This is a genomic window from Micromonospora sp. NPDC004336, assembly GCF_053602615.1.
The window spans coordinates 1-45,718 of record NZ_JBSGDY010000032.1 but is presented as its reverse complement, the minus strand read 5'-3'; the positions used below and the strand labels follow the sequence as shown (position 1 = coordinate 45,718).

Genomic DNA, 45,718 nt, shown 5'->3' with positions numbered 1-45,718 from the left:
AGAGGACGATCGATGACTCACCTGCGCGCACCGGGGACGGGGCCCGACACGTCGGCGGCGTCGGCCGAGGGGGGCGCGGCGGGCGCCGCCGACGACGGCCACCGGCGGTGGCGCCCGGGCGGCCGGGGCGAACTCGTCGAGCGGCTCTTCGCCGTGCAGAGCCTCTTCGCGCTGCTGCTGGTCTTCGTGCTGGCCGTCGCCGTCTCGCCCCGCCGCGACGGCGAGATCCTCTTCCTGTCCACGGAGAACCTGGGCAACATCGTCCGCGCGGTCTCCGAGATCGGCATCATCGCGGTCGGCATGACGTTCGTCGTCCTGCTCGGCGGCATCGACCTCTCCGTCGGCGCGATCCTCGGCCTGTCCGCCGTCGGCACCGCGACCCTGATGGTGGACTCCGGGCTCGGCATCCTGCCGGCGGTCGCCGTCGTCCTGCTGATCGGCGCGCTCTTCGGCGCGCTGCAGGGCTACGCGACGGCGCGGCTCGGCATCCAGTCGTTCATCGTCACCCTCGCCGGCCTCCAGGTCGCGCGCGGCCTCGCCCGGATCTGGTCCGGCGGGCTCGGCATCCCGATCGCCTACGGCGACGGCCCGCAGGAGGCGCCACCGGCGTTCGAGATCCTCAACGGCACCGTCAACGGCGTGCTGCCGGTCCCGGCGGTGCTGTTCGTCGGCATCGGCGTGGCCGCGATCGTCGTGCTGCGCAAGACGGCGTTCGCCCGCCACGTCTACGCCATCGGCGGCAACGAGAAGGCCGCCCGGCTCTCGGGCGTGCCAGTGCTGCGGGTCAAGGTCGCCGTGTTCGCCGTCGCCGGCCTGCTCGCCGCGGTGGCCGGCATCATCCACGCGGGACAGCTCAACCAGGGCAGCCCCAACGACGGCGCCGGCTACGAACTCGACGCCATCGCGGCGGTGGTCATCGGCGGCACCAGCCTGGCCGGGGGCACCGGCTCGATGGGCGGCACGCTCGCCGGGGCGCTGCTGCTCGGCATCCTCAACAACATCCTCGCGCTCAACAACATCGACGCCAACGTGCAGCTACTGATCAAGGGACTGGTGATCGTGGCCGCCGCCGGGCTGCAGAAGCTGCGCCGCAGCATCGTCTGAACCGCCACCCGACAAGGAGCGTCCTCATGCGCACCCGAACCGTCCTGCTCGCGCTGCTGTGCACCGGCGCGCTCGCCGCCTCCGGCGCGTGCAGCGTGGAGAAACCGTCCGACGTCGGCGACGCCGCGGCCGCCGACTGCGGCGCCGGCAAGGACTTCCTCATCGGCATGTCGCAGGCCAACAACGCCGAGCCCTACCGGCAGGTCATGAACAACGACGTGCAGACGGCGGCGAGGTCCGTCCCCGGGTTCAGCGTGGTGGTCTCCGACGCGGCGCAGGACAACAGCAAGCAGGTCGCCGACGTGGAGAACTTCCTCACCCAGAAGATCGACCTGCTGATCATCTCGCCGAACGAGGCCAAGCCGCTGACCGCGGTGGTGCGCAAGGCGTACGACCGGGGCGTCCCGGTAATCGTGCTCGACCGCAAGGTCGAGGGGGAGGCGTACACCGCCTTCATCGGCGGGGACAACGTCGCGATCGGCAGGGCCGCCGGCGAGTTCTACGCGACGACCCTGCTACCCACCGGCGGCAAGGTCATCGAGATCGCCGGTCTGCCCGGCTCCACCCCGGCGGCCGAGCGCGCCCGGGGCTTCCGGGAGGGCGTCGCCGCCAACCCGAAGATCGAGATCGTCGCCTCGCAGCCCGGGGACTGGCTGCGCGAGAAGGGGCAGTCGGTCGCCGACGCGCTGCTCAAGGCGCACCCGGACGTGGCGGCGGTGTACGCCCACAACGATCCGATGGCCGAGGGCGCGTACCTGGCCGCGAAGGCGGCCGGGCTGCACACGAAGGTCAGGTTCACCGGCATCGACGCCCTTCCGGTGCCGTCGGGCGGCATCAGGGCCGTCGAGCAGGGCCGGCTCGCGGCGACCTTCCAGTACGCCACCGGCGGTCGGGAGGCCGTCGACCTGGCCCGCAGGATCCTGGTCGACTGCGACAAGGACGTCCCGCGCACCACCACGCTCGACACGATGCGGATCACCAGGGAGAACGCCGCCGAGGCGTACGCCAAGCTCGGCGGCGTCTCCTGAGCGCCGCCCGGCACGGCCGGACGGGCCCGACCCGGACCCGGAGGACGGGGGAGACCCGGCATGACGGTGGCGGCGGTGGTCGGCGTCGACGTCGGCACGTCCAGCAGCAAGGGCGTCCTCGTCGACCTGTCCGGGCGGGTGCTGCGCCGCCGCGTCCGGGAGCACCGGGTGGACCGGCCGCGACCCGCCCGAGCCAGGTACCGACGAGCCAGTGGAGGAAGTCAACCCGTGAGCAGCTACGCCATGCCGGCGCCGGTCGAGCCGCCGGTCGCCGACCCCCGTACCGTCTACACCGTCGCCAGCGGTGACCTGCGGCTGAGCGCCAACGTCACCGGCTGGCCGACGCAGCAACGCCTGGAGGCCGACCTCGCCGCCGCGGTCACCGCCCTGGGCTGGCACACCCGGCGGGCCCACCCGGTGGACCCGGTCACCGGTCACGGCTTCATCGACAGCCAGCGCGCCGGCATCGAGGTCTTCCAGCAGATCCCGCTCGACGCCCCGCTGATGGTGGTGGAGGCGGTGTGGCAGTACAGCCACCACGTGCTGGCCGGGCTGCGCGCCCACCGCGGGCCGATCCTGCTGGTGGCGAACTGGAGCGGGCGGTTTCCCGGCCTGGTCGGCCTGCTCAACCTCGCCGGCAGCCTGACCAAGGCGGGCGTGCCCTACTCGGCGCTGTGGAGCGAGGACTTCACCGACGAGTGGGCCCGCGACGGGCTGAAGTCCTGGCTGGAGACCGGCGAGGTGGTCCACGACGAGAGCCACGTGCGCGACCTGCCGCCGCTGCCGGCCGACCCCGAGGTCGAACTCGGCGTGGCGCTGGCCCGCCAGCTCCAGCGGCGGCCGGCCGTCGTCGGCGTCTTCGACGAGGGCTGCATGGGCATGTACAACGCGATCATCGACGACGAGCTGCTCAACCCGCTCGGCATCTTCAAGGAACGGCTGTCGCAGAGCGCGTTGGTGGCCGAGATGGGGCGGGTGCCCGACGAGGAGGCGCTCGCGGTGCGGGCGTGGCTCGACGCCGCCGGCATGACCTTCCACACCGGCACGGACGAGGCCACCGAGCTGACCGACGGCCAACTGCTCAGCCAGTTCAAGATGTACGTCGCCGCGCTGCGCATCGCCGACGACTTCGGCCTCGACGCGGTCGGCATCCAGTACCAGCAGGGGCTCAAGGACACGGTCCCGGCGAGCGACCTGGCCGAGGGGCTGCTGAACGACGTGACGCGGCCGCCGGTCACCAGCCGGGACGGCTCGCGCGAGCTCTACCCGGGACGGGCCCTGCCGCACTTCAACGAGGTCGACGAGGGCGTCGCGGTGGACTCGCTGATCACCAACCGGATCTGGACGGCGATGGGGATGGATCCGGCGACGACCCTGCACGACATCCGCTGGGGAGAGCGGTACGGGCCGGACTTCGTCTGGGTGTTCGAGATCTCCGGATCGGTGCCCGCGTCCCACAACGGCGGCTACGACCGGTCGTACAGCATGCGGCAGCCGCCGATGTACTTCCCGCTGGGCGGCGGCACCCTCAGCGGCGTCTCCCGGCCGGGCGAGATCGTCTGGTCCCGGATCTTCGTCATGGACCGGGTGCTCCACGCCGACCTGGGCCGGGGCACCGTGGTGGAGCTGCCGGCCGCCGAGACGCGGCGTCGGCTGGCGGCCACCACCCCGCAGTGGCCGATCATGCACGCGGTGCTGCACGGCGTCGGCCGGGACCAGTTGATGGCCCGGCACAAGGCCAACCACGTCAACGTGGTCTACGCCGACGACGCCGACGCCGCCGACCGTGCCCTGCGCGTCAAGGCCGCGATGCTCGACGCCCTCGGGGTGCGGGTGCACCTGTGCGGTGACGTCCGCGTGTGACGCCGGGACGGCGCCCCACCGCCGGCCCGCCGGTCGGCGCGGCCCCCGGCCGCCCGGCTGTCAGGCCGGCCGGGGCGGGGACGGCACCGAGCTCTCGCGGATCCGCAGCGCCGTCCTCAGGGTGACGGTCGAGGACGCCTTGCCGGGGTTGGCGATCCGCTCGGTGAGCAGCGACGCGGCGGCCCGACCCAGGTCGTACGTGGGCTGCGCGACGGTGCTCAGCGAGGGGCGGACCAGCGGCGCCCAGGGGATGTCGTCGAACCCGACCACGCCGCACCCGGTGGGTACGCCGACGCCCCGGTCGACCAGGCACCGCATCGCGCCGACCGTCATCAGGTTGTTGGCGACGAAGACCGCGTCCGGCGGCTCGACCGCGCCCAGCAGGGACGCCATGGCCTGGTAACCGCCGTCCTCCCGGTAGTCGGCGTACCGGATCAGGTCCTCCGTCACGGCCCGGCCGGACGCCTGCAGGGCCTGCCGGTACCCACGCAACCGCTGGACCGCCGTGGAGATCCGCCGCGGCCCGGTGACGCAGGCGATCCGCCGGTAGCCGCTGTCGACCAGGTGGGCCGTCGCCAGCTCGGCCCCGTGGACGTTGTCCACCAGCACGGTGTCCACGGCCACCCCGTGGGGCTGCCGGTCGATGGCCACGACCGGCATCCTGGCCTCGGTGAGCCGGTTGATCAGGGCGGGCCGGCCCGAGGAGGAGATGATCACGCCGGCCATCCGCTGGGCCAGGGCCGCCGTCACGTAGCGGGTCTCCTTGTCGGGATCCTCGTCGCCGTTGCAGAGGACCACCGAGAACCCCGCCTCCTGCGCCACGTCCTCGATGCCGCGCACCAGCGAGGTGAAGAACGGGTTGTTGATGTCGGAGATGATCACGGCCCAGAGGCTGGTGCGCTGCCGGCGCAGGCTCCGCGCCACCGCGTTGGGGCGGTAGTTCAGGTCGAGCATCGCCTGGCGTACCCGCGCCGCGAGACCCGCGTCCACCGACGAGTGCCCGTTGAGCACCCTGGACACCGTGGACGCCGAGACCTCGGCCGCTCGCGCCACGTCGTAGATGGTCGTCATGCGGCCGTCCCCCGTCGGTGTCCCTGGGCCCAGTCCCGCGCCGAACCTGCGTGCCCGGGCGTCCGGTGCGGTCGACCGTTCGAGGACGGTCAGCCTGGGATCCTAGCGGGCGGGCAATCGATTTCTGTCATCCAGGCGACCGCATCGACCTCGATGCCGCGGGCAGGGGCGGGGGAGGTCGCGCCTTCGGGGGCCGGGTGCCGACGGGCGGGCGGCGCGGCGCCGACCGCCCCGGGGGCGGGCACGGAGCGTCGGAGGCGATGGCCGCTCAGCCGGCCGGGCGCCGGGTGCGCGCGTAGTGCCGGGCGGCCTTGGCCCGGTTGCCGCAGCCGGCCATGGAGCACCAGCGGCGGCTGCCCTTCGGGCTGGTGTCGTAGAAGTGCAGGACGCAGTCCGGATGGGCGCAGCGTCGCACCCGGTCGGGGCGCTCCGCCAGCAGCGCGAGGTAGGAGTCCGCCGCCTGCCAGGCCGTCAGGTGAGCGGGGTCGTCGACCCGTGCGGTGGTCGCCGGCCCGTCCGGCCCGACGCTGCGCGTGAGGTGCCCCCAGGCGAGCACGGCGTTCAGGTCGGCGATCGCCGCCGGTGCGGCCGGGTCGGTGACGTGCGCCCGGATCGCCTCGCGCGCCACCAGCAGCGCCCGGCGGACCGGCTCGGTGGCCGGGTGGCGGGGACGGTCGTTGCTGGCCAGCCAGAGCCGGGTGCCCGCCAGGTCGCTGAGCAGGTCGTGCGGGCCCTCGGCGTCCACCCAGATCGTGTTGAGCAGGTCCAGGCCGAGCGGTTCGCCGACGAGTGGCCGCGGATCGTGCGCACGTCCCTCGCCACTCATGTCGCCACCCTAACCCATGAGGTCGGCTTGACCGGTTACACTCTAACCCCTAACGTAGCGGCCACCGGTTAGAAGTGCCGATGACCCGGCGCGACCGCATCGAAGGAGTCCCATGACCACGCTCGCCGCCCCGACCGCCCTGAAGACCGGGCATGTCGGGCTCAACGTCACCGACCTCGACCGCTCGATCGACTTCTACCGGGCGGTGCTCGGGCTCGACGTGCAGGCCGAGGGCAAGGAGGAGGGACGGCGCTTCGTGTTCCTCGGCCGCGACGGGCACATGCTCGTGGCGCTGTGGGAGCAGTCGGAGGGCGGCTTCCCCACCGACCGTCCCGGGCTGCACCACCTGTCGTTCCAGGTCGAGTCGATCGCGGAGGTGGAGGCCGTCCAGGCGACCCTGAAGGCGCTCGGCGCGGAGTTCGCGTACGACGGCATCGTCCCGCACGGCGAGGGGGCCTCCTCCGGCGGCGTGTTCTTCGTCGACCCCGACGGCATCCGGCTCGAGGTGTACGCCCCGACCGGGGCCGACCCGGCCGCCGCCCCGGTCAGCGGCGTCCCCACCTGCGGCTTCTTCTAGGCCGGCCGACGCGGTGCCGGCCCGTGCCGCCGGGTCGGCACCGCCGCCGCTCCTGCCGATCGACAGCCGGAGGAGGCTGTGATGATCCAGTACCACCCCGGGGAACTCGCCGCGCAGCGGCGGGCCGGAGTCGCCGAGCAGGCGGAGTACTCCCGCCTGGCGATCGGCACGACGCTCCCGCCGCCGGCCGTGCGGTTCCTGACCGAACAGCCCATGATCGTCGTCGGCGCGGCGGACGACGACGGGCGCATGTGGGCGACCCTGCTCACCGGGCCGGCCGGCTTCATCAGCGCCCCCGACGAGCGGACCGTCGACGTCGGGACACGTCCGGTGCCCGGCGACCCGCTCGCCCCGGTCCTCGCCCGACCGGCCCAGGTGGGCTCGATCGCCATCGAGGCCGGCACCCGACGCCGGATGCGGCTCAACGGCGTCAGCCACCCCAGGCCCGCCGGACTCCGGATCACCGCCGAGCAGGTGTACGCCAACTGCCCAAAGTACATCCAGCAGCGGACCCCGCAGCGCGCCGCCGACACCCGACCGACCGCGCCACCGGTCGTCGGCGAGACGCTCACCCCGAGCCAGCAGGAGTTCGTCCGGCGGGCCGACACCTTCTTCGTGGCCACCCGCTCGACGGCCGGTGCGTGCGACGCCTCGCACCGGGGCGGCAACCCCGGCTTCGTGCGGGTGCTCTCGCCCGACCGGCTGCGCTGGCCGGACTACGTCGGCAACGCCATGATGATGACCCTCGGCAACCTTCAGCAGGACCCGGCCGCCGGCCTGCTGCTGGTCGACTGGCTCTCCGGCACGACCCTGCACCTCACCGGCGCCGCCCGGGTCGACTGGGACCCGGCCGTGCCGATGCCCGGCGCCCAGCGGGTGGTCGACTTCCGCGTCGAGCGCGTCGTCCAGATCGACCACGCCAGCCCGCTCACCTGGAGCGTGCCCAGCTACTCACGCTTCAACCCCACCCTCGATCCGGAGACGACCAAGCCATGACCGTGACCGTCGACCTCGACCTGTGCCAGAACCACGGCCAGTGCGTGTACGCCGCGCCCGAGGTGTTCGCGTTCGACGAGGACGAAGTCCTGACCTACGAACCGGAACCGCCGCAGTCGCGACACGACCAGGTGCGCGCCGCCGTCGCCGCCTGTCCCGTCCGCGCCATCCGCCTGGTGGGCGAACCATGAGCGACCCGCGGCGGATCGTGGTGGTCGGCGCGTCGCTGGCCGGGCTGCGTGCCGCCGAGGCGCTGCGACGGTCCGGCTACGCGGGCGAACTCGTGCTGGTCGGCGACGAGCCCCACCTGCCGTACGACCGACCGCCGCTCACCAAGCAGGTCCTCGACGGCGGGTGGCGGCCGGAACGGACGACCCTGCCCGTCCCGGCGGGGCTCGATGTCACGTGGCGGTTGGGCGTGGCCGCCGGCGGGCTCGACGTCTCCGCCCACGTGGTGCGTCTCGCCGACGGCACCCGGCTGCCCTACGACGGGGCGGTGCTAGCCACCGGCGCCCGCGCCCGGCGCTGGCCCGGTCCCACGGCGCCGGCCGGCGTGCACACCGTCCGGGGGCTCGACGACGCGACCGCGGTGGCCGAGGCGCTGCCCCGGGCCGCCCGGCTGCTCGTCGTCGGCGCCGGCTTCCTCGGCGGGGAGGTGGCCGCGGCGGCCCGCGCCCTCGGCGTCGCGGTGACCCTCGTCGAGCCCCGGGAGCTGCCGCTGCTCGCGCCCGCCGGCCCGCACGTCGGACGGTTCGTGGCCGCCCTGCACCGCGCCAACGGCGTCGACCTGCGGCTCGGCGTCGGGGTCCGGGCCCTCACCGCCAACGGCCGGGGCGAGCTGACCGGGGCCGAGCTGACCGACGGCGCCCGCGTCGCGGCGGACCTGGCGGTCCTCGCGCTCGGGGCGGAGCCGAACGTCGAGTGGCTCGCCGGGTCCGGACTGCGCGTCGACGCGGGGCTGGTCTGCGACGGATACTGCCGACCCCTGCGACACGACGGACGGCCCGCGCCGGACGTGGTCGCCGCCGGGGACCTGACCCGGTGGCCGCACCCGCTGGCCGGCGACGAACTGGTCTCGCTCGGGCACTGGAGCAACGCCGTCGAGCAGGCCTCCGTCGCGGCGCAGACCCTGCTGCGGCCCGACACGTCGCCCGGCTACCGACCGGTGCCGTCCTTCTGGTCGGACCTGTACGGCGTGCGGTTGCGCTCGGTCGGGCTGCCACACCTCGCTGACACCACGGAGGTGGTCGAGCGCGACGACGCCGGACACCGCCTGGTCGTCACGTACCACCGCGGCGGTCGGCTCGTCGGCGCCCTCACCGCCAACCGGACCAGCCGGCTCGCCCACTACCAGGCGCTGATCCAGCGCCGCCTCACCAACCCGCAGCCCGTTTCCCTACCCGCCTGAGGAGCGCCATGAGCACCCCGATCGTCCCCCCGTTCACCGCCGAGACCGCCGCCGAGAAGGTACGGATCGCGCAGGACCTGTGGAACACCCGTGACCCCGAGCGGGTGGCCCTCGCGTACACGGCCGACAGCCGCTGGCGGAACCGCGACGAGTTCCTCAGCGGACGCGACGAGATCGTTCGCTTCCTCACCCGCAAGTGGCAGCGCGAGCGCGACTACCGCCTGGTCAAGCAGCTCTGGGCCTGGACCGACGACCGGATCGCGGTGCGCTTCGAGTACGAGAGCCGCGACGCGGACGGGCAGTGGTGGCGCAGCCACGGCAACGAGCTGTGGCAGTTCGCCCCGGACGGGCTGATGGCCGTCCGCGACGCCAGCATCAACGACTACCGCATCGAGCCGTCGGAGCGGCGCCTCTGACGCCCCCGGTGGGCCCACCGGGGGCGGGACGCCGGAGCCGGTCGCACCCGCGGACGGTGCACCGGGGCCGCGCGTCGCGGACCGTGCCCCGGGGCCGCGCGTCGCGGACGGTGCACCGGGGCCGCGTGTCGCAGTGAACCCGGGTTCCCTCGTGCGCGGCGCCGGTGGCGGCCGGATGACGGCTCTCCGCCGGCCCGGGCCGATACCGGCTCCGGCACGGCGACCCGTCGCAGGGCCTGAGATCAGCGGACGGCGGCCATATAGTGGCGGGAACGCACAAGGATCCACCTGTCCAGCGACTTGCCGGAGGTCCGTCGGTGATGCAGGTCTACTACCTCGAGATCGTGACCAGGGAAGTCGACGTGGTGTGTGCCGCCTACGCGGCAGCGAACGGGGTGGAGTTCGGCGAGCCGGACGCCGGGCTCGGCAACGCCCGGACGGCCGCGATGCCGGGCGGCGGGCTGGTGGGGGTACGGGCCCCGTTGCGCGACACCGAGGAGCCGGTGGTGCGGCCCTACTGGCTGGTCGACGACATCAAGGCGGCCGTCGCGGCGGTGGCGGAGGCCGGCGGCGAGATAGCCGTGGAGCCGTTGGAGATTCCCGGGCGCGGCACCTTCGCCATCTACGTCCTGGGCGGCAACGACCACGGCCTCTGGCAGCGGTAGACCCACAGGTGCGCCGGGCCGCCACGACGCGGCCGGCGGCGGGCGCAACCGGTGACGCACGTCCGGGCGGGGTCTGCGATCGACCGCCCGGAGGGCTGCGACCAGGTGTCGACTGCCGGCACCTCTCCTGCTGTGTCAGGTGCGGCAGAGGATCTCGCCGTGCAGGACGACGAACCAGCCGTCGTCCGCCGCGGCCCACTCCCGCCAGCCCAGCGAGATGCGGCGCAGATCCGCCTCGGTGGCCATGTCGGACGTCACCAGCTGCCGGGCCAGGTCCGAGCGCAGGATCCGCTCCGCCCACATCCCGCCCCACCACAGGCGGTCCTCGGGGGTGGCGAAGCACCAGGTGCTCGCGGTGGCGGTGACGTCGTCGAAACCGGCGGCGCGGGCCCAGGAGAGCAGGCGCCGGCCGGCGTCCGGCTCGCCGCGGTTGGCGCGGGCGGCCCGCTGGTAAAGGGCCAGCCACTCGTCCAGCACCGGGAGGTTCGGGAACCAGGTGAACGCCGCGTAGTCGCTGTCCCGGGCGGCGACGAGGCCGCCGGGGCGGCAGACCCGCCGCATCTCGCGCAGCGCCCGCACCGGATCGGCCACGTGCTGGAGCACCTGGTGGGCGTGGACCACGTCGAAGGTGTCGTCGGCGAAGTCGAGGGAGTGCACGTCGGAGACCGCGAAGCCGACGTTGTCCCGGCCGCGCGCGGCGGCCTCGGTCTGGGCGAGCCGCAGCGCCTCGGGGCTGATCTCGACGGCGGTGACGCGGCCGGGCGCCAGCCGGGCGGCGAGGTCGGCGGTGATGGTGCCCGGCCCGCAGCCGACGTCGAGCAGGGACGCGCCCGGGGCGAGGTGGGGCAGCAGGTAGGCGGCCGAGTTCTCCGCGGTCCGCCAGCGGTGCGACCGCAACACCGACTCATGGTGCCCGTGCGTGTAGACGTTCTCGGCACTCACCATCGCAGCCCCACCTCCCGGACGACGCCCTGACGGGCCCGCCGAGCATAGCCCCGATATCTCGGAATACAGGACAGTCGTCCTGGCAAATGAGATGGCGCCGCCGGAAGTCACACCAGCCGGAGACCGTGCCTTTCGACAAGACCCACCAGGCCGGCGTGCACGAGGGGAAGGTCGCCCAGCTCGCTGATCCCGACCCAGGCGACGTCGTCATGCTCGTCAGGCGCCCGGTTGGCCGGGGAGCCGACCCACTTACCGACGTGCCAGACGCCCACCCGAACGGCGTTGTCACCCTCGCCGAGATGCAAGTCGCCCAACCGTGACGAGGACTCCGCCACGATGCGAACACCGAGCTCCTCGTGCAGCTCGCGCGCGAGGGCCTGTAGTTCCGACTCACCCGCTTCGACATGCCCCCCGGGCAGATCCCAGAGATCCGGGTACGCCTGGCGGGTCGCCCTGCGGTGTACCAGCAGGACCGCGCCGTTCTCGACGAGTGCGCCTGTGACGACGACATGCATGACGGGATCACAGCACAGGGGTGGGACAGCCTCGCTTCGGCCGCGGGGCCGCGTAGCCGCCTCCGGCCCTCGCTCGGCGCGACGGGCGCCGGTCAGGTGCCGGGGCAGCGGTCGATGATGACAAATGGGTTGCACCGGCGCCGGGGGAGGGTTTGACTGCTCCCCATGCCTTCCTCCGCACCGATCTTCGTCGCGGGTACGGGTCGTTCGGGGACGTCGCGGATCGCCGACATCATCGGCGAACACCCGCTGATCCACCGGATCCCCATGGAGACCAGGTTTCTCGTCGACCCGGGTGGCCTGCGGGACCTGGCCGACGCGCTCACCGTCCGATACGACCCCACCGTCGGTGAGGACGCCCTGCACCGGCTGAGCGACTTCCTCACCGTACGAGTGCCCGGCCGGCGCGACGACCGCGGCAAGACCGTTCCCGAGCTGGTCGGCGAGCAGCGCTACCGGGACGCGGTGCAACAGCTCTGGCCGCAGTTGGTCGCGTGCGCCTACGACGAACCCGCGCCGGCGGAGGGCTTCGGGAACGCCGACCGGCCCGCCGGGCCGTTCGAGCCGCTGAGTCGCCGGCGGATCCTTCCCAGGTACTTCGACGACCGGGGCGAACTGCTCGGAATCCTGCGGGGCCTGGTCGACACCCTGTTCGGCGGGGCGGCCGCCGACGCGGGCAAGCCGGCCTGGTGCGAGAAGACACCGTTCAACCTGCTGTGCATGGAGTTCCTCTGGGAACTGGTCCCCGAAGCGACCATCGTGCACATCAAGCGTCACCCGGTCTCGGTGCTCGCATCCCACCTGGCCCAGCCATGGGCGCCGCCCACCGTCGACGGCGCGCTCGCCTACCTCAAGCCGGTCTACCAGCGGTGGCTCACCTGGAAGAGCACGTTCGACCTGACGGGCAGGCGATACGTCGAGGTGAAGGCGGAAGACCTCGCAGCCGACTGGCCCGGGCAGCGCCGCGCGCTGTTCGAACGGCTCGGCGTCGACGACTTCGCCACCCCGTCGGCGTTCGAGCCGCACCGGCTGACGGGCCGCACCGGCCAGTTCGACCGCGAGACCCGCGAGTTCGTCGAGGAGGCGCTCGGCGACGTCATCCCGGCCATGGGATACGAGTGACGGTGCCGACCGGCCCGGCGCAGGCGAAGGAGCTGTAGCGGGCGGGGCCGCACGCCGGCCGTGATGGTGCCGGCTGGGTGTCACCACCCACCCGGGCCGCGGTGAGGGATCGGGTCGGGTTTCGCGGGCCCGGCTCAGACCCTGGCAGCACCGACCGAGCTCGGCTCCTCGGGCAGCGCCGCGTCGCCGGCCCGGTCGGCCACCCGACGGTAGGCGGCCCAGGGCAGGAAGAACTGGGTGACCGGGCCCACCGCGAGCGCGTACAGCACGGTGCCGACGCCCACGCTGCCGCCCAACAGCCAGCCCACGGCGAGCACGGTGATCTCGATCAGAGTGCGGATGAGCCGGATGGAACGCCCCGTCACGGCGGACGCGCCGGTCATCAGCCCGTCCCGGGGGCCGGGCCCGAGCCGGGCGCCGACGTAGACGGCGACGGAGAGCCCGTTGAGCACGACACCTCCGACGAGCAACCAGACCCGGGCGGGCGGACCGAGGTGCTGGGGGATGAGCGCGAGACCGAGGTCGGCTGAGCCCGCCAGGACGACGATGTTGGCGACCGTGCCGACCGTCGGCCGCTGCCGCAGCGGGATCCACAACAGCAGCACCACCGTCCCGATCACCGCGCTGGTCATGCCGAAGCTCAGCGACGTGTGCTCCTGCACCCCCTCGTACAGCACGCTCCAGGGGTTGACGCCCAGCGAGGCGCGGACCAGGACCGAGAGGCTGAACCCGTACAGCGCGAGCCCGACGAACAGCTGCGCGACGCGTCGTAGCGGACGCTCACCGAGGGGGACGTAGGCAAGCGGGGGAGGGGACGGGTTCCCGCGCGGCGTGCGTGCGAGCGCGCAGCCGCCAGCTCGCCGCGATGCTGCCCGGCCCGCCCACAACCAGGCCCGCCTACCGCCACCTGGCACAGGCGATCAGCGCCCTGATCCTGGACGGGCGGATCGCGCTGCACGTCCGGCTCCCCGCCGAACGGGATCTGGCGGCCGCGCTGGACACCAGCCGGGCCACCGTCACGGCGGTGTACGACCTGCTGCGCGAGAGCGGTTACGCGCACAGCCGCCAGGGTTCCGGCACCTGGACGGCCCTGCCCGAGGGCCGCACGCCCCGCGGCGTCACCCGGCTCCTCGGCCCCCAGGACGCCGCCATCGACCTGGCCCGGGCCGCCCCCGGCCTGCCCGGCGAGGCGCTCACCGACGCGCTGGCCCGGGTCACCCCTCGTCTGGCCGAGCACGCGCACACTCCCGGCTACCACCCCTTCGGCCTTCCCGAGCTGCGCGCCGCCATCGCCGAACGGTTCACGCGGCGGGGCCTGGCCACCGTGCCCGAACAGATCCTGCTGACCTCGGGCGCACAGCACGCGCTCACGCTCGTCCTGGGGCTGCTCTGCCGCCCCGGCGACCGGGTCATGGTCGAGAACCCGTCCTACCCGAACGCGCTGGAGGCCATGCGCCGCGCCCGGCTGCGCACCGTGTCGGTCCCCGTGACCGAGACCGGCTGGGATGCCGAGATAGCCGAATCGACACTGCGTCAGGTCGTGCCTCAGCTGGCCTATCTGATCCCCGACTTCCACAATCCGACCGGCTGCCTCATGCCCGAGCGTGAGCGCGTCCGCGTCCTGCGCGCCGCGCAACGTTCCGGCGCCTGGTTGGTCATCGACGAGACCCTGGCCGACCTCGCCCTCGACGTTCCCACCCCGCCGCCCCTCGCCTGCCACGGGACGCCCGACATGACCGGCCAGGTCATCACCATCGGCTCGATGAGCAAGACCCACTGGGCCGGCCTGCGCATCGGCTGGCTGCGTGCCTCCGCACGGCTGGTCACCGAACTCGCCGGCCAGCGGGTCGCCACCGACATGGGCGGCTCGGTCCTGGACCAGCTGCTCGCCCTCGCCCTGTTGGATCGAGCCCGGGAACTGCTGCCGCCCCGCCTGGAACAGCTGCGTCAGCAGCGCGCCGCCCTGGTCGCGGCCCTGACCGAACACATTCCGCAGTGGACCTGGCAGCCGTCACCCGGCGGCCTGTCGCTCTGGGTCGACCTGGGTGAACCCGTCGCCACAGCGCTGGCCGAGCGGGCCCTGGACTACGGGGTGCGGATCGAGAGCGGCACCTACTTCGCCACGGAGCCCGGGATCTTCGAACAGCGGCTCCGCATCCCCTACACAGCGCCATCGGATCTCCTGAACGAGGCCGTACGCCGCTTGGCCACCGCCCTCGCCGACGGGCCCGTACCGTCGTCCGCCGCTCGCCGACCACGCTGGATCGCCTGACGGCACCTCGCCGTGGGCTCAGGTGAGGACTGCGGTGCGCGGTGCGGCCGGACGCCGGTGTCCGGCCGGCGACCCCGCGCTGGTTTCCGGGCGCGGATGGTCGGGATTCGACAGTGCCGGCCTCCGCCTCGCGCTACGGTGTGGCACCGGCGGCCCGGCGATCAGGACCTACCGGGCAGAGACATGATCGACACGACGGGAGCTCTGGCCATGTCCCATGTGCGACGCTTCGACCACGTCGGCATCACCGTCGAAGATCTCGACGCCGTGACCGCCTTCTTCGTGGCGCTCGGCCTGGAGGTCGAGGGCAGGGCGTTCGTCGAGGGCGAGTTCCTGGAGACGGTCTGCGGCATTCCGGACGCCCGCACCGAGATCGTCATGCTGAGGACGCCCGGCGACGGCGCCCGCCTGGAGCTTTCGAGATTCGTGCGGCCGGAGTCAGTGCCGGGCTCGCCGGCCGCCATGGCGAACGAGCGCGGACTGCGCAACGTGTCCTTCGAGGTCGACGACCTGCGGGCCGCTGTCGACTGGGCGGCCGGCGAGGGCTACGGACTCGTCGGTGGCATCGGCGAGTACGAGGGCGCCTGGCGGATGGCCTACGTCCGGGGACCCGAAGGAATCATCGTCTCGCTGGCCGAGCGCATCGGCTGAACCAGGCGCGAGGGCCGCAGCGTCCGACCCCTGTGGTCGGCCGGCGAGCGCCGAGCCGGGCCGCCCCACGGGCAGCGGCTGCGACATCGGCGCAGCGATAGCCTGTCACCATGGCGAGCGCCGAGCTGGAAGAGTTGATCGTCCCGAACGCCGAAGCGCTGCGCGAGTGGCTGTCGGCCCACCACGCCACGTCGCCCGGCGTCTGGCTCGCCCTGACCAGGAAGGGCGGTACGGTCACCACCCTGACCTGGCAGCAGGCGGTCGACGAGGCCCTGTGTTTCGGCTGGATCGACGGGCAGGCCCGCAAGCGGGATCAGGAGACCTCCTGGATCCGGTTCACCCCTCGCCGGCCCCGCAGCTCGTGGTCACAACGCAACGTCGCCCACGTGGCCCGGCTGGAGGCGCAGGGTCGGATGCAGCCCTCCGGTCGCGCCGCGGTGGAGGCCGCGAAGGCGGACGGTCGTTGGGCCGCCGCCTACGCCCCACCGTCGGAGGCCGAGGTGCCGGCCGACCTGCGCGACGCCATCGCCGCCGACCCCGCCGCCCAGGCCATGTTCGACGTACTCACGAAGACCAACCGGTACGCTCTCATCCACCGTCTCGGCGCCGTCAAGCGGGCACAGACCCGGGAGCAGAAGATCGGCGAGTTCGTCGCCATGCTGGCCCGTCACGAGACGATCCATCCGCAGAAGGCCAGGCCTCCGCGGACGCCGTCGTCGGGAAGCCCGAGCTGAGTCGCGGCCCGGGCCGGTCACGCGCCAAGTGCGGCGTGACCGGCGTCAGGAGGCCACGACGCGCGCCCGGATCGCCATCGCCTCCACATGAACCGGCCACCGCGGCCACCGCAGGCCCTCGACCCGGACAGGCCCGTACGACGACCAGGAGGACGCCCGGTGCCCAAGACCAGACGCGAGCGGGAACAGGAGCGTCTGCACCGGCGGCTGGAGATCCTCCGGCTTCCCGTCGCGCCGCTGCGCCACGCCGGCCACCTGGCGCCGGATCGGACCGACCGGCAGTGGGAGCGGGTACCCGAGGCGGTCGGTGTAGGCCCGGACAACGATGCCGTCGCCGTCTGGGCCAGCCGCGAGCAACCCCGACGGCTTCTGATCACCGTGCACGACGGTCGTGGGCGGCCCGTCCGGTCCGTGCCGCTCGACGGCTGCGTCCGACCCACGTTCGTGCAGCTCCTGCCCGGTGAACGCGTCCTGCTCGTCCGTGCCCGCAACCGGGGCGGCGCCAACGCCGAGGTGTGGACCGCCGACGGGCGTCGCGCGCACCGGGGCGACCTCGGCGACGCGATCGCGCACGTGTCGACCACCCCTGCCGGCGCCATCTGGGTCGGCTACTTCGACGAGGCCATGGGCGGCAGCGGTCCCCAGACACACGGCCTCGCCCGCTTCACCGCGGACCTCGACCCGGACTGGCTCTACCCACAGGAACCCGCAGTGCCGGACATCTTCGACTGCTACGCCCTCAACGTGGCCGACGAGACGGCCTGGACCTGTGCGTACACCGAGTTCCACCTCGTCTCCGTCAGCGGCGACACGCCGGCCGACCACGGCCCGGCGCCCCACCGCGGCGCGCACGCCCTGGTGACCGACGGTGTCACGGGCGCTCTGATCGGCGGCTACGGACCCGAGTACGACCTGGTCGTCCCGTTCCAGATCGACCGCGCGGCGGTGACGGCCGCCGGTGCGCCGGCCCGACTCGTACTGCCCGACGGCATGGAGCTGCGCGACGCTCGCATCTTCTGCCGCGGCCCCGAGCTCCACGTCATCGTCGGGACCACCTGGTACCGCACCGACCTGGGGCTGCTGGCGTCAGTCACGTGAGCGTGGCGAGGCAACCGAGGCTTGCGCGTCCGCCGCTCAGCCCTCTTGCCGGAACCCATCGACAAGCGTAGGAAGTAGACCACGCTCTACCCGCCGCCGCCGGACCACCGCCCCGTCTCCGAGGTGATACGCGTGACCACATGCAAACGGCTCCGCCTCGCCGTGTCCGCGCTGATCACGGCAGGCGCCGTCCTGCTCGGCGCGGCCGCCGCCGCGGCACCGCCCGCGGCCCACCCGTCGGCCAGCGGCGGCGCCTGCGACCCGATCGACCCGACGGCCTGCCTGCTGCCGTTCCCGAACGACTTCTTCACCGTGCCCGACCGGACCAGCGCGACCGGCAAGCGGGTGCGGTTCGCGGCCTCCGCGATGCCCGCCAACGTGACGGGGACGCCGATCGACCCGACGGAGTGGAACCGGCAGGACGGGTTCAGTCCCGGCTCGCCGATCCTGGTGCGGGTGCCCGGCCTCGACGCCGCCGCGACCGGGATCGCGCCGGTCACCGACATCGGCCGCTCGCTGGCTCCGGAAGCACCGATCGTGCTGCTCGACGCCCGCACCGGCAGGCGTACGCCGTACTGGGCGGAGCTCGACGCGCGCGCGACCGGTGAGCCGGACCGGCAGTTGCTGATCATCCGACCGGCGGTGGCGCTGACCGAGGGCACCCGGTACGTCGTCGGCCTGCGCGGCATGCGCGACGGCGGCAGGGCGCTGATCCCGGCGCCGAGGGCGTTCACGTCGTACGTGACCGGCGCCGGCCTCGACCGCCGGGACCGCCGCGTCCCGCAGATGAAGCGGATCCTCGCCGACCTGAGCCGGGCCGGCGTCAAGCGGCACAGCCTCTATCTCGCCTGGGACTTCACGGTGGCCAGCCGGCAGGGCCTGACCGGGCGGACGCTGGCGATCCGCGACGGCGCGTTCGCCGCCCTCGGCCGGGCCGCACCGTCGTTCACCGTCACCCAGGTGACCGACTACCCGCCGGAGCAGGAGCCGCTGATCGCCCGGCAGGTGACCGGCACCGTCGCCGTGCCGTCCTACCTGACCGGCGACGGCCTGCCCGGCTCCCGGCTGCACTACGGCCCGCCCGGCGGCGGCGGGACACCACCGACGCCGGACGCCCTTCCCACGCCGTCGGGCGCGACGGTGGCGGCGGACTTCGTCTGCAACATCCCGCGCAGCGCCTCCGCCGCGCGGCCGGCGCACCTCTCGCTCTACGGCCACGGCCTGCTCGGCAGGCCGACCGAGATCAACGCCGGCAACGTCAAGGCGATGTCGCACACGTACGACTTCACCTTCTGCGCGACGAGCTGGATCGGCATGGCCGCCGGCGACCTCTCCTACGTGGCCGGCGCCTTCACCGACCTGCGCGCCTTCCCGGCGGTGGTCGACCGGTTGCAGCAGAGCTACCTGAACTTCCTCTTCCTGGGCCGCACGATGATCCACCCGGGCGGGTTCGCCGCCCATCCGGCGTTCCGCGACGCCGCCGGACGGCCCCTGATCGACGTGGCCGGCGGGCTGCACTACGACGGCAACAGCCAGGGCGGCATCAACGGTGGCGCGGTCACCGCCATCGCCCAGGACTGGACCCGGTCGGTGCTGGGCGTGCCGGCGATGAACTACTCCACGCTGCTGCAACGAAGCGTGGCCTTCGCCCCGTTCCAGGCCACCCTGGACCGCTGGTACCGGGACAGGGCCGACCAGCAGCTCATCCTCGCGCTGCTGCAGATGCTGTGGGACCGCTCCGAGGCCAACGGGTACGCCCGGCACATGACCGACCGGCCGTTGCCGGGCACCCCGGCCCACCAGGTGCTGATGCATGTGGCCTTCGGCGACCAGCAGGTTTCCCCCGCCGCGGCGGAGGTCCAGGCACGTACCATCGGCGCCCGCCTGCACACCCCCGCCCTCGCCGACGGCTGGTCACCGGACGTGCGGCCGTACTGGGGCATCGCGCCGATCCGCAGGTACCCGTACACCGGTTCGGCGATGGTGGTCTGGAACAGCGGGGCGGCGTACGCGCCACCGCCGACGAACCTTCCCCCGGCCGGGCCGGAGTACGGGGTGGACTCGCACGAGTTCCCGCGCGCCCAGGCCGCGGCCCAGAGACAGAAGGCGGTCTTCCTGCTCACCGGGAAGGTCATCGACGCCTGCGGGCGGGCGCCCTGCCCGTGACGCGGTGACCGGCCGCACCGCGGGCGCGCGCCCGGGTCGGCCCGGGCCCGGCGCTCGCGGGTCGTCGCGGCCACCACCGGGCGCGCGCACCGCCGACGACACGCTTCGCGGAGGAGGAGAAGCAGGTCGTCGACGGCGCGCGGGGGAAGCGGCGGGTCGGGTTGACCCCTGCCCGCCGGTCGGCTGCCCCGTCGGGACGGGGCAGCCGCTGCGGGTGCCGGTGGGCCCGACCCGTTCCGACGCGACGGGAGGTGCGGCGTCGCTACGGGTCTAGTAGCACTTGACGCCGCTGGCGCGGCTCGTCACGTACCATTCGTGCTGCCCGTATCCGGTCCGCATGGTGTAGCAGTTCTTCTTCGGCCACTTCCAGTGGCAGGCCACCCAGCTCTTGTCGCCGGAGGTCTTCGTGCGGTTGTTCTGGCAGATGTACGTGTTGCCGCCGCCGGTCCACTGCCCCAGCTTGAAATAGCCGTTGGCCTTGTCGTTGCGCACGTAGATCGTGCGCCGGTCGAACCGGATGCACATGGTCGCGTTGTATCCCGACGGGAAGTAGCACTGCATGTTGCTGGCGGTCGCACCGGACCAGACCGTGGATTTCGAAACGTTCGTGCCGTTCTTCCAGTACAGCGACCCGGCCGACGCCGGGGATGCGGCCACTGTTGCGGAAGCCACCGCCAACACGGTTCCCAACAGGGCCGAGATGGCCACCGAGCGGAGACGTCTCACAGCCTCTCCCTTCACGGGTATCGTTCCGGCAGCGAGCCGGAACGGCAGGTCAACGGCCTCCGGCCCGTCCACATGCCACTGTCCTTACCGGACCGGAGATCCGTGTGCGGTCGATTCTGGCAGACGTGTTTCGAAGTAAGGCGATGCTCGGGGCAACTTGAGGGAATCTTGAGTCTGCCTGTCGGGATGCGTCTCTCATGCGTTCCCGCGATGCTCGCCGGCACGCGCCAACGAGCACCGCGGGGTCGAAAACGCAGTTCTCCGACTGCCTGTGTTCACGGCGTCCGGCGCCCACGTCGGCATTGACAGAGAATGCCTGGCGCTGACGTTACCCTTGGCAGTTCACGTGGGGTCATCGACTGTCAGGTCGCCCGGATTCACGGCGGGCCGGCGGAGACGGGGAGAGCGCGGACCGCTCTCGTGCGTGGCAACTCAGGCCACGAGTAGGCGGAGGCCGAGTTCCGCCGTGTCGAGGGCGAGGAGGTCGCGGTTGCGCTCGGCCCACCGGCCTGAGGAGAGGTCTTCGCGGAGTGCGTCGACCGCCCGCCGTTCCGCCTGTGGCCCGACCCTGGTCCACACCGAGACCGCGCGGCGTACGTGCTCGTCCAGGTATGCCTCCGGCCGGCGCCAGTACGCCTCGAAGAAGCCGTCGGCGCAGTCCCACGGGACGAGCACCGGCTCCGCGCGCCCTCCGATCGCGCGGGTCAGCTCGGCCAGGGACGGCCAGCCGACCAGGAGTTGGGCGAACTCGGGCAGGTAGTCGCGGGTGAGCCAGAACCGCTGACGCCAGCGGGTGTCGTCGGCGTCGTACGTGAACACCACCACGCGCCGGGCCACCCGCCGCATCTCCCGCAGCCCGGCGACCGGGTCCGGCCAGTGATGGACCGTGCTGACCGCCATCGCGGCGTCGAACGACTGGTCCTCGAACGGCAGATTCTCCGCGGCGGCGGCCACGCACGGCGCCGCGCCCACGGGACGCTGCGCCCGCATGACCGCCGACGGTTCCACCGCCGTGACGTCGCGGTCGGGTGGCTCGTAGGAGCCGGTGCCGGCCCCCACGTTGAGCACCGTTCGCGCGTCGCCCAGCGCCTCCCAGATGCGCGCGGCGATCCGTGGCTCGGTGCGCCGGGTCGCCGGGTAGGCGGATCCGATCGCGTCGTACAGTTGTGCGCCGAACACTCTCAGTTGCTCCTCCGGGGTCGTCCTGATTCCCATTGCCCGTGCCTCCAACTCCCTGTCAATGGCCGTCACCATGGCGGCGGCGCGGTCGCGTTGGTCCAGCAGCAGGCCGCGCAGCCGGCACAGGTGCGCGACCGCGTCGGTGCCGGGATCGTCGACCAGATCGGCGATCTCCCGCAGCCCGAAGCCGAGCCGTCGGTAGGCGAGCACCTCGCGGAGCCGCTCCACGTTGCCGGGGGAGTAGGCCCGGTGCCCGGCAGCGGTCCGCGCGGACGGCACCAGGAGGCCGATCTCGTCGTAGTGGTGCAGTGTGCGGACGCTGACGCCGGTCAACTCCGCCACGCGCCCCACGGTCAGGTGCTCTTCCACGCCACGAACTATGTGCCATGACGCCGCGTGAGGAGCAAGCGTTTCACCGCCGGCCCGGGTCTCCGCCCGTCGACGCGTTCCGAGGCGCGGCGCTCAGCGCGCGTCTTCGCCCACCCCCAGGAGCGGCAGGCCCGCCGCGTACCGTCGAAGAAAGCCGGCGGTCGGGGTGTCCGCCGCCGCGATGGTGTCCGGGGTGCCCTCCGCGACGACCGCGCCCCCGTCGGGACCGGCTCCCGGGCCCAGGTCGATCACCCAGTCGGCGGACGCGGCGACGGGGATGTCGTGTTCGGCCACGACGACGGTGTTGCCCGAGTCGAGCAACACGTCGAGCGCGTCCACCACACGCTGGATGTCGGACGGATGCAGGCCCGAGACGGGCTCGTCGAGTACGACCAGGCCGGCCCTGCGGCTCGTGGCGCCGCGCTGGATCGCGGACGCCAGCTTCAGCCGCTGCGCCTCGCCGCCGGACAACTCCGTGGCGCTCTGACCGAGCCGGAGATAGCCGAGCCCCACCCGGTTCAGGGCTCCGAGGATCTCCGCGAGCTGCCGAGGCTCGGCAAACCGCTCGACGGCCTCGGCGACGGTCAGCTCCAACACCTGGTCGATGGTCAACCCCTGGTACCTGATCTCCAGGGCCGCCGGCCTGTAGCGTCGGCCCCCGCACGCGTCGCAGACCACCCACACGTCCGGCAGGAAGTGCATGTCGACCAGCTTGCGGCCGTACCCGGTGCAGGTCTCGCAGCGACCGCCGCCCTCGGTGTTGAAGCTGAACCAGGACGCGTCCACACCCGCCGCGCGTGCGGCCTCGGTCCCGGCGAACAGCTTGCGGACCACGTCGAACGCCTTGCTGTAGGTGGCGGGGTTGGACCGCGGTGTCCGTCCGAGCGGCTCCTGGTCGACGACGGCGACCCAACCGAACGTCTCGGCGCCGGTCACCTTCCGCACCGTGTCGGTCGCCCTCCCGGTCAGGGCGGCCTCCACGCTCGACGCGAGCGCACCGAGCAGGCTGCTCTTGCCGCTGCCGCTCACCCCGGTCAGGCAGGTGAGCCGGTCGGCGGGAAGACGCACCAGGTCCGCGACCACGTTCTGCGCGCTCAGGCCGTGCAGTTCGACCCAGTCGGTGCCGGCTCCGACCGGGCGGCGGGTCCGGCGCAGCCGCGGCCCGTGACCGGCCAGGTAGCGTCCGGTCAGCGACGTCGGGTGGGCGGTCACGTCGGCGGGGGGACCCGACACGAGGACCTCGCCGCCGAGGCGGCCCGCGCCGGGCCCCATGTCGATCACCCAGTCGGCGCGGGCGATCAGCTCGGGGTCGTGCTCGACGAGGAGCACCGTGTTGCCGGCCTCGCGCAGCTGCAGGGCGATGTCGAGCAGGTGTGCCTTGTCCGCCGGGTGCAGCCCGGTTCCCGGCTCGTCGAGCACGAAGACGATGCCGCTCAGCTCGGTGCTGAGCTGCGCGGCGAGCCGCGTCCGCTGCAGCTCGCCCCCGGACAGCGTCGCCGCGCTCCGGGACAGTTGGAGATGGGCCAGGCCGAGCCGGTCGAGAATGCCGAGCCGGCGCCCCAGGTCCTGCAGCAGCGGCTCACCCACCTCGCGTTGCCGGGCGTCCAGATCGCCCGCCACGCGCTGCGCCCAGCTGCGCACCTCGCGGACCTCCACGGCGAGCAGGTCGGGGTATGTCAGCCCGCCGAGCCGCACGGACCGGGCCACCTCGTGATAGCCGCTGCCGCCGCAGGTGCCGCAGGGCTGCTTGCGCATGTATGCCAGGTAGCGCTGCTTGGCGCTGGGCGTCCGGGCGTTGGTGAACACCCGCTCCACCTCGGCGAGCGCGCCCCGCAGCGGCTGGCTCGAGGTGTAGGTCATCGTGGCCGTCTCGTTCCTGTTCGGGATCTCGATGCTCGCCTCGACGATCTCGTCGCCCGTGCCGTGGAGCACGCAGTGCCGGAACTCCTCGGGCAGCGACTGCCACGGCCGGCTGAGGTCCACGCCCCGCTTCTCGGCGAGCGCCGGCACGAACGCGTGCTCACCGGACCGCCACTTCGCGTACCAGGGTGAGGCGCCCTCGAACAGCGGAAGCTCGGGGTGGGTGATGACGAGGTCCTCCTGCGCCTGCCAGCGCCCGCCCACCCCGTGGCAGTCCGCACAGCTCCCTTCCGGGGTGTTGCGGTCGAAGTGGGCGGTCGTCAGTGGCCCGTCGCCGCTTGCCGCCGCCCGGCCCGCGCCGATCCGCGGGAGGCGCGAGTACAGCAGCCCCAGGTGCCCGTCGATGCCGGTGATCGTCGCGACCGTGGAGCGGGGGTTGCGGTTCAGGCGGCGCTGGTCGACCGCGAGGGTCGCGCCGAGTCCCGTCACACGGTCGACCTTCGGCCGGTTCCGCTGGGTGATGTACTGCCGTACGAACGGCGAGAGGCCTTCCAGATATCGCAGCTGGGCCTCGTTGTGCAGGGTGTCGACAGCCAGCGAGGTCTTGCCGCTGCCGCTCACCCCGGTGAAGGCCACGAGCTGCCCCCTGGGGATGCTGACCGACACGTCCCGCAGGTTGTTGGTGCGGGCACCCACCACGTCGATGGTCCCGTGCCCCGTGCTCGCGGCGTCTGGTGTCTCGCGCATGAGGATCCTTGTCTCGGTATGGCCGGGCGACGGCGTACGCCCGCCACGGACGCGGCCCGGCGCGGACCTCATGCTTCGCCACAAACATGACACCCTGTGTCGGATTTGAAAGAACGCGCTTCGGCTGAAGCGCCCGCACTCTGCTCCGGCCGGCGCTCGACGCGAAACTGGACGCCCGCCGCGCCGGGTCCGCCGTCGACGCAACGGCCGGCCGGACGCCCGACGAAAGGGGGCGTGGCCGGCTCGGCTGCTTACCGCCGCCGGCGTCTCGGTGTGGCGGCCACGGCGGCGAGGTCTGGCAGGATGGCGGCATGACGAGCGAGAAGCAGGCGAAGGCCAGCCACCGCGGCATACCCAGCAACAACGAGTTCCGTGACTTCATCGCTTCCGGCTGGGCCACGCCCGACCGGGAGCCGACGCCCCGCGCCGAGGTGGCCGACCACGCCGAGCGCCGCCGGACCGTCCTGTCGCGACGCTTCCCCGGCGAGCGGCTCGTCATCCCCGCCGGCGGCCTCAAGGTGCGCAGCAACGACACCGACTACGCGTTCCGCCCGCACACCGCCTTCGCCCACCTGTCCGGCCTCGGCGCGCACGCCGATCCGGACAGCGTCCTGGTGCTCGACCCGGAGCCGGGTGGCGGGCACCGTGCCGTTCTCTACTTCCGCCCGCTGGCCCCGCGCGACAGCGAGGAGTTCTACGCCGACTCGCGTCACGGCGAGTTCTGGGTCGGCCCCCGCCCGACCGTCGCCGACCGGGAGTCGGAGTTGGGCATCACCGCCCGCCACCTCGACTCGCTCGCCGACGACCTGGCCAAGGACGCGCCCGCCGCCCGGATGCGGGTGGTCCGCGCGGCCGACCCGAAGCTGGCCGACCTGGTCGACTCGGTTCGCGCGCAGGCGGGCGCGGCCGGCTCCGCGCAGCAGCGCGCGGAGGCGGACGAGGAGTTGGCCCGCCACCTGTCCGCGATGCGGTTGGTCAAGGACGAGTGGGAGATCGAGGAGATGCGCAAGGCCGTCGCCGCCACTCACCGGGGCTTCGACGCCGTCGTCGCCTCGCTGCCCGAGGCGGTCCGCAGGGGGCGCGGGGAGCGCTGGGTCGAGGGGGTCTTCGGTCTGTACTCCCGCCACGAGGGCAACGGCGTCGGCTACGAGTCCGTCTGCGCCTCCGGGGATCACGCCAACACCATCCACTGGACGAGGAACACCGGCGAGGTCCGCGCGGGTGACCTGATCCTGGTCGACTGCGGGATCGAGCTCGACTCCCTGTTCACCGCCGACATCACTCGTACCCTGCCGGTCTCCGGCCGCTTCACCGACGTGCAGCGCCGGATCTACGACGCGGTGTACGAGGCGCAGCAGGCCGGCCTGGCCGCGGTGCGGCCGGGCAACAGGTTCAGCGACATCCACGCCGCGGCGGACGCGGTGATCGCCCGGACCCTGCACGAGTGGGGACTGCTGCCCGGGGGAGTCACCGTCGAGCAGACGCTGGACCGGGAGCGCGGGGGCTGGCACCGCCGCTGGATGGTCCACGGCACCTCCCACCACCTGGGCATGGATGTGCACGACTGCCAACTGCTGCTGCGCGAGGACTACATGAACGTCGTGCTGGAGCCCGGCATGATCCTCACCGTCGAGCCGGGGCTCTACTTCAAGGCCGACGACCTGCTGGTGCCGGAGGAGTTCCGGGGCATCGGCGTGCGTATCGAGGACGACGTCCTGGTGACCGCGGACGGCTGCGAGAACCTGTCCGCCGCGATGCCGCGCACCTCGCACGAGGTGGAGGAGTGGATCAAGCGGGTGTGGGCGGACGCCTGAGGATGCCGCGACGATCACCGAGGGGCGGTCGGCGAACCGCGGCCGCTGCTCGGCTGTCGAAGACCCCTCACCTGGCGTCCTGCCAGGCGCGTGCCGCCGGCGGTGAGGGCTCGGCCACGGGTGCGGGATCCTGGCGGCGCGGCAGCAGCAGCGGGCTGGCCAGGATCAGCAGCCCCGCGACCGTGATGGCCGCGCGCGGGCTGGTGGCGGCGGCGAGCAGCCCGCCGAGCGCACTGAGGACGGCGATGGCCGCGCTGCTGCTGATCGACCACGCCGACAGGGTGCGGGCGACGCGGTCCTCGGGGGTGTGTTCAAGCCGGTAGGTGGCCAGGACCGGGTTGTACAGGCTCATGCTGATGATGATCGCCAGCTCGACGACGATCACCGTGGCGAGGCCCGCGAGGCCCGGCTGTACGAAGGCGAGGCCGATCAGCCAGACCGCGCGCAGCGTGCCGACGGCACGGAGGGTCCGGTGTTGGCCGTACCGGGCCACGACGCGGCGGGCGAGGCGTGCGCCGACGAGCCCGCCGAGGCAGGGAGCGGCGAAGGCCAGGCCATACTGCCAGGGCGGGAACCCGAGCTCGCGGAGCAGGAGCACGGCCAGCAGCGGCTCGGTGGCCATGATCAGTCCGCTGACGAGCAACTGGTTGAGGTAGAGCGCCCGCAGGCCCGGATGGGTCAGCAGATGCCGCCAGCCCTTCAGCAGGTCGTCGGCCCGGATCCGGCGCCTGCCGGTGCGAGGCGGGGGCGCTTCCCGCCCGCGGATGGCCGCGATGCCCAGCGCGGAGAGCAGGTAGCTGAGCGCGTCGGCCACCACCGTGACGACCGGCCCGAACAGGCCGATCGCCGCGCCGCCCAGGGGCGGCCCGACGGCGATGGAGCTCCACGTCGTCGACTCGAACCGCGCGTTGGCCACGAGCAGGTCACCCGGCCGGACGAGGGCCTTGAGGTAGGCGCCGCTCGCGGCGTTGAAGGCGATCTTGGATGTGGCGACCGTGACGGACACAACCAGCAGTTGGGCGAAGCTGAGCAGGCTGAGGGCGTAGGCGACCGGGACGGTCAGCATGGCCGCGAACCGGGCCAGGTCCGTCGCGATCATCACCGGCCGCTTGCGGTGGAACTCCACCCGGGGCGCGAGCGGCAACGCGAGCAGCGCGCCCACCGCCGGCCCCACCGCGGAGAGCGCGGACACCTGGGCGGGGCTGGCATCCAACACCAGCACGGCGATCAGCGGCAGCGCGCCGAAGCCCAGCCCGGAGCCGTAGGCGCTGACCGCGTAGGACGCCCACAACCATCCGAACTGCCGGCCCAGGGATCGTCTGGCCACCACGCCGCGCACCTCCGCCTCGAACAGCCGCCGTTGCCGCCGGGACCCAGCCGAGCGGGCCGGGACCGGCTGTGATCGAAGCAGTGCGGGCGACGACGGATCAAACAATCGACGCGACGGCGAGCCACAACCCGGCGTTGTGTCCGGGTAGGATCCGGCCGGTGGACCTCAACGCCGTCCGTACCTTCGTCGCGGTGGTGGACGCCGGCCAGTTCCAGGACGCCGCCGTCGCGCTGTCGGTCACCCAGCAGGCCGTGTCCAAGCGGATCGCCGCGCTGGAGAAGGATCTCCAGGTACGGCTGTTCACCCGCACGGCCCGCGGAGCCCAGCTCACCATCGACGGCCAGGCGTTCCTGCCCCACGCCCGGGAACTCCTGCGGGTGGCCGAGCGCGCGGACGCCTCCGTACGCCCCGGTCGTCGCGCCCTCCGCGTCGACGTGCACAGCCGGCGGACCGCGCCGTCCGTGCTCCTGCAGGACTTCCACCGCACGCAGCCACGAATCGAGCTGGACGTCGTGACCCTCGACGCCGACGTCCACGCCGCGACCGCCGCCGTCGAGGCGGGGACGGTCGACGCCACCTTCCACGCCGTACCCGTCCCCGCGCACGAGCTGCCGGGTGCGATTAGGACCGCCCGCGTGATCGACGAGCACCACGAGATCCTCGTGGGGCCACGCCACGCGCTCGCCAACGCCCGCGTCGTCACGCCCGCACAACTCGCCGGCCACCCCGTCTGGATGCCCGGCATGGCCCCCGGCACCGAATGGGCCAGCTACTACGACGAACTCGCCGCCGCGCTCGGCCTCACCATCGACAGGGTCGGGCCGGCCTTCGGGAACGAGGCGCTGCTGGCCGAGATCGCCGACTCCGCGGAGCTCGCGACGCTGGTCGGCGAACGCACGCGATACCTGTGGCCGGACAGGTACGACCTGCGGCGCATCCCGGTGCGCGACCCGGCGCCGGTCTACCCGATATCGCTGATCTGGCGCGACGACAACCCGCATCCCGCGCTCGGCAGGCTCCGCGACCACCTCGGCGCGAGGCGGCGGACGGACGCATCCGACGAGGAGGTGTGGCTGCCGACGTGGGGACAGCGCTCGGCCCCGGCGTCGTAGGAGCGACGGGCCCACCGCCCGCGCGTCATCCCCTACGGCGACCGGTAGGGCCGGACCGGGCGGTGACGCGGCGCCCGCGCCCGCGTCACCGCGGGCCCTCGTCGGCGCAGCAGCCGTCCGTCGTCGACCTGGCGGTCAGGCGGACGCGGGATCGCGAGCCGGGGCGTCCCGGATCGCGAGCGCGGCCTGGACCAGCGCGGCGTGGGTCAGCGTCTGGGGGTAGTTGCCGAGGTGGGCGCCGGTCGCGGGGTCCAGCTCTTCCGGATAGAGGCCGAGTGGGCTGGCATGGCCGAGCAGGGTCTCGAACAGCTCGACGGCCTCGCGGCGGCGCCCGGTGCGGGCGAGGGCCTGGACGAGCCAGAACGAGCACGGCAGGAACGCGCCCTCGACGCCGGGAAAGCCGTCCCGTCCCGGCGGGTAGCGGTAGAGCAGGGGGCCGCCGGCGGAGAGCCTGTCCCGGATGGCGTCGATGGTGCCCCGCACGCGAGGCGAGTCGACGCTGTCCATGCCCAGCAGCGGCAGGACGAGCAGGGCCGCGTCGAGGTCCGGGGAGCCGTAGTGGCGGACATAGCTGTTGGTCGTCGGGTCGAAGCCGTGCTCCCGGACCTGCGCGGCGATGGCATCCTGCGCCTTCCGCCAGCGGCGACGTTGCCGATCCGGCAGCGGGTGGGTGTCGGCGATGCGCAGGGCTCGATCCAGGGCGAGCCAACCCATGAGCTTGGAATGCACGTGTTGGGCGGGTTCGCGGACCTCCCAGATGCCGGCGTCGGGCTCCTGCCATCGCCGGGCGACCACGTCGGCGAAGCCGCGCACCGCACGCCATGTCTCGGAGTAGAGGCGGTGTCCGGTCTGGGCGAACGCCCACGCCGCGTCGATCACCCAGCCGTAGCCGTCGAGCTGGTGTTGCCCGGCGGCGCCGTTGCCGATCCGTACCGGACGGCTGGCGAGGTAGCCGGGCCAGCCCGGCAGCTCCCGTTCCCGGGGTACGGCGCGGCCGTGGAGGGTGAGCAGGGCCGGCAGGCGTGGCCGCTGGAGCCGGCTGGCGTGCAGCAGCCAGGCGAGGAAACCGTGGGCTTCGGCCGCCTTGCCGACGCTGAGGAAGGCGCTGACGCCGATGCTGGCGTCCCGGGGCCAGACGTAGCGGTAGTCCCAGTTCCGTACGCCGCCGGGATCCTCGGGCAGGGACGTCGTGGGTGCGGCCACCGGGGCCTGCGAGGGCGAGTAGGTCAGCAGCCGCAGGGTCAGCAGGCTTCGTACGACGTGCTCCCGGAAGGGCAGCGACGCGTCGATCCCGGCAGTCCAGGCCCGCCATCGGCTCTCGTCCTCGAGGAGCAGTTCCCAGGCTGCCGCCGGTTCGACGTGGATCATCGGTTCGCGGTGGGCCACGGCCAGCGCGAGGGTGACCGGTCGTCCGGGGCTGACCGTGATCGAGGCGGGTCGGCCCGGCTCGACGGTGAGGTCGGGGGCGGTGGCCAGCGACACCGCGAGCGACCCCCAGTCGCAGAACAGGGCCTGACGCCGGCGGTGGACCCGGGGGCGGCGGTGCCGTACGCCGAGGCGTGGGTCGAACTCGACGACCGCCTCCACCGGCGCCCCTTCGGCCGACAGCCGGCGGACCATCAGCGTCGTGGGCAGCAGGCGGCCGCTGACCTCGGCCACCATGGCCTCGGTGAGGGCGAGGCGGCCGTCGCCCACCGCCCAGGTCGTCGTCAGGGTGGCCGTGTGCCGCCGGTAGCGCCGCTCGACGACCGTGGCCGGTCCGGCCGGGCCGAGCCGGAAGGTTCCCGCGTCCGGGCCCCCGACCAGCCGGCCGAACACGGGCTCCCCGTCGAAGCGGGGCAGGCAGAGCCAGTCGATCCCGCCGTCGGCGGCGACCAGGGCGGCGGTGCGGGTGTCGCTCAGCAGCCCGTAGTCGCTGATGGGCGACGGGGGCCGGGGGTGGGTCGCGTCGGGTCCGCCGGTCATGGGGATGGCTTCCTCAGGATTGGGGATCGCTTGCTGGCTTCGCGCGCCCGGGTCAGTCGGCCTGGAGGAGCAGTCCCAGGACGCCGCCGTAGATGATGTGCACCACGACCGCGACCGCGGGGGTCTGGACCCCGTAGTTGAGGGCGAACAAGCCGGGCGGCTCCAGCACCGCCGTGCTGGCCGGGCCCGCCCGCTGCGAGGCCATGCGCGGGTGGACACCCGGAAGCAGTGGCAGGAGCACCGTCAGCGCGATCCCGACGTGGAGGCTCCCGATCAGCGCCCCGATCCACCAGGTGGCGCGGTGCAGCAGGGCGAACATCGCCGCGTAGCCGAGGGCGAAGCCCTGGCCGGCGCAGAGGTGCATGAAGAACCCGACGACCCGGGCCCGGTCGGGATCCTCGGTGACGAGGGTGCCGAGCACCAGGGGAATGTCGAGGCGGGTGAGGCCGGCCAGTTGCGCGGTGATCAGCGCCGCGGTGAGCGCCACGGTGGCGACCAACCCGAACAACGCCCATCCGGCCCAGTCCATGTCAGCGGTTGTCGACGCCGCGACCGCGCAGACTCAGGCGTGCTTGTGGGACGGTGAGCCGGGCGCGTCGACGTCGGCGCCCTTTCGCACGGCTCTGCATCGTCTGCCTCCCAGCTGCTTCACAACCCCCTGGCCGCCACGACAGCCCAGCACATCACCGATCACGCACCGGCGTGCCGCAAACCGCCATAAATCAAAGAAATCCAGGCGTACGCCCGCAGCCGTCCCGGCTGCGAGCCCGGCCCAGACGGCTGTCGTGCCGCCGCAGGCGTCCCCGGGCTGACCGGCCCGGAGGTCGCCGACGAGACGGACGCCTCCTCCTATCGGCCCTCGCGCACGAGCGTCTGGCCGGCCTCCGCGAAGGCGCGGACGCGGGCAGTGGCACCGTCGGCGCGCCAGAGCAGGCCCCACTGCAGGGGCTGCGCGTCGCGCAGGTGCACGTACGCCACGTCGGGGCGGGCGTAGTAGCGCCTGGCGTTGGCGCCGAGCCCTACGCCCTCTACATGTTCGGCATACCCACCGACCCGGCCCGCGCCGAAGCCGTCACCACCAGGCAACGCGCCCTCGCCGACGCGCTGCCCACCAGCGGCCGCAAGCCGTTCACCCTGCTCAACCCGAGCGAGACCGTCGCCGACGCCTTCAACCCCGACGTGGTGAACCGACTCCGCGACGTCAAGCACCGCCACGACCCGCACGACATCTTCCGCGCCAACTTCCCGGTGACGGGCTGAGGGAGAATCCCGCTTTCGGGTGTACGCCGTCGGGGCGACACCCGCCGGCACAGGGGCTCCAGCCCGGCGGGATCGCCGCCGGGCCGGAGCCGTCGAGGAGCCCTGGCGGTGTCAGCCGGTGCGGACGAGCTGCCACTGCTGGTTGGCGCCGTTCCAGTCGGCGTACTGCACGATGTTGGCGCCGTCGTTCGTGGCGGCGCCCTGCACCTCCACGGCCTTGCCGCTGTGCCGGCTGACCAGGCGGACGTAGCCGCCGGAGTCGGCGACCCGGAACTGCTGGTTGGCCCCGTTGTGGTCGGTCCACTGGACGATGGCGGCACCGTCGGCGGTCGACCAGTTGTACACGTCGAGGACCTTGCCCGAGTGCCGGGACCTCAGCCGGTGGTAGCCGCCGCCGGAGTCGACGAACTGCCACTGTTGGTTGGCCCCGTCGTTCCGGGTCCACTGGGTGATGCGCGCCCCGTCGGCCGTGGCCGACCCGTACAGGTCCAGCGCCTTTCCACTGTTCCGGTTCACCAGCACGTACCAGGCGTTGGGGTCGATGGGCCCGGGGTTGCCGGTGCCGGCGTTGAGGGCGTCCAGGGTGGCGGTGTACGCGGGCTTCCTGGCGCCGTTGGCGTCGAAGAGCAGGGGATTGTCGTCCCGCCAGGAGTCGCTGTCCCGGACTCCCCAGACGGTGATCCCGGTGCAGCGGGCGACGGCCAGGCAGGCCCGGGTGACGGCGGCGTAGATGCCGGCCTGGTTGGCGCCCTGCGCGACGTCGAGTTCGGTGATCTGGACTTCGACGCCGAGGTCGGCGAAGCGCTGCAGGTTGGCCTGGTAGTCGCCGGGCAGGGTGGTGCCCAGGTGCGACTGGAAGCCGACGCAGTCGATGGGTACGCCGCGGGCCTTGAAGTCGCGGACCATGTTGTGGACGGCGGTCGACTTCGCGTTGACGCCGTCGGTGTTGTAGTCGTTGTAGCAGAGCCTGGCGCCGGGGTCGGCGGCGCGGGCCGCGCGGAAGGCGGCCTCGATCCAGTCGTTGCCGGTGCGCTGGAGGTTGGAGTCGCGCCTGGCGCCGCTGCCCCCGTCGGCGAAGGCCTCGTTCACCACGTCCCACGAGTGGATCCGGCCCCGGTAGTTGCCCGCCACCCGGGTGACGTGGTTGATCGCGGCGTTGCGGAGCGCGCCGCCGGAGAGGTTCTGGGCCCATCCCGGCTGCTGGGCGTGCCACAGCAGGGTGTGGCCGCGCACCGACATGCCGCGGGACTGTGCGTGGTTGACGATCCGGTCGCCGTTGCCGAAGGTGAAGACGCCCTGCTGGGGCTCGGTGGCGTCCCACTTCATCTCGTTCTCGGCGACGACCGAGTTGAACTCGCGGTCGAGGATGGTGACGTACTGGCTGTCGGAGAGGCGGTGCGCGGCGACCGCGGCGCCGAAGTAGCGACCCTTCTCCGCGGCCGACGCCCCGAGGGTCGTGCCGGCGGCGGCGGGGCTGGGCGGGGCGACCAGGGGGGCGAACAGGGCCGCGGCGGAGAGCAGCGCGAGGAGCGCGCGCCTCGGTCGAGACCGCCGGTGCGGTCGGGCTGGTGGTGTCACGGTGGCTCCCGGTGTCGTGGGGAACGGGCGGGTTGTGCGGGTCAGCGCGTCCGGAGGCTGGCTGGCTGACGGTGGGAAGTCCCGGAGCTGCCGTGGGAGCGCTAACATAGATGCGCGTAACGGTGCCAGAATGCGTCGCCTTCATCAAGGGCTTCCCGTCGTCAGCCCCGAGGCGGGGGATCGCCCCCCGTCTCCTGCCGGCCGTGTCTTGACGCTCCTCTATGTGAGCGTTAACACTAGGGGCGCTGTCGAGTGGAGGTGGTCATGAGCGGTGTGGGCGGTGCCGACGAGCGGTACGTGGTCGGGGTCGACTTCGGCACCCTATCCGGCCGGGCCCTCGTGGTCCGGGTCGGCGATGGCGCGGAGCTCGGGACCGCGGTGCACGCGTACCGCCACGGCGTCATCGAGTCCGCCCTGCCGGACGGCGGGCCGGCGCTGCCCCCCGGCTGGGCGTTGCAGGATCCGGAGGACTACCGGGCCGTCCTGCGTCACGCCGTGCCGGCCGCGCTGGCCGCCGCCGGCGTCGCACCGTCCCAGGTGATCGGCATCGGCACCGACTTCACCGCCTGCACCGTCCTGCCGACCCTCGCCGACGGCACCCCGCTGTGCGAGATCCCGGCCCTGCGCCACCGGCCGCACGCCTGGGTGAAGCTGTGGAAGCACCACGCCGCCCAGCCGCACGCCGACCGGATCACCGCGCTGGCCCACGAGCGGCGCGAGCCGTGGATCGGCCGGTACGGCGGCAGGATCTCCGCCGAGTGGCAGTTCGCCAAGGGCCTGCAGATCCTCGACGAGGACCCGGAGACCTACCGGCGCGCCGACCGCTTCATCGAGGCGGCCGACTGGATCGTGTGGCAGCTCTGCGGCACCGAGACCCGCAACGTCTGCACCGCCGGCTACAAGGGCATCCGGCAGGACGGCCGCTACCCGTCGCAGGAGTACCTGAGCGCGCTCGACCCGGCCTTCGCCGATTTCGTGACCAAGCTGGACGGTCCGCTGCTCCCCCTGGGCGGCCGCGCCGGCGGCCTCAGCGCCCGGGCCGCCGCCTGGACCGGCCTGCCGGAGGGCATCGCCGTCGCGGTCGGCAACGTCGACGCGCACGTCACGGCCGCCGCGGCACAGGCCCTGGACCCCGGCCGGCTGGTCGCGATCATGGGCACCTCCACGTGCCACGTCCTCAACGGCGGCCGGCCCGCCGAGGTGCCCGGCATGTGCGGTGTCGTCGACGGCGGTGTCAGCCCCGACGCGTGGGGTTACGAGGCCGGCCAGAGCGGTGTCGGCGACATCTTCGGCTGGTTCGTCAACCACGCCGCGCCCGCCGGCGTGGACTCGCACGAACGGCTGACCGAGCTGGCCGCCGCCCAGCCCGTCGGCGCGCACGGCCTGGTGGCGTTGGACTGGTGGAACGGCAACCGCTCCCTGCTGGTCAACCACGACCTCAGCGGCCTGATCGTCGGGATGACGCTGGCCACCCGGCCGCAGGACGTCTACCGGGCGCTGCTGGAGTCCACCGCGTTCGGCACCCGGATGATCATCGAGGCGTTCGTCGACGCCGGGGTGCCGGTCACCGACCTGGTGGTGGCCGGCGGTCTCACCTCGAACCGGCTGCTGATGCAGATCTACGCCGACGTCACCGACTGCCCGCTGGGCATCGTCGGCTCCACCCAGGCGCCCGCGCTCGGGTCGGCCATCCACGCGGCCGTCGCCGCCGGGGCGTACCCGTCGATCCACGAGGCGTCGGCAGCGATGGGCCGGGTACGCGAGGCGGCCTACCGGCCGGACCCGGACAACGTGCGCGCCTACGACGCCCTCTACGCCGAGTACCGCGCGCTGCACGACCACTTCGGTCGCGGCGGCAACGACGTCATGCTCCGCCTGCGAGCGATCCGCAACGCCGCGCTCGACGCGACCGCGACGCAGGCCGACACGCTCCTGGAGGTGGCCGGATGACCGGCGACACGGCTCGACAGGTGGCCGGGCTGCGGCACACCGTCGCGCGCCTGCACGGCGCGCTGACCCGGTACGACCTGGTGGCCTGGACCGCCGGCAACGTCTCCGCGCGGGTCCCCGGCCGGGACCTGATGGTCATCAAGCCCAGCGGCGTCGACTACGACGACCTGACGGCGGACGGCATGGTGGTCTGCGACCTCAACGGCAACGTCGTCGACGGGACCGGAACCCCGTCCAGCGACACCGCCGCCCACGCCTACGTCTACCGGGCGATGCCCGAGGTCGGCGGCATCGTCCACACGCACAGCGGATACGCCACCGCCTGGGCGGCCCGGGGCGAGGCAATCCCGTGCTGGCTGACCGCCCAGGCCGACGAGTTCGGCGGGGAGATCCCCGTCGGGCCGTTCGCGCTGATCGGCGGGGACGCGATCGGCAAGGCGATCGTCAGCACCCTGTCCGGGCACCGTTCGCCCGCCGTGCTCCTGCGCAACCATGGCGTCTTCACCATCGGCACGGACGCCCGCGCGGCCGTCAAGGCGGCGGTGATGTGCGAGGACGTCGCCCGCACCGCGCACCTGGCCCGCGCCCTGGGCCAACCCGTTCCGATCGCGCCGGCCGACATCGACTCGCTGCACGACCGCTACCAGAACGTCTACGGGCAGCGCCCGGGCTGAGCGCCGCGCGCACCTCCCGACCCCGACACCGCTCGTCCGACACCGCCGGTCTCGCACCACCCCACCACCTCAGCCGCGCACTGTGCCCCCGGGCCCGGTCCGGCTCGCCCGATCCCGAGGAGAAAACCGATGAGAACCAGGAGAACGACGCGCACCATCGTCACGGCCCTCGCCGCCGTGCTGCTCGCGAGCAGCGCCGCGGCCTGCGGCAACAGTGACACCGGCGGGGACCCCGGCGGTGGCGACGACAGGATCACCCTGGGCTTCTCCCAGGTCGGCGCGGAGAGCGGATGGCGGACGGCGAACACCACCTCGATCAAGGAGGCCGCGGCCGAGGCGGGAATCGAGCTGAAGTTCGACGACGCCCAACAGAAGCAGGAGAACCAGATCAAGGCGATCCGGAACTTCATCCAGCAGAAGGTCGACGTGATCGCCTTCTCGCCGGTGGTGGAGTCCGGCTGGGACACCGTTCTCAAGGAGGCCAAGGACGCGGGGATCCCGGTGATCCTCACCGACCGCGCCGTGGACTCCGCCGACAAGTCGCTCTACAAGACCTTCCTCGGGTCGGACTTCGTCAAGGAGGGCCGGCTGTCCGGGGAGTGGCTGGTGGCGAACACCGCGTCGGCGACCGGGCCGGTCAACATCGTCGAGCTGCAGGGCACGACCGGCTCCGCGCCCGCGAACGACCGCAAGAAGGGCTTCGCCGAGGCCATCGCCGCCAGTCCCAACCTCAAGATCGTCGCCTCCCAGTCGGGTGACTTCACCCGCGCCGGCGGCAAACAGGTGATGGAGCAGTTCCTCAAGGCCAACCCGGACATCGACGTGCTCTTCGCGCACAACGACGACATGGGCCTGGGCGCGCTCGAAGCGATCACCGCAGCCGGCAAGACGCCCGGCAAGGACATCCTCATCATCACCATCGACGCGGTGCGGGACGGCATGCAGGCCCTCGCGGACGGCAGGTTCAACTTCATCGCGGAGTGCAGCCCGCTGCTCGGGCCACAGCTCATGGACCTGGCGAAGAAGGTCCACGCCGGCGAGGAGGTGCCGGCCCGCATCGAGACGCAGGAGACCACCTTCACGCAGCAGCAGGCCAAGGAGGCGCTGCCCGACCGCAAGTACTGACCGCCGCCGGGGCCGCCGTCGATCCCGACGGCGGCCCCGACACATCGCTGGTTTCCGTACCGATGCCGTCGAAGAGAAGGTGTGATGGGATGACGGGTAGCCGTCCGGTCCTGACCATGACCGGGATCAGCAAGTCCTTCCCGGGGGTCCGCGCACTCCACGACGTCGACTTCCGGCTCTTCCCGGGTGAGGTCCACGCCCTGATGGGCGAGAACGGCGCCGGCAAGTCGACCCTGATCAAGGTGCTGACGGGCGTCCACGACATCGACGCGGGCACCGTCACCCTCGCCGGTGAGCAGACCGCCTTCACCGGCCCGATGCAGGCCGCCGCCGCCGGCGTCAGCACCGTCTTCCAGGAGGTCAACCTCTGCACCAACCTGTCGGTGGCGGAGAACATCTTCATCGGCCGGGAGCCGCGGCGGCTCGGCGCCGTCCGCTGGGGCGAGGTGCGCCGGCGGGCGCGGGCGCTCCTGGCCCGCCTGGACCTCGACATCGACGTCTCCGCGCCCCTGGGGTCGTACTCGCTCGCCGTGCAGCAGATGATCGCCATCGCCCGGGCGATCGACGTGCGCGCACGGGTGCTCATCCTCGACGAGCCGACCTCCAGCCTGGACGCCGTCGAGGTCGCCCAGCTGTTCCGGATCATGCGGCAGCTGCGTGACGAAGGCATCGCGATCCTCTTCGTCACGCACTTCCTCGACCAGGCGTACGGGATCGCCGACCGAATCACCGTGCTCCGCAACGGCAGGCTCGTGGGGGAGTACCGCACCGAGGACCTGCCGCAACTGAGCCTCGTCGAGAAGATGATCGGCAAGGAACTCGACGTCCTGGAGCGCATCGACCAGCAGCCCAGGCGGGCGGTCGCCGCCCGGACGGCGGGGACCCCGCTGGTGGAGACGTCGGATCTGGGCCGCAGGGGCGCCGTCGCCCCGTTCAGTCTGCGCATCCACTCCGGCGAGGTGGTCGGGCTGGCCGGCCTGCTCGGCTCCGGCCGCACCGAGGTGGCGCGGCTGCTGTTCGGCGCCGACCGCGCCGACGCCGGCCACGTGACCGTCGACGGCACCCGGGCGCCCCTGCGGACCCCGGTGCAGGCCATCGAGCGCGGCATCGCGTTCTGCTCGGAGAACCGGCGGGCGGAGGGCATCGTGCCCGAGCTGTCGGTCCGGGAGAACATGATCCTCGCGATGCAGGCCGCGCGCGGCTGGGCGCGGCCCGTCCCGCGCCGCCGTCAGGACGAGCTGGTCGAGAGGTACGTCAAGGCGCTGGGCATCCGGCCGGCCGATCCCGACGTGCCGGTGCGCAACCTCTCCGGCGGCAACCAGCAGAAGGTGCTGCTGGCCCGGTGGTTGATCACCGAACCGCGGCTGCTGATCCTCGACGAGCCCACCCGGGGCATCGACATCGGCGCCAAGGCCGAGATCCAGAAGCTCGTGGTGGAGCTCTCCGGCGGGGGCACGGCGGTGCTGTTCATCTCCGCCGAGCTGGAGGAGGTGCTGCGGCTGAGCCACCGGGTCGCCGTCATGCGCGACCGGACGATGGTCGCCCAGCTCGACAACGACGACACCCTCGACGCCGAGCGCGTCATGCAGACCATCGCCAACGCGACCGGGAGGAGGTGAACCGATGAGCGCGGTCACCGACCGTCTCCGCCGGCCGGCCGGACACCGGCTGTTCTGGCCCGCCCTCGTGCTCGTCTGCATGATCGTCGCCAACACGGCCTACCGGCCCGGCTTCCTCGCCGTCGAGGTCAACGACGGGCACCTCTACGGCACACCGATCGACATCCTGCGGCTGAGCGCACCGTTGATCCTCGTCGCCCTCGGCATGACCCTCGTCATCGCCACCGGCGGGATCGACCTCTCCGTCGGCTCGCTCTGTGCCATCAGCGGCGCCGTCGCCTGTCTCCACATCAGCCGGTCGCCCGACCAGAACAGCCCCTCCACGGTGCTCACCGCGCTCGCCCTGGCCCTCGGGGCCGCGCTCGTGCTCGGCGTGTGGAACGGGGTGCTGGTCGCCGTCATCGGCATCCAGCCCATCATCGCCACGCTGATCCTGATGGTGGCAGGCCGGGGCCTCGCCCAGCTGATCACCGAGGGGCAGATCATCACGATCAACTCCGGGCCGTACCGGGCGATCGGGGTCGGGCACGTCCTGACGCTACCGCTCGCGATCTTCATCGCACTCGCGGCGGCCCTGCTCGTCGCCGCGCTCACCCGCCGCACCGCCCTCGGCCTGATCGTCGAGTCCGTCGGCGGCAACGCCGAGGCCAGCAGACTGGCCGGCATCCGCTCGCGCCGCGTCGTCTTCCTGGTGTACGTGGTCAGCGCCGCCTGTGCCGCGCTCGCCGGCTTCATGGTCACCGCGAACGTGTCCAGCGCCGACGGCAACGCCGCCGGGCTCTGGATCGAACTCGACGCGATCCTCGCGGTGGCGATCGGCGGCACCTCCCTCGCCGGCGGACGGTTCTCCCTCGGCGGCACGGTCCTGGGCGCGCTGATCATCCAGACCCTCACCACCACGGTGTACGCCATGAACATCTCGCCGCAGACGTCGCTGCTGTTCAAGGCGGTCGTCGTCATCGCCGTCTGCCTCATCCAGTCGCCCGGGTTCCGTGCCCGGTTCCGACGCCGCCGCAGCCGCGCCGCGCCCGGCCCGGCGGCACCCCAGCGGGAGAAGGAGCAGGTGCCGGCATGAGCAGCGCCTCCGTGACCACCGGCCGCGTCTGGCGACCCCGCCTGCCCCGCCGGCACCTCCCGGTCCTGGCCACCCTCGCCCTGCTGCTGGTCATGTACGGCATCGGCGTGTCGCAGTACCGGGCGTTCTCGAACGTCCAGGTCGTCTTCAACGTCTTCATCGACAACGGGTTCCTGCTCGTCGTCGCGGTCGGCATGACCTTCGTGATCCTCACCGGCGGCATCGACCTGTCGGTCGGCTCGGTGGTGGCCATGACCGCGATGGTGTCGGCCGCCCTGCTCCAGAACGGGCTGCCCGCGACCGTGGTGCTCGTCGTCGCGCTGCTGATCGGCCCGGTGCTCGGGTTCCTGATGGGCTGCGCGATCCACTTCTTCGACATCCAACCCTTCATCGTCACCCTCGCGGGAATGTTCTTCGCCCGGGGCATGTGCACGTTCATCAGCGACGCGTCCGTCCCCATCACCGACGGCTTCTGGACAGCCATGTCGCAGAAGCGGATCGGCGACCCCGCCGGGAACTTCGTGTCGATCAGCGTGCTGATCGCGTTCGCGGTGGTGCTCGTGGCCGCGTACGTGCTGGCGTACACCCGCTTCGGCCGCACCGTGTACGCCGTCGGCGGCAACCCCCAGTCCGCGCTGCTGATGGGTCTGCCGGTCGGCCGCACCCGGATCGCCGTCTACACGGTCAGCGGGCTGTGCTCGGCCATCGGGGGAATCCTGCTGTCGTTCTACACGCTCTCCGGTGCCCCGCTGATCGCCGTCGGCATGGAGCTCGACGTGATCGCGGCCGTCGTCATCGGGGGCACCGTCCTCACCGGCGGGTCCGGCTACGTCTTCGGCACCGTCCTCGGCGTCCTGGTGCTGGGTGTCATCCAGACCCTGATCACGTTCGACGGCAGCCTCAACTCCTGGTGGACCAAGATCGTGATCGGCGGTCTGCTCTTCGCCTTCATCCTGCTCCAGCGCCTCATCGGCATCCGCTTCAAGTGACCGCCCCTACCGGGAAGGCAACAGCATGGCAAGTCACCCCCAGCCCGAGGTCTGGTTCCTCACCGGCAGCCAGGGCCTGTACGGCGAGGAAACCCTCCGGCAGGTCGCCGACCAGTCCCGGCAGATCGCCGCGCAGCTCGACGCGTCCCCGGACATCCCCGTCCGGGTGGTCTGGAAGCCGGTCCTCACCTCCAGCACCGACATCCTCGCGGCGTGCCGGGACGCGGCCACCCAGGGAGCGGTCGGGGTGATCGCCTGGATGCACACCTTCTCCCCGGCGAAGATGTGGATCGCCGGGCTGGACGCCCTGCGGACACCACTACTGCACCTGCACACCCAGGCGAACGTCCTGCTGCCGTGGGACGACATCGACATGGACTTCATGAACCTCAACCAGGCCGCCCACGGCGACCGCGAGTTCGGGTACATCCAGACCCGGCTCGGCGTCGCCCGTAAGACCGTCGCCGGCCACGTCACCGACCCCCGGGTCGTCGGTCGGGTCGGTGCCTGGGCCCGTGCCGCCATCGGCTGGTCGGCGGTGCGATCGCTGCGGCTGGCCCGGTTCGGCGACAACATGCGCGACGTCGCGGTGACCGACGGTGACAAGGTCGAGGCGGAGCTGCGCTTCGGGGCGTCGGTCAACACCTACGGCGTCAACGACCTCGTCGCGGTGGTCGACGAGGTCACCGACGCGCAGGTCGACGAGCTGGTCAAGGAGTACGACGACACCTACCGGGTCGACCCCCAGCTGCGGCCCGGCGGCGCGCGGCACGACTCCCTGCGGTACGCCGCGCGCCTGGAGACCGGCCTGCGCGCGTTCCTGGACGAGGGCGGCTTCCGGGCGTTCACCACCAACTTCGAGGACCTCGGTGGCCTGCGTCAGCTCCCCGGGATCGCCGTGCAGCGCCTGATGGCCGACGGGTACGGCTTCGGCGGCGAGGGCGACTGGAAGACCGCCGTCCTGCTGCGGCTGCTCAAGGCGGCAGCGGTCGGCGTCGACGGGGGCACCTCCTTCATGGAGGACTACACCTACGACCTCACCCCGGGCCAGGAGCTGGTCCTCGGCGCGCACATGCTCGAGGTGTGCCCGAGCATCGCCGCCGACGTGCCGGACGTGGAGGTCCATCCGCTCGGCATCGGAGGCCGGGAGGACCCGGTACGCCTGGTCTTCGACGCCGCGGCGGGCCCCGCCGTGGTGCTGGGCATGGCGGACCTCGGGGAGCGGTTCCGGCTGGTGGCCAACGTCGTCGACGTCGTGCCGCCGCCGCACCCACTGCGCCGGCTGCCGGTGGCCCGGGCGGTCTGGCGGCCCCGTCCGCACCTGCCCGGCTCGGCGGAGGCGTGGATCACCGCCGGCGGTCCGCACCACACGGTGCTCTCGCAGGCGGTGGGCGTGGAGGAACTGCGCGACCTGGCGGAGATGAGCCGCACCGAGCTGCTGGTCATCGACGCCGACACCGACCCGGGCCGCTTCGCCGACGAACTGCGGTGGAACCAGGCGTACTACCGCCTCGCCCGAGGCTTCTGACCGGGGCTACGACGACGTCCGGCATCTCCTCACCACCGACCCTCCGCGTCGCGGGCCGGACAGGGGTGGCGGCCGCCCGCCCGGTGCCGCCGGTCCCCGAAGGGGCGTCCGTCGCCGGTGCGTGTCGTCCCGGGCGAGCACCCGACCGGCGGTGCGGCCGCGCCGTGGTCACCACCGCAACTGCCGTAGACTGTCGGCGATCCGGCGCCGGCCACTCGAAGACCACGGTGGCGGCCGCCCGGACCCATCGTCCCCTCCAGGCCGCCTTCGTCGACCCACCGGCGCCGTCGTCGAGGGCAGGCGGGAGAGTGAGGTGGCCGTGCGCGGTCCTGCGATGACGGACGTGGCTCGCCTCGCCGGCGTCTCCCACCAGACGGTGTCCCGCGTGCTCAACGGACACCCCAACGTGCGCGAGCAGACCCGGCTGCGGGTCCAGGCGGCGATCGCCGAACTCGGCTACCGGCCGAACCGGGCGGCCCGCGCGCTGGTGACCGGCCGGTCGCAGGTGATCGGCGTGGTCGCGCAGAACACCACCCTCTACGGCCCGGCGTCCCTGCTGGCCGCCCTCGAGCAGGAGGCCGCGGAGGCCGGCTTCGCCGTCAGCGTCGGCAGCGTGCGCGACCTGGACCACCGGTCGATCGCGGCGGCGGTGGAGCGGCATCTGGCTCACCGGGTCGCCGGCATCGTGGTGATCGCGCCGGTCGAGTCGGCGGGGGAGGCCCTGGAACGCCTACCCAAGGACGTTCCGCTGGTCACCGTCGACGGCGACCCGCGCCGGCCGGTGCCGCTGGTGACGGTCGACCAGGTCGCCGGGGCCCGCATGGCCACCCAGCACCTGCTCGACGCCGGGCACCGCACGGTGTGGCACGTGTCGGGGCCGCCGGACTGGTTCGACAGCGCCGGCCGGATCGAGGGCTGGCGGCAGGCGTTGCGGGCGGCCGGTGCCGAGATCCCACCGTTGGTGCCGGCGGACTGGTCCGCGGCGGCCGGCTACCGGTGCGGGCAGATGCTGGCCCGGATGCCGGAGGTCACCGCGGTCTTCACGGCCAACGACCACCTGGCCCTCGGTGTGCTGCGCGCCCTCCACGAGCACGGCCGGCGGGTCCCGGACGACATCAGCGTGGTCGGATTCGACGACGTGCCGGAGGCGGCCTTCTTCATTCCGCCGCTGACCACCGTGCGACCCGACTTCGCCGCGGTCGCCCGGGCGAGTCTGGACCTGCTGCTCGCCCAGATCGACACGGACGCCGCCGACCCGGGGCGGCACACCATCGCGCCGACCCTGATACCTCGCCGCAGCGTCGCCGGCCCGTCGCGCCGCTGAACCGGCGTCGCCGGCCCGCCGTGCGGCTCAACCGGCGTCGCCGGCCCGCCGCGCCGCTGAACCGGCGGTTTCGGGCCCTGCTTCCCCCGGGGTCGGTGCGCCCTCCGGCCGGGCAGCGGTGCTCCACCGCCGGCTGAGGGCGGCGGAGCACCACTTGACTCGCGGCTTGTTATCGTTCACAGTCGATGTCTAAGGGCAACGACGTCTGCGGCGTACCGGGCAGCCCGCTTCGTCACATCTCGGATCAGGTGCACCAGACAGCCGGCGCATGTTGTTAGCGCTAACACAGGCCGGGTCCCGCTGAAGCGTCGCGGTGCACCTGTCGTCGAAGATCGTTTGGTCCGTCACTGGAGGAGGATCATGTTTGCCTTCTGTAGGTCCGCACCGCTCGCGCCGCCGCCGCGCCGGCGTGCCTGGTTGCCACGGGTCGTCGCCGCCGGCGTGACGGCGGTCGTGGTCGGCGTCGCCGCCGCGGCGGTGGTGTCGACGCCGGCCACCGCGGCGACGGTCGACACGAACGCGTGGTACGTGTTGGTCAACCGCAACAGTGGCAAGGCGCTGGACGTGTACAACCTCGCCACGAACGACGGCGCCCGGATCGTGCAGTGGGCGCGCAACGACGGCAGTCAGCAGCAGTGGCAGTTCGTGGACTCGGGCGGTGGCTACTACCGGCTCAGGTCGCGGCTGTCCGGCAAGGTGCTGGACGTCTACAACTGGTCGACCGCCAACGGCGCGAGCATCGTGCAGTGGACCGACCTCAACGGCACGAACCAGCAGTTCCGGTTGGCCGACTCCGACGGCGGCCATGTTCGGCTGATCAGCCGGCACAGCAACAAGGCGGTGGAGGTGCAGGGCGCCTCGACCGCCGACGGCGGAAACGTCGTCCAGTACGACGACTGGAACGGCGCCAACCAGCAGTGGCAACTCGTCCGCGTCGACGGCGGAGGCACCCCCACGACGCCGCCGCCCGGGACCTGCGCTCTCCCGTCGACGTACCGCTGGACATCGACCGGCGTGCTGGCCAACCCGAGGTCGGGATGGGTCTCGCTCAAGGACTTCACGCACGCCCCCTACAACGGCAGGCAACTCGTCTACGCCACCACGCACGACACGGGCACGACCTGGGGCTCGATGAACTTCGGTCTCTTCACGAACTGGTCGGAGATGGGGTCGGCGAGCCAGAACGCCATGCCGTTCGCGGCCGTCGCGCCGAGCCTGTTCTACTTCGCCCCGAGGAACGTCTGGGTGCTGGCCTACCAGTGGGGCGGACCCGCGTTCTCCTACCGGACGTCGACCGACCCGACCAACGTCAACAGCTGGTCGGCGCCCCAGGCGCTCTTCACCGGCAGCATCTCCAACTCGCCCACGGGCCCCATCGACCAGGCGCTCATCGGCGACGACACGAACATGTACCTGTTCTTCGCCGGGGACAACGGCAGGATCTACCGGGCCAGCATGCCCATCGGCAACTTCCCGGGCAGCTTCGGCTCGACCTCGACGGTGATCATGAGCGACTCGACGAACAATCTGTTCGAGGCGGTCCAGGTCTACAAGCTCCAGGGTCAGAACCGGTACCTCATGCTCGTCGAGGCGATCGGCTCGCAGGGTCGCTACTTCCGCTCGTTCACCGCCACCAGCCTGAACGGCTCGTGGACGCCGCAGGCCGCGACCGAGAGCAACCCCTTCGCCGGCAAGGCCAACAGCGGCGCGACCTGGACCAACGACATCAGCCACGGCGAGCTGATCCGCACCAACGCCGACCAGACCATGACCGTCGACCCCTGCAACCTGCGGTTGCTGTACCAGGGGCGTTCGCCGAACTCCGGCGGCGACTACGGCCTCCTGCCGTACCGGCCCGGCCTGCTGACGCTGCAACGATGACGCGCTGACTGTTCCGGGTGGGCCCCAGCGGGCCGAACCGACCCGCTGGGCGCCGGGGGCACGTCGGGAGCGGCCCGCCCCCGGAAAGGGGGCGGCCGCGCGACGGAGGAAGGGGGCGGGGATGCGTCGCCGGGGGGGCCACCCGAAGGGAAGAGG

General features: G+C 72.6%; 39 protein-coding genes and 1 pseudogene. 27 read left to right on the top strand and 13 right to left on the bottom strand.

Annotated features, from left to right (window positions below; genetic code table 11):
- From ACWENR_RS10050 to ACWENR_RS10040, 3 genes are all read left to right on the top strand, one after another.
- The coding region (locus ACWENR_RS10050; RefSeq protein ID WP_452276670.1) for an ABC transporter permease at nucleotides 1–1,104 on the top strand (1,104 nt) is incomplete at its 5' end.
- A gap of 26 nt (nucleotides 1,105–1,130) precedes the next feature.
- On the top strand, nucleotides 1,131–2,132 hold the full coding sequence (locus ACWENR_RS10045) for a substrate-binding domain-containing protein (RefSeq protein ID WP_452276669.1): 1,002 nt from the start codon (nucleotides 1,131–1,133) through the stop codon (nucleotides 2,130–2,132).
- Nucleotides 2,133–2,192: 60 nt separating this feature from the next.
- Nucleotides 2,193–3,995, top strand: coding sequence for a fucose isomerase (locus ACWENR_RS10040; protein WP_452276668.1), 1,803 nt, complete (start codon nucleotides 2,193–2,195; stop codon nucleotides 3,993–3,995).
- Nucleotides 3,996–4,055: 60 nt separating this feature from the next.
- On the opposite strand, the gene ACWENR_RS10035 is transcribed toward ACWENR_RS10040, so the two are convergent.
- Both ACWENR_RS10035 and ACWENR_RS10030 read right to left on the bottom strand, forming a co-directional pair.
- Complete coding sequence (locus ACWENR_RS10035; protein WP_452276667.1) at nucleotides 4,056–5,066, bottom strand: LacI family DNA-binding transcriptional regulator; 1,011 nt, start codon at nucleotides 5,064–5,066, stop codon at nucleotides 4,056–4,058.
- Nucleotides 5,067–5,334: 268 nt separating this feature from the next.
- The gene (locus tag ACWENR_RS10030) at nucleotides 5,335–5,892 is read right to left on the bottom strand and encodes a CGNR zinc finger domain-containing protein (RefSeq protein ID WP_452276666.1); all 558 of its coding nucleotides are present in this window, start codon (nucleotides 5,890–5,892) and stop codon (nucleotides 5,335–5,337) included.
- A 112-nt stretch (nucleotides 5,893–6,004) separates the two neighbouring features.
- On the opposite strand from ACWENR_RS10030, the gene ACWENR_RS10025 reads away from it, so the two are divergent.
- The 6 genes from ACWENR_RS10025 (at nucleotide 6,005) to ACWENR_RS10000 (ending at nucleotide 9,954) form a co-directional block, all read left to right on the top strand.
- Nucleotides 6,005–6,469, top strand: coding sequence for a VOC family protein (locus tag ACWENR_RS10025; RefSeq protein WP_452276665.1), 465 nt, complete (start codon nucleotides 6,005–6,007; stop codon nucleotides 6,467–6,469).
- 81 nt (nucleotides 6,470–6,550) lie between these two features.
- Nucleotides 6,551–7,465 carry a pyridoxamine 5'-phosphate oxidase family protein gene (locus tag ACWENR_RS10020; protein ID WP_452276664.1) on the top strand — a complete coding sequence of 305 codons (915 nt, stop codon included), beginning with the start codon at nucleotides 6,551–6,553 and terminating at the stop codon, nucleotides 7,463–7,465.
- On the top strand, nucleotides 7,462–7,656 hold the full coding sequence (locus tag ACWENR_RS10015; protein ID WP_452276663.1) for a ferredoxin: 195 nt from the start codon (nucleotides 7,462–7,464) through the stop codon (nucleotides 7,654–7,656). Before ACWENR_RS10020 ends, ACWENR_RS10015 begins: the two co-directional genes overlap by 4 nt.
- Nucleotides 7,653–8,873, top strand: coding sequence for an NAD(P)/FAD-dependent oxidoreductase (locus tag ACWENR_RS10010; RefSeq protein ID WP_452276662.1), 1,221 nt, complete (start codon nucleotides 7,653–7,655; stop codon nucleotides 8,871–8,873). Before ACWENR_RS10015 ends, ACWENR_RS10010 begins: the two co-directional genes overlap by 4 nt.
- Nucleotides 8,874–8,881: 8 nt before the next feature.
- Nucleotides 8,882–9,289, top strand: a complete 408-nt coding sequence (locus ACWENR_RS10005; RefSeq protein ID WP_452276661.1) for a nuclear transport factor 2 family protein — start codon at nucleotides 8,882–8,884, stop codon at nucleotides 9,287–9,289.
- A 317-nt stretch (nucleotides 9,290–9,606) separates the two neighbouring features.
- Complete coding sequence (locus tag ACWENR_RS10000; RefSeq protein WP_452276660.1) at nucleotides 9,607–9,954, top strand: VOC family protein; 348 nt, start codon at nucleotides 9,607–9,609, stop codon at nucleotides 9,952–9,954.
- Nucleotides 9,955–10,089: 135 nt separating this feature from the next.
- On the opposite strand, the gene ACWENR_RS09995 is transcribed toward ACWENR_RS10000, so the two are convergent.
- Together ACWENR_RS09995 and ACWENR_RS09990 are read right to left on the bottom strand one after the other, a co-directional pair.
- Nucleotides 10,090–10,899, bottom strand: a complete 810-nt coding sequence (locus ACWENR_RS09995; protein WP_452276659.1) for a class I SAM-dependent methyltransferase — start codon at nucleotides 10,897–10,899, stop codon at nucleotides 10,090–10,092.
- 107 nt (nucleotides 10,900–11,006) lie between these two features.
- The gene (locus tag ACWENR_RS09990; protein ID WP_452276658.1) at nucleotides 11,007–11,414 is read right to left on the bottom strand and encodes an NUDIX domain-containing protein; all 408 of its coding nucleotides are present in this window, start codon (nucleotides 11,412–11,414) and stop codon (nucleotides 11,007–11,009) included.
- A gap of 165 nt (nucleotides 11,415–11,579) precedes the next feature.
- Between ACWENR_RS09990 and ACWENR_RS09985 the strand changes: the two genes are divergently transcribed.
- On the top strand, nucleotides 11,580–12,536 hold the full coding sequence (locus ACWENR_RS09985) for a sulfotransferase family protein (RefSeq protein WP_452276657.1): 957 nt from the start codon (nucleotides 11,580–11,582) through the stop codon (nucleotides 12,534–12,536).
- Between the two features lie 134 nt (nucleotides 12,537–12,670).
- Here ACWENR_RS09985 and yczE read toward each other — a convergent pair.
- Nucleotides 12,671–13,324: pseudogene (yczE, locus tag ACWENR_RS09980) on the bottom strand (membrane protein YczE); the annotation flags it as partial.
- Nucleotides 13,325–13,371: 47 nt separating this feature from the next.
- Here yczE and yczR point away from each other — a divergent pair.
- The 5 genes from yczR (at nucleotide 13,372) to ACWENR_RS09955 (ending at nucleotide 19,457) form a co-directional block, all read left to right on the top strand.
- Nucleotides 13,372–14,808, top strand: a complete 1,437-nt coding sequence (gene yczR, locus ACWENR_RS09975; RefSeq protein ID WP_452276656.1) for a MocR-like transcription factor YczR — start codon at nucleotides 13,372–13,374, stop codon at nucleotides 14,806–14,808.
- Between the two features lie 210 nt (nucleotides 14,809–15,018).
- Complete coding sequence (locus ACWENR_RS09970; RefSeq protein WP_452276655.1) at nucleotides 15,019–15,459, top strand: VOC family protein; 441 nt, start codon at nucleotides 15,019–15,021, stop codon at nucleotides 15,457–15,459.
- Nucleotides 15,460–15,569: 110 nt separating this feature from the next.
- Nucleotides 15,570–16,193, top strand: a complete 624-nt coding sequence (locus ACWENR_RS09965; protein ID WP_452276654.1) for a YdeI/OmpD-associated family protein — start codon at nucleotides 15,570–15,572, stop codon at nucleotides 16,191–16,193.
- A gap of 159 nt (nucleotides 16,194–16,352) precedes the next feature.
- Complete coding sequence (locus ACWENR_RS09960; RefSeq protein WP_452276653.1) at nucleotides 16,353–17,291, top strand: hypothetical protein; 939 nt, start codon at nucleotides 16,353–16,355, stop codon at nucleotides 17,289–17,291.
- A gap of 132 nt (nucleotides 17,292–17,423) precedes the next feature.
- Complete coding sequence (locus ACWENR_RS09955) at nucleotides 17,424–19,457, top strand: hypothetical protein (RefSeq protein ID WP_452276652.1); 2,034 nt, start codon at nucleotides 17,424–17,426, stop codon at nucleotides 19,455–19,457.
- 270 nt (nucleotides 19,458–19,727) lie between these two features.
- On the opposite strand, the gene ACWENR_RS09950 is transcribed toward ACWENR_RS09955, so the two are convergent.
- The 3 genes from ACWENR_RS09950 to ACWENR_RS09940 all read right to left on the bottom strand — a co-directional run bounded on the left by ACWENR_RS09950 (nucleotide 19,728) and on the right by ACWENR_RS09940 (nucleotide 24,338).
- The gene (locus tag ACWENR_RS09950) at nucleotides 19,728–19,982 is read right to left on the bottom strand and encodes a hypothetical protein (protein ID WP_452276651.1); all 255 of its coding nucleotides are present in this window, start codon (nucleotides 19,980–19,982) and stop codon (nucleotides 19,728–19,730) included.
- A 633-nt stretch (nucleotides 19,983–20,615) separates the two neighbouring features.
- On the bottom strand, nucleotides 20,616–21,731 hold the full coding sequence (locus tag ACWENR_RS09945) for a MerR family transcriptional regulator (RefSeq protein ID WP_452276650.1): 1,116 nt from the start codon (nucleotides 21,729–21,731) through the stop codon (nucleotides 20,616–20,618).
- Between the two features lie 93 nt (nucleotides 21,732–21,824).
- Nucleotides 21,825–24,338, bottom strand: a complete 2,514-nt coding sequence (locus ACWENR_RS09940) for an excinuclease ABC subunit UvrA (RefSeq protein WP_452276649.1) — start codon at nucleotides 24,336–24,338, stop codon at nucleotides 21,825–21,827.
- A gap of 311 nt (nucleotides 24,339–24,649) precedes the next feature.
- On the opposite strand from ACWENR_RS09940, the gene ACWENR_RS09935 reads away from it, so the two are divergent.
- Nucleotides 24,650–26,152, top strand: coding sequence for an aminopeptidase P family protein (locus ACWENR_RS09935; RefSeq protein ID WP_452276648.1), 1,503 nt, complete (start codon nucleotides 24,650–24,652; stop codon nucleotides 26,150–26,152).
- 67 nt (nucleotides 26,153–26,219) lie between these two features.
- Here the strand turns inward: ACWENR_RS09935 and ACWENR_RS09930 are convergent, their stop codons facing one another.
- Nucleotides 26,220–27,482, bottom strand: coding sequence for an MFS transporter (locus ACWENR_RS09930; RefSeq protein ID WP_452276647.1), 1,263 nt, complete (start codon nucleotides 27,480–27,482; stop codon nucleotides 26,220–26,222).
- A 158-nt stretch (nucleotides 27,483–27,640) separates the two neighbouring features.
- Between ACWENR_RS09930 and ACWENR_RS09925 the strand changes: the two genes are divergently transcribed.
- A complete protein-coding gene (locus ACWENR_RS09925; protein WP_452276646.1) occupies nucleotides 27,641–28,594 on the top strand; it encodes a LysR family transcriptional regulator in 954 nt (317 codons plus the stop codon).
- 135 nt (nucleotides 28,595–28,729) lie between these two features.
- On the opposite strand, the gene ACWENR_RS09920 is transcribed toward ACWENR_RS09925, so the two are convergent.
- The 3 genes from ACWENR_RS09920 to ACWENR_RS09910 form a co-directional block, all read right to left on the bottom strand.
- Nucleotides 28,730–30,559 carry a glycoside hydrolase family 15 protein gene (locus ACWENR_RS09920; protein WP_452276645.1) on the bottom strand — a complete coding sequence of 610 codons (1,830 nt, stop codon included), beginning with the start codon at nucleotides 30,557–30,559 and terminating at the stop codon, nucleotides 28,730–28,732.
- Nucleotides 30,560–30,611: 52 nt separating this feature from the next.
- Nucleotides 30,612–31,088 carry a hypothetical protein gene (locus ACWENR_RS09915; RefSeq protein WP_452276644.1) on the bottom strand — a complete coding sequence of 159 codons (477 nt, stop codon included), beginning with the start codon at nucleotides 31,086–31,088 and terminating at the stop codon, nucleotides 30,612–30,614.
- Nucleotides 31,089–31,408: 320 nt separating this feature from the next.
- A complete protein-coding gene (locus tag ACWENR_RS09910) occupies nucleotides 31,409–31,537 on the bottom strand; it encodes a hypothetical protein (protein ID WP_452276643.1) in 129 nt (42 codons plus the stop codon).
- Between the two features lie 54 nt (nucleotides 31,538–31,591).
- Between ACWENR_RS09910 and ACWENR_RS09905 the strand changes: the two genes are divergently transcribed.
- Entirely contained in the window at nucleotides 31,592–31,819 is a 228-nt protein-coding gene (locus ACWENR_RS09905; RefSeq protein ID WP_452276642.1) for a hypothetical protein, read from the top strand.
- A gap of 111 nt (nucleotides 31,820–31,930) precedes the next feature.
- Here ACWENR_RS09905 and ACWENR_RS09900 read toward each other — a convergent pair whose 3' ends face one another.
- On the bottom strand, nucleotides 31,931–33,397 hold the full coding sequence (locus ACWENR_RS09900) for an endo-1,4-beta-xylanase (RefSeq protein WP_452276641.1): 1,467 nt from the start codon (nucleotides 33,395–33,397) through the stop codon (nucleotides 31,931–31,933).
- 264 nt (nucleotides 33,398–33,661) lie between these two features.
- Between ACWENR_RS09900 and araB the strand changes: the two genes are divergently transcribed.
- From araB to ACWENR_RS09855, 9 genes are all read left to right on the top strand, one after another.
- On the top strand, nucleotides 33,662–35,347 hold the full coding sequence (araB, locus tag ACWENR_RS09895) for a ribulokinase (protein WP_452276640.1): 1,686 nt from the start codon (nucleotides 33,662–33,664) through the stop codon (nucleotides 35,345–35,347).
- Nucleotides 35,344–36,021, top strand: coding sequence for an L-ribulose-5-phosphate 4-epimerase (locus ACWENR_RS09890; RefSeq protein WP_452276639.1), 678 nt, complete (start codon nucleotides 35,344–35,346; stop codon nucleotides 36,019–36,021). The genes araB and ACWENR_RS09890 overlap by 4 nt, the downstream gene beginning before the upstream one ends.
- Before the next feature lie 129 nt (nucleotides 36,022–36,150).
- A complete protein-coding gene (locus ACWENR_RS09885) occupies nucleotides 36,151–37,146 on the top strand; it encodes an ABC transporter substrate-binding protein (protein WP_452276638.1) in 996 nt (331 codons plus the stop codon).
- Nucleotides 37,147–37,235: 89 nt separating this feature from the next.
- Nucleotides 37,236–38,765: a sugar ABC transporter ATP-binding protein gene (locus ACWENR_RS09880; protein ID WP_452276637.1), complete on the top strand. Its 1,530-nt coding sequence runs from the start codon at nucleotides 37,236–37,238 to the stop codon at nucleotides 38,763–38,765.
- A gap of 4 nt (nucleotides 38,766–38,769) precedes the next feature.
- Complete coding sequence (locus ACWENR_RS09875) at nucleotides 38,770–39,840, top strand: ABC transporter permease (protein ID WP_452276636.1); 1,071 nt, start codon at nucleotides 38,770–38,772, stop codon at nucleotides 39,838–39,840.
- A complete protein-coding gene (gene yjfF / locus ACWENR_RS09870) occupies nucleotides 39,837–40,829 on the top strand; it encodes a galactofuranose ABC transporter, permease protein YjfF (RefSeq protein WP_452276635.1) in 993 nt (330 codons plus the stop codon). The genes ACWENR_RS09875 and yjfF overlap by 4 nt, the downstream gene beginning before the upstream one ends.
- A 25-nt stretch (nucleotides 40,830–40,854) precedes the next feature.
- Complete coding sequence (araA, locus tag ACWENR_RS09865) at nucleotides 40,855–42,357, top strand: L-arabinose isomerase (RefSeq protein WP_452276634.1); 1,503 nt, start codon at nucleotides 40,855–40,857, stop codon at nucleotides 42,355–42,357.
- A 334-nt stretch (nucleotides 42,358–42,691) separates the two neighbouring features.
- Nucleotides 42,692–43,681, top strand: a complete 990-nt coding sequence (locus ACWENR_RS09860; protein WP_452276633.1) for a LacI family DNA-binding transcriptional regulator — start codon at nucleotides 42,692–42,694, stop codon at nucleotides 43,679–43,681.
- 360 nt (nucleotides 43,682–44,041) lie between these two features.
- Nucleotides 44,042–45,562: a non-reducing end alpha-L-arabinofuranosidase family hydrolase gene (locus ACWENR_RS09855; RefSeq protein WP_452276632.1), complete on the top strand. Its 1,521-nt coding sequence runs from the start codon at nucleotides 44,042–44,044 to the stop codon at nucleotides 45,560–45,562.
- Nucleotides 45,563–45,718: the final 156 nt, after the last annotated feature.

Bases quoted from the DNA above. Each gene is read 5' to 3' on its own strand.
- ACWENR_RS10045 (WP_452276669.1), top strand. From the start codon at position 1,131: ATGCGCACCCGAACCGTCCTGCTCGCGCTGCTGTGCACCGGCGCGCTC.
- ACWENR_RS10040 (WP_452276668.1), top strand. From the start codon at position 2,193: ATGACGGTGGCGGCGGTGGTCGGCGTCGACGTCGGCACGTCCAGCAGC.
- ACWENR_RS10035 (WP_452276667.1), bottom strand. From the start codon at position 5,066: ATGACGACCATCTACGACGTGGCGCGAGCGGCCGAGGTCTCGGCGTCC.
- ACWENR_RS10030 (WP_452276666.1), bottom strand. From the start codon at position 5,892: ATGAGTGGCGAGGGACGTGCGCACGATCCGCGGCCACTCGTCGGCGAA.
- ACWENR_RS10025 (WP_452276665.1), top strand. From the start codon at position 6,005: ATGACCACGCTCGCCGCCCCGACCGCCCTGAAGACCGGGCATGTCGGG.
- ACWENR_RS10020 (WP_452276664.1), top strand. From the start codon at position 6,551: ATGATCCAGTACCACCCCGGGGAACTCGCCGCGCAGCGGCGGGCCGGA.
- ACWENR_RS10015 (WP_452276663.1), top strand. From the start codon at position 7,462: ATGACCGTGACCGTCGACCTCGACCTGTGCCAGAACCACGGCCAGTGC.
- ACWENR_RS10010 (WP_452276662.1), top strand. From the start codon at position 7,653: ATGAGCGACCCGCGGCGGATCGTGGTGGTCGGCGCGTCGCTGGCCGGG.
- ACWENR_RS10005 (WP_452276661.1), top strand. From the start codon at position 8,882: ATGAGCACCCCGATCGTCCCCCCGTTCACCGCCGAGACCGCCGCCGAG.
- ACWENR_RS09995 (WP_452276659.1), bottom strand. From the start codon at position 10,899: ATGGTGAGTGCCGAGAACGTCTACACGCACGGGCACCATGAGTCGGTG.
- ACWENR_RS09990 (WP_452276658.1), bottom strand. From the start codon at position 11,414: ATGCATGTCGTCGTCACAGGCGCACTCGTCGAGAACGGCGCGGTCCTG.
- ACWENR_RS09985 (WP_452276657.1), top strand. From the start codon at position 11,580: ATGCCTTCCTCCGCACCGATCTTCGTCGCGGGTACGGGTCGTTCGGGG.
- ACWENR_RS09970 (WP_452276655.1), top strand. From the start codon at position 15,019: ATGTCCCATGTGCGACGCTTCGACCACGTCGGCATCACCGTCGAAGAT.
- ACWENR_RS09965 (WP_452276654.1), top strand. From the start codon at position 15,570: ATGGCGAGCGCCGAGCTGGAAGAGTTGATCGTCCCGAACGCCGAAGCG.
- ACWENR_RS09950 (WP_452276651.1), bottom strand. From the start codon at position 19,982: ATGTGCATCCGGTTCGACCGGCGCACGATCTACGTGCGCAACGACAAG.
- ACWENR_RS09940 (WP_452276649.1), bottom strand. From the start codon at position 24,338: ATGCGCGAGACACCAGACGCCGCGAGCACGGGGCACGGGACCATCGAC.
- ACWENR_RS09935 (WP_452276648.1), top strand. From the start codon at position 24,650: ATGACGAGCGAGAAGCAGGCGAAGGCCAGCCACCGCGGCATACCCAGC.
- ACWENR_RS09920 (WP_452276645.1), bottom strand. From the start codon at position 30,559: ATGACCGGCGGACCCGACGCGACCCACCCCCGGCCCCCGTCGCCCATC.
- ACWENR_RS09915 (WP_452276644.1), bottom strand. From the start codon at position 31,088: ATGGACTGGGCCGGATGGGCGTTGTTCGGGTTGGTCGCCACCGTGGCG.
- ACWENR_RS09905 (WP_452276642.1), top strand. From the start codon at position 31,592: ATGTTCGGCATACCCACCGACCCGGCCCGCGCCGAAGCCGTCACCACC.
- araB (WP_452276640.1), top strand. From the start codon at position 33,662: ATGAGCGGTGTGGGCGGTGCCGACGAGCGGTACGTGGTCGGGGTCGAC.
- ACWENR_RS09890 (WP_452276639.1), top strand. From the start codon at position 35,344: ATGACCGGCGACACGGCTCGACAGGTGGCCGGGCTGCGGCACACCGTC.
- ACWENR_RS09885 (WP_452276638.1), top strand. From the start codon at position 36,151: ATGAGAACCAGGAGAACGACGCGCACCATCGTCACGGCCCTCGCCGCC.
- ACWENR_RS09880 (WP_452276637.1), top strand. From the start codon at position 37,236: ATGACGGGTAGCCGTCCGGTCCTGACCATGACCGGGATCAGCAAGTCC.
- ACWENR_RS09875 (WP_452276636.1), top strand. From the start codon at position 38,770: ATGAGCGCGGTCACCGACCGTCTCCGCCGGCCGGCCGGACACCGGCTG.
- yjfF (WP_452276635.1), top strand. From the start codon at position 39,837: ATGAGCAGCGCCTCCGTGACCACCGGCCGCGTCTGGCGACCCCGCCTG.
- araA (WP_452276634.1), top strand. From the start codon at position 40,855: ATGGCAAGTCACCCCCAGCCCGAGGTCTGGTTCCTCACCGGCAGCCAG.
- ACWENR_RS09860 (WP_452276633.1), top strand. From the start codon at position 42,692: ATGACGGACGTGGCTCGCCTCGCCGGCGTCTCCCACCAGACGGTGTCC.
- ACWENR_RS09855 (WP_452276632.1), top strand. From the start codon at position 44,042: ATGTTTGCCTTCTGTAGGTCCGCACCGCTCGCGCCGCCGCCGCGCCGG.